Genomic DNA, 56,830 nt, shown 5'->3' with positions numbered 1-56,830 from the left:
TGGTGGTCGGCTTCGGCCTGCTGGTGCGCTTCTACCTCGAACGCCTCCGCCTGCTGCTGGTGCCGCGCCTGACCGCGATCCTGATCCTGGTGGTGCTGCTGATGGCCGCGGTCAGCGTGCTGTCGAACCGCCTGGGGCTGGAGGTCGGCCTGTCGGTGGCGCTGTTCCCGATGGTGATCATGGCGATGACCATCGAGCGCATGTCGGTGGCCTGGGACGAGCGCGGCGCGGGAACCGCGATCCGCGAGGGCGTGGGCACCCTGATCGTCGCCGCGCTGGCCTACCTGGTGATGAGCTGGCGGCCGCTGGAGCACCTGGTGTTCGTGTACCCGGAGACGCTGCTCGTACTGTTCGCGTTCGCGCTGCTGCTGGGCCGCTATTCGGGCTATCGCCTGAACGAACTGTTCCGTTTCCGCGCCTTGGCGCGCGATCCGGATCCGATCACGCCGCCGCCGTCGCCGGCCGACGCCACCGACACCGCGTCCTCCGGCAAGGCCTGAGCCATGGGCTGGTTCAACCCCTTCCGCGTCGCCAAGCGCCTCCGGCAGATCGGCCTGATGGGCATCGGCCAGCGCAACGCGCACTACGTGCTGATGCACAACCCGCGCAAGTTCTACCCGCGCGTGGACGACAAGCTGCTGACCAAGAAACTGGCGCTGCAGGTCGGCCTGCCGGTGCCCGACCTGTACGCGGTCGTGCGCGAGGAACACGAGATCGCCGAGCTGCACGAGAAGCTCAAGGGCCGCGACAGCTTCGTGGTGAAGCCGGCGCACGGTTCCGGCGGCGACGGCATCCTGGTCATCTCCGGCCGCCGCGGCGACAAGTACCGGCGCGCCAGCGGTTCGCTGATGACCCGCGACGAGTTCGAGCACCATCTCTCGAACGGGCTCTCCGGCCTGTTCTCGCTCGGTGGCCAGCCCGACCACCTGATCGTCGAATACTGCGTGCAGTTCGATCCGATCTTCGACAACGTCAGCTACAAGGGCGTGCCGGACGTGCGCATCATCGTCTTCCTGGGCTACCCGGTGATGGCGATGATCCGCCTGCCCACGCGCCTCTCGGACGGCAAGGCCAACCTGCACCAGGGCGCGATCGGCGTCGGCATCGACATCCCGACCGGCAAGACCAAGCGCGGCGTGTGGGGCACCGAGATCATCCGCGAACACCCGGACACCGAGCACACCATCGTCGGCCTCGCCATCCCGCACTGGCGCGACCTGCTGCAGATGGCCTCGCGCTGCTACGAGCTGTCGGGCCTGGGCTACGTCGGCGTCGACTTCGTGCTCGACCGCGACAAGGGCCCGATGATCCTCGAGCTCAACGCCCGCCCCGGCCTCGCCATCCAGATGGCGAACGGCAACGGCCTCGAGCACCGCCTGCGCAAGGTCGAGGCGCTGCGCGACCGCGGCGAGCTGTCGAAGGACCCGGCCGAGCGGGTGCAGTTCGCCATCGACCATTTCCCCACCACTGGCTGAACGGCGCCCGCACCTTTCACGCCGATTTAAGACCCGGATCGCCGGCAGCGGTCAAGCTGCGACCCAAGAGAAATGGATACGGGGGCGAACGGTCCGGGAGGACAACCGGGTTGAGCCGGGCAGGCGTTCCCCGTTACCCTTGCTGGCCCACACCGCGCGCGGCGCGGCGCCAAGGAGTCACGAAATGAAGGCCCTACACACGCTCAAGATCGTCGCGCTCGCCGTCTTCCTGACGGCCTCGTTCGCGGCGCCCGACGCCGACGCGCAGCGCAAGCGCGGCGAGCAAGCCGCGCTCTACCCGGACGCCACCCGCAAGTCGCCGACCGGCGGCTACGCCCCGCGCCTGGCCAAGCAGCACCAGAAGCTGCAGTCGATCTACACCGAGGAGGGCCGCGAGCAGGAAGCGATCGCGCTCGCCGAGGAGATCATCAACAACGAGCGGGCCAAGCCCTACGACAAGGCCATCGCGCTGATGACCGCCGGCACCGTGGCGGTGTCGATGGACGACGAGGCCCGCGGCATCGACTACTTCGAGCGCGCGATCGCCGAGGATGCCCTGGTCAACGACAACCACTACAACCTGATGATCAACCTGGCCGCGCTGTACGTGAACGCCAGCCAGTTCGACAAGGCCGACCCGCTGCTGGCCCGCCTGATCGCCGAGACCTCGACCAAGAACCCCGACGTCTATGCCATGCAGGCCTCGAGCTTCTACAACAACGGCAAGTACGCCGAGGCGATCGCGTCCCTGAAGAAGGCCACCGAGTACAAGGGCGAGGCCCAGCCCCAGTGGAACTCGATGATGCTGGGCGCCTACGCCGAGCTCGGCCAGGACGACCAGGCCATCGCCCTGGGCGAGGAGATCCTGGCCAAGAACCCGGACGACAAGCGCGCCATCTCCAACCTGGCCCTGCTCTACAGCAACAACGACCAGCCCGCGAAGGCCGTGGCCCTGCTCGACGGCGCCCGCAAGCGCGGCCTGCTCAACGAGCCGGCCGACTACGAGCGCATCTTCTCCACTTACTACAACATGGAGCAGGAAGCGCAGGCCGCCGCCGTGATCGAGGAGGGCCTGGCCAAGGGCATCCTGCCCCAGGAGGCCAAGTACTACACGATGGTGGCCCAGGCCCAGTACTTCGCCGAGAACATCGCCCCGGCCATCACGGCTGCCCAGAAGGCCGCCGAGCTGTCCAAGGACGGCGAGCCGGGCCTGTTCCTGGCCCAGGTGCTGAGCCAGGAAGACCGCAACCCGGAGGCCATGGCCGCCGCCCGCGCCGCGATCGCCAAGGGCGTGAAGAGCCCGGGCACGGCGTGGATGGTCATCGCCCGGTCCGAGTACTATTCGGAGAACATGGCCGCCGCCAAGGCCGCCTACCGGGAGGCCGCCAAGGACCCCGCCACCCGCGAACAGGCCCAAAAGGCCCTGGCCCAGATTTCCCGCTGATCGGTTGGTAAACCGGTAACCTTGGTATAAGCTAACAAGTTCCCGCCGCTCCCCGGCGGGTCACGGCTTAACGCCGGCAGACCAGAGAGCTCGAGCCGCCACCCGCATGACGGACAAGAATTACAAATACGAAGACAAGCCCCAGGGCATCAGCTGGGCTCGCATCGGCGGCAATGCCTTCGCCATCGCGTTGCACGCGATCGCGTTCATGCTGATGCTGATCCCGGTGGCGACCCCGGAGAAGGCCGAGAAGCCCGACGAAGTGACCCAGGTCAGCTTCATCGAGCCCCCGCCGCCGCCCCCGCCGCCGCCGCCGCCGCCGCCGGAGCCGCCGAAGGTCGTGCAGAAGATCGTCGAGCAGCCCAAGCCGACGCCGGTCCCGCCGCCGCCGGAAGAGCCGCCGGTCGTGTTCGACGACCCGAGCCCGATCGACATCGAGGCCCCGCCGCCGGCTCCGCCCGCGCCGCCGGCCCCGCCCGCCGACTTCAGCCCGTCCGAGGACATCAGCGGCCGCGCCATGAACCCGCCGCGATACCCGGCCCGGGAACTGCGCGACGGCATCGGCGGCACGGTCATGCTGCGCGTCACCATCGATGCCTCAGGCAACGTGCTCGACGTGCAGATCCAGCGTTCGAGCCGCAACCGCAACCTTGATCGCGCGGCCATGGATGCCGCTCGCAAGTGGAGGTTCAACCCGGGTATGCGCGGCGGCCAGAAGGTCGGTGGCGACGTCCTGGTGCCCGTGAACTTCAATCCCGGCTAAGCAATAAAAACGTTCATCCCGTAACGGTCAATCACACAAGAAAGGCACCCTTATGCTGCAGGACATCCTCCTCACCGTCGCCGCCGCTGCGCCGGCCGCCGTTGGCGGCGCTGCCAACAACGCCGAAGCCCTCAACCAGATGGGCTTCGCCCACCTGTTCAAGGAAATGACCTCCGCCCCGGGCGAGTTCATCGTCTCCTGGGTGGTCTTCCTGATGCTGGTCGTGATGTCGTTCGGTTCGTGGTGGTACACGATCGTGAACTTCATCAAGAACACCGTGGTCTCCAACCGCGCCGACGCGGTCGTCCGTACGTTCTGGGAAACCCCGAACGCGCAGGACGCCATCCGCTTCATGGAAGAGCAGCCGGCCAACGAGCCGTTCTCGAAGATCGCGCTCGACTGCGCCCAGGCCGCCGCGCACCACCAGCGCCATGAAGGCAGCCGCCTGGTCGACGCCCTGAACCGCTCGGAGTTCATCGACCGCGCCCTGCGCCAGGCCGTCACCCGCGAGAGCGCCAAGCTCGAGAACGGCATGACCTGGCTGGCCACCGTCGGTGCGACCGCCCCGTTCGTCGGTCTGCTCGGCACCGTGTGGGGCATCTACGGCGCCCTGATCAAGATCGGCGCCACCGGCCAGGCCTCCATCGACGCCGTCGCCGGCCCGGTCGGCGAGGCGCTGATCATGACCGCCTTCGGCCTGTTCGTCGCGATCCCGGCCGTGCTTGCGTACAACGCGTTCAACCGCGCCAACCGCAACACCTACGCCAAGTTCGACACCTTCGCGCACGACCTGCACGACTTCTTCGCCACCGGCTCGCGCGTCGGCGACGTGCCGGCCAAGCGCTGAGTCAACCGGTCTAACCAGGAGCCGCAGGCATGGCCTTCTCAAGTAATTCCGGCGGTGGCGGCCCGATGGCCGACATCAACGTCACGCCCCTCGTGGACGTGATGCTGGTGCTGCTGATCATCTTCATGATCACCGCGCCGCTGATGTCGCATAAGGTCAAGGTCGACCTGCCCCAAGCCACCCTGGAGCAGAAGCCCGAAATCGACCAGCCGCCGATCACGCTGGCGATCGAAGCCAGCGGCCAGGTCTACTGGAACGACGAGAAGGTCTCCACCGACATGCTCGAGGCGCGCCTGGCCGTCCTGGCCCAGCGCACCCCGCAGCCGCAGGTGGACGTGCGCGCCGACAACGTCACCCGCTACGGGATCATCGCGGACGTGGTGAAGAAGGTGCGCATGGCCGGTATCCGCAAGGTGGGCTTCGTGTCCACCCCCGAGCGCTGAGGAAAGACTGACATGGCATTCTCGTCCAACGCCGGCAGCGGCCCGATGGCCGACATCAACGTCACGCCCCTCGTGGACGTGATGCTGGTGCTCCTGATCATCTTCATGGTCACTGCCCCGGCCCTGTCCTACCAGATCCAGGTCGACCTGCCGCAGCGGACGTCCAATCCGCCGCCGCAGCCGAAGGATCCGCCCGAGCCGATCCGCCTGCGGATCGAAGCGGGTGGCACCATCACCTGGAACAACTCGCCGATGCCGATCTCGGTACTCCAGTCGTCGCTCGAAGTGGAGGCGGAACGCGCCATGCAGCCGACCCTGGAAATCGAGACCGACCCCGACGCGCAGTACGAAATGCTGGCCAAGGTCCTGTCCCGGGCCAAGAACTCCGGCATGGAAAAAATCTCCTTCGTGGAACCCGGCCAGTAAGGCCGCGCTTCCCGCACCTGCAGCAACGCCGCCTCCGGGCGGCGTTTTTTTTATGGGCTTGCGAGCACTCCCCGCCGGGCGTACAAGGAAGTCGGGACCCCCGGAAGGAGTAGCGCCATGGCCTTCACCGCCGCACGGACCGCTTCCGACACGATGTCGGAAATGAACATCACTCCCTTGGTAGACGTCATGCTGGTCTTGCTGGTGATCTTCATGGTCACCGCCCCGCTGATGGACTTCCGCATACCGATGGGGCTCTCCCGGCCGGTGCCCGATCCGCCGCCGCCCAGTGAACAGGTGACCCTGGTCGTGGAGCGCGGCGACCTGTTCCGCCTCGCGGGCACGCCGGTGACCGCCCAGGCCCTGCCGGCCGCGCTGCGGATGATCGAAAGCGGGCAGCCGGGTTTCCTGCTGCGCATCGAGGTCGACCCCGACGCCGACTATCAGTCCGCCGCCACCGCGCTGGCCGCGGTGGAGCGCTCGGGCATCGAGAAATATGGATTGGCCGACTAGGCCCCGGCGGCCGCCGCGCCGATGATGGCGCGGTAGGCCCGGACGGTCGGACCCAGCCCCTGGTGCAAGGCTTCGCCGAACAGCGCGTGCCCGATGGATACCTCGAGCACGCCCGGCACGCCGCGCAGGAAATCGCCGAGGTTGGCCTGGCTCAGGTCGTGGCCGGCGTTGACGCCGAGGCCCAGCGCCTGCGCCTCGCGGGCGGTCCGGGCACACAGCGCGATCGCCGCCCCGGCGTCGCCCGCCGCATGGGCTTCAGCGAACGGCCCGGTGTAGAGCTCGATCCGGTCCACGCCCATGCCGGCCGCCAGCGCGAGGCCCTCGGCGCCCGCGTCCATGAAGAGCGACACCCGCACGCCCCAGGCCTTGAGCTGGGCCACCAGCGGCGCCAGCCGGGCGGCATCGCGCGCGAGGTCGAAGCCATGGTCGGAGGTGAGCTGGCCATCCCCATCCGGGACCAGCGTCGCCTGGGTGGGCCGCACGGCCTCCACGAGGGACAGGAAACCCGGGTAGCCCGGGCGCGGCGGCGCGAACGGGTTGCCCTCGAGGTTGTACTCGACCCGCCCGGCCACCAGCCCGGCCAGGTCATGCACGTCCCCGGGCCGGATGTGCCGCTGGTCGGGCCGGGGGTGCACGGTGATGCCGCCGGCACCGGCGGCGATGGCCGCCTCGGCCGCCGCCACCACGCTGGGTTCGAGCCCGCCCCGGGAATTACGGAGCACGGCCACCTTGTTGACGTTCACGCTGAGCAGGGTCATGCCGGCAGCCTACCCTGCCGCCCGCTGGTCGGAAATCCCTGCGTCACTTCGCGGAACCGGGCCGGCGCTTGGAGGATAATCGGGCCATGTCGCCCCTGACCCTGCTCAGCGCCCTGGTACTGGCCGTCGCCTGCCTGGCGGCGCCGACGGCGACGGCCACGGCCTTGCCCGGCGATCCGCTGGCGCGGCACTTCAGCTCCGAGGAAACCCACGCCTCGCCGAGCCACTTCGATGTCACCACCGGCGCGAACGGCGAACTCTTCGTCGGCAACTACGACGGCGTGCTGCACTACGACGGCGTCGACTGGCGCCTGATTGCCCTCCCGGCGAACGTCGCCGCGCGCTCGGTCGCCACGGGCACCGATGGCTTGGTGTACGTCGGCAGCTACGACGGCTTCGGCCGGCTCGTGCGCAACGGCGAGGGTGATTTCGTCTACGAGGAACTGCTCACGCGCGCCGGCCTGCGCGGCGAAGACCGCCACGTCGGCATCGTCTGGGAAGTGATGGCCACCGACGCCGGCGTCTGGTTCCACACCGAACGCGCCCTGCATTTCCTGCCCTACGACGAAGGCGCCGCGCGCCGCTGGCCGCTGCCGGCCGAAGTGCGCAGCTTCTACGCGGTGGGCGCGGAGCTGCTGGTGCGCGTGAACGGCAAGGGCGTGTGCCGCTTCGACGACGGCGAGTTCGAGCTGCTGCCGGGTGGCGACGTGTTCGCCGATCGCGCGCTCTCCGGCGTGATCCCGCGCGAGGGCTGGAACCTGATGGTGGCCGACGACGGCCTGTTCATTTCCGATGACGACGGTATCCGCCGCATGTCCGGCGCCGCCGACAAGCGCGTCGCCGGCAAATCGGCCTACGTCGCGCAGGCGCTGGACGACGGCAGCGTGGTGATCGGCACCCAGGACGGCGAACTGATCCGCATCGGCGCCGACCTGCAGCCGCGCGAGATCCTCGACCTCGGCGGCTTCGCGGTACGCGCGCTCGGCCTGGATCGCGAAGGCGGCCTCTGGGTCGCGACCGAAGGCGACCTGGTGCGCCTATCGCTGCCCTCGCCCTGGTCCTTCCTGGGCCAGGACCACGGCCTGGTGGGCAGCCCGAATGATTTCGAGTGGTACGACGGCGCGGTCTGGCTGGCCTCGTCGCGCGGCCTGCAGCGCATGACCCTGCGCCCGGACGGCGGCGTCGCCAACGAGCGCCTGCCCTGGACCGCCTTCGAGGCCCAGGCCCTGCACGCCAGCGAGGGCGGCCTGCTGGTCGGCATCCGCGAGGGCCTGCTGGTGCTCGATCCCGGCGCGCGCGAGCCGCGCAAGCTGTTCGAGCATCCTTTCCACGGCGTCTACGGCCTGATGGAATCCGAGCACGACGCCGGCCTCGTCTACGCCGCCACGGCGTCGGAACTGATGATGCTGCGTCGTCCCGCGGGCCGCTGGGAGATCGCGGCCACGATTCCGTTCGACGGCATCAGCGCCTACGGCATCGAAGAGGCCGGCCCCGGCGAACTCTGGCTCGGCGATAGCCGTGGCCCGGTGCAGCGTTGGCGGATCGACCTCGACACCGGGCAGCTGGTCGAACGCGAGGTCTTCGACGACGCCCGCGGGCTGCCCGTCGATCCCGACACCGGCACCAGCGTGTTCCGCCTCGACGATCGCATCCACGCCGTGAGCGGCGGCGCCGGCTTCCGGTTCGACGGGGAACGCTTCGTGCCCGACCAGGCGCCACCGGTCACCCTGGTCGACCGCCCCGACGAACTTGTGGTCGAACACACCCCGCTCGGCGATTTCGCCTTCACCACGCGCCAGCTTTGGCGCCGGGCACCGGGCGAGGACGACTGGCAGCAGGTCTATCCGGGCGCCAGTTTCGCCGCCGGCTATTCCAACCTGCGCATGAGCCGCGACGGCGTGCTTCGCGTCGCCACCTGGGACGGCCTGCTGCAGTACAACCCGAACGAAGTCGAGGCCCGCCCGCAGCCGCTGCGGCTGGTGATGGAGCGCGTGACCGCGCGCGGCCCCGCGGGGGAAACCCTGTCGCTGCCGACCCGGACGGTCGGCGAGCCGGTGCAGGTGCCGCCGGGCTACGGCCTGAGCCTGCGCTTTGGCATGGTCAGCATGGAGAGCGGCGCCGAGTTCCGCTACCTGCTGCACGGCGTCACGCCGGACTGGAGCGACTGGACCGACCGCGACCTCACCATCCGCGCCCTCGCGGCCGGGGATTACTCGCTCGAAGTGCAGGCGCGCACCCGCAACGGCCGCCAGGCCGCCGCGATGAACTACCGTTTCCGGGTCGAGCCGCGCTGGTACGAGCAGTGGTGGGTGATCGCGTTTGCCCTCGTGGCGCTGGCGGCGCTCGCCGTGGCGCTCACGCTCTGGGCCGTGCGCCAGCGCACCGAGCGCTACCTCGCCGCCAACCGCCGCCTGGAGTCGCGCATCGCGGAGCGCACGCGCGAACTCGAGGAGCTCAACCGCAAGCTCGCCGAACTGGTCACCGAGGATGCCCTGACCGGCGTCGCCAACCGCCGCGCGCTGGAGAACGGGCTGCGCCGCGAATGGTTCCGCTGCCTCGACCAGCGCCGCCCGCTGTCGGTGCTGATGATCGACGTGGACCACTTCAAGGCCTACAACGACACCCACGGCCACCTCGAGGGCGACGTGCAGCTGCGCGGCATCGCCCAGCGCCTGAACCAGCAGCACGACCCGCAGCGCGAGCTGCTGGCCCGCTACGGCGGCGAGGAATTCGCCCTGCTGCTGCCGGGCGTGCATCCGGACGAAGCGCTGCGGCGCGCCGAGATGATCCGCGCCGCGATCGCCACCAGTGATGCCGGCATGACCGTCAGCGTGGGCGTCGCCGGCTTCGTGCCGGACGTGCAGGTGGAGCCGGATGCGCTGCTGCGCCGCGCCGATGCCGCGCTGTACGTGGCCAAGCGCGCCGGCCGCAACCGCGTCGCCGCCGATGGCGGCTGAGCGCCGATCGCCGGGCGCACCGCGACCCGAGAAAACCTGTCCGGTCTGCCAGCGGCCGTTCCAGTGGCGAAAGAAGTGGGAGCGCGACTGGGACCGCGTGGTCTATTGCTCCGACGCCTGCCGGCGCGGCACGCCGCGCGGCAGGGCCGGCTGACCGCGGGGTTCAGGCTTTCTTGATCAGGCCGATGATGGCCAGCAGCAGGATCGCGCCGATGAAGGCGGTGATGAACAGGCCCATGTCGCCGCCGAACGACAGCCCCAGCTTGGGCAGCAGCCAGCCGCCGAAGAACGCGCCGAGCACGCCGACGACGATGTTCACCAGCACGCCGAAGCCGCGGCCCTTCATCACCACGCCGGCCAGCCAGCCGGCCAGCGCACCGATCAGCAGGAAAATAATCAGGTTCATGGTTCTCCCTCCCCGGGAACAAATGGAACAAGGACCCGCGCGGCGCGCGGGCGTGTGACCGGGCTCAGGCTAGCACGCGCCTCAGTCTTGGTTCTCCCTGGCGTCCTGCGCGCGCTTGCGCGCTTCGGCCTGCTCGCGCATCAGGCGCAGTTCCTCCGGGCCGAGGATGTGGCTGATGTCGCGCGACGAGCTGGAGATGCGCGAGGACAGCCAGCCCAGCACCCACGCGACCATGAAGCCCAGCGCACCGGCCAGGAACACCAGCACGCCCAGCGTGGGCATCGTGCGGACCATCGCCAGGGCCAGGCAGGCCAGGGACGCGAGCAGGTAGAGCCAATGCATTCGGGCAGCCTCCGGAATTTCCGGCGAGTTTAGCCCAAGCCGGCCCGGCCCCGGCCAGTCCCCCGGCGACCGCTAGAGCAGGGGCGAGAACAGGCGGGCGGAGGCCTCGGCCAGCCGCCGGGCGAAGCCGTCGGCCGGACGGTCGGGCCGCACTTCGCGGCAGTGTTCCAGGTCGTCGGTCATCTGCGCCTCCAGCCGCGCCGCGATGGCCTCGTCGTGCAGCAGCACGCTGAGTTCGAAGTTGAGCCGGAAGCTGCGGTGGTCGAAGTTGGCGCTGCCCACCAGGCAGGTGTCGTCGTCGATCAGCAGGGCCTTGGTGTGCAGCATGCGCGGCTGGTACTCGAACACGCGCACGCCCGCCGCCACCAGCTCGTCGAAGTAGGAGCGCGCCGCGGCGCTGACGATGACCGAGTCGCTGCGCGCCGGCACGATCACCCGCACGTCCAGCCCGCGCAGCGCCGCCGAGGTGAGCGCCATCTTCGCCGCCTCGCCCGGCACGAAGTACGGCGTGACCAGCCACACCCGCCGGTTGGCCTGGTGGATCGCCTCCACCTTCACCCGGTGGATCGCCTCCCAGGGCGAATCCGGCCCGGCCGGCAGCACCTGCGCCAGGATCTCGCCCCGCTCGGACGCCGGCCACAGGCGCTCGTCGCGCAGCGCGGTGCCGGTGGCGTAGTTCCAGTCCTCGAGGAAGGCCAGCTGCAGCCAGCGCACCACCTCGCCCTCCAGCCGCAGGTGCAGGTCGTGGAAGGCGTCGGCGCGGACGCGCTCGTTCTCCTCGTCGGTGATGTTGATGCCGCCGGTGAAACCGATGCGGCCGTCCACCACCACCACCTTGCGGTGGTTGCGCAGGTTCACGCGCGGGCGCCACAGCCAGCGCAGCCGCGCCGGATGGAACCAGGCGATCTCGACCCCGGCCGCGCGCAGCGGCGCCAGGAACACCTCGCGCAAACGGCCCGAGCCGATCGCGTCGAGCAGCAGCCGCACGCGCACGCCCGCCTTCGCCTTCGCCATCAGCGCGTCGCGCACGGTGGTGCCGGTGTGGTCGGGCTCGAAGATGTAGTACTCCACGTGCACGTGGTGGGTCGCGCCGGCGATGGCCTCGAGCAGGGCGTCGAGCGTCGCTCCGCCGCCGCTCATCAGCTCGGCGCGGGTCGCGCTCGAGGGCGCGAAGCCCGTGCTCGATTGCCCCAGCCGCGCGAGCGTGGTGCAGTCCGCGCTGGCCCGCAGGCCCGCGGGCAGGGTGTCGTCGAGGCTGGCGCGCGCGCGCGAACGCCGCAGCCGCTGGCGCCGGATCCGCTGCGGCCCGAGGAAGTGGTAGATCAGCAGGCCCAGCACCGGCAGCAGCGCCAGCGACATGATCCAGCTCAGCGTGGCGATCGGTTCGCGCTTCTGCAGCACGATCCAGCCGGCCAGCACGATCAGGTAGGCCGCCCAGATGGCCAGCAGCCACGGCTTGAGGTCAGGCCAGAGTTCGCTCAACGGCATCGGGGGCGCCCGGGAACGCAGGATCGGCGGCCATCATGGCACGCCGGGCGCGTGGCTCGTTCAACGCCCGCCGAACAGCTGCTCGGCGCGCTGGAACAGGATCCAGCTGGTGGCGATGTACTTGTCGCCGCCCTGCGGCCGGTTGCCGCGATGGGTGTGGGTGAAGGCCGCGGGCGCGATCAGCAGGCTGCCGGTGCGCGGCGCGATCTTGCGGTCCTGGTACAGGAATTCCGTTTCGCCTCCGCTGAAGCCGTCGTTCAAGTAGATCGTCCACAGCACGTGCCGGTGCAGGGTTTCCGCGCTCGGGTCGCGCGGGTAGAGCTCGCAGTGCCAGTACGGGTAGCCGCCCTGGCCGGCGGTGTAGCGCTGCAGGTTGATGGCGCCCGGGCGCAGCACGCTGCGCACCAGGTTGGCCAGCGCCGCATCGTCCATCGCCGGGAAATCCTCGGCGGCGATGCGGCGCAGCTTCCCGTCGGCTCCCGGCACCTGCAGCATCAGCGGCGCGATCAGCGCGTGGCTGTACTTGCGCAGGTAGGCCAGCAGGCCGGCGAACACCGCGTTGTTCAGCGCCGCCTCGACCTCCTGCCACTCCGGCTTGCCGGTGATCTGGATGTCGCGGCTGTCCTTGAGCTCGGGCATCACGCCGCCGCCGACCCGGCCGGGCACCGCGGCGCCGCTTTCCTCGAAGGCGGCCAGGATCTGCGCGCAGGCCTCGGCGTTGAGCGCGCCCTCGTAGACTTCGATGAAGTCGCCGTGGCTCACGCGCCGTGTTCCGCGTGGTAGCGGACCGCCTCTTCGACTTCCTTGCGCGAGCCCAGCATCACCGGCACCCGCTGGTGCAGGCCGGTGGGCGTGACCTCGAGCATGCGCTGGCGGCCGGTGCTGGCGGCGCCGCCGGCCTGCTCGACGATGAAGCTCATCGGGTTGGCCTCGTACATCAGGCGCAGCTTGCCGCCCTTGTCGCGGCACTTGGCGTCGATCGGGTAGAAGAACACGCCGCCGCGGGTCAGGATGCGGTGCACGTCGGCCACCATGCTGGCGACCCAGCGCATGTTGAAGTCCTTGCCGCGCGGGCCTTCCTTGCCGGCCAGCAGGTCGCCGACGTAGCGCTGCATCGGCGGCTCCCAGTGGCGCTGGTTCGACATGTTGATCGCGAATTCCTTGGTTTCCTCGGGAATCCGGATGTCGCGCGCGGTCATCACGAAGCTGCCGATCTCGCGATCGAGCGTGAACGCATGGGTGCCGTGGCCGACGGTGAGCACCAGCATCGTGCTCGGGCCGTAGGTGGTGTAGCCGGCCGCCACCTGCGCCGTGCCCGGCTGCAGGAAGTGCTCGTCGCCCGGCTGGGTGACGCCGTCCGGGCAGCGCAGCACCGAGAAGATGGTGCCGACCGAGATGTTGACGTCGATGTTCGAGCTGCCGTCCAGCGGATCGAACAGCAGCAGGTAGTTGCCGCGCTGGAAGGCATCGGGGATCGGCTGGCTGTGGTCCATTTCCTCGGAGGCCAGGCCGGCGAGGTGGCCGCCCCAGGCGTTGGCCTCGAGCAGGATGTCGTTGCTGAGCACGTCGAGCTTCTTCTGCGCCTCGCCCTGGATGTTCATGCTCTGTGCGCCCGGGGTGCCGGCATCGCCGAGCACGCCGCCGAGGGCGCCCTTGCCCACCGCGATCGAAATGGTCTTGCAGGCGCGGGCGACGACCTCGATCAGCAGGCGCAGGTCGGCGTTGATGCGGCCAGCGTGCTGTTCCTGGATGAGGTAACGGGTCAGCGAGATCGGCTTCATGGCGCTCCGGCGGGCAAGGGGACCCCCGCATTGTCCGGGCTGGGGCCGGGCTTGCAAGCCGCGGCCCGCCGGGTGCGAGAATCAGGCATGACCGCCGCGCCCGTGTTCGACAACGCCTTCCTGCTGTCCCTGGGCACGGCCCTGGGCCTGGGCCTGCTGGTGGGCGCCGTGCGCGAGCGGCGCCGGCCCGAGCCGGCCGTGGTCGCCGGGCTGCGCACGCATGCGCTGGCGGCGCTTTCGGGCGCGGTGTCGCTGTGGCTGGGGCCGGTGGTGTTCGCGGTGGTGGTGGCGCTGTCGGGCGTGCTGGCGGCCATGAGCTACCGCCACAGCCAGGGCCAGGACCCCGGCCTCACCGGCGAGGTGGCCCTGGTGCTGACCACCCTGCTCGGCGGCCTGGCCGTGCCGCTTCCCGCGCTGGCCGGTGCACTCGGCGTGGTGGTGGCCGCCCTGCTCTACGCCAAGGCGCCGCTGCACCGGCTCACCCGCGACCTGCTCAGCGAACGCGAGCTGCAGGACGGCCTGGTGCTGCTGGCCTCGGCCCTGGTGGTGCTGCCACTGGTGCCGGACCGGACCCTGGGTCCTTACGACGTCTTCAACCCCGCCACGCTGTGGAAGCTGGTGGTGCTGGTGATGGCCATCAGCGCCCTCGGCCACGTCGCGCTGCGCGCCACCGGCAATCGCTGGGGCCTGGCGGTGGCGGGCTTCTTCGCGGGCTACGTGTCGTCGACGGCGGCGGTGGCCGGCTTCGGCCAGCGCGTGCGCGAGACGCCGGCGCTGCTGTCCTCGGCGGTGGGTGCGGCGATGCTGGCGAACTTCGCCTCGTTGACGCTGTTCGTGCCGATCCTGCTGGCGGTGGCGCCGGGCCTGCTGATCCAGGTCTGGCCCGAGCTGGCGGCGGCCGGTGCGGTGATGGCCGTCGGTGGCCTGCTGGGCCTGCATCGCGGCGAGGACGGCGCGGTGCCGTCGCCGACCGCGCAGACGCGGATGTTCCGGTTCTCGCATGCGCTCACCTTCGCGGCGGTGATCACGGCGGTGCTGTTCGCGTCGGCCGCGCTCAACGACTGGCTGGGCCCGCGCGGCGCGATGGTGGCGGCGACGCTGGCGGCGCTGGCCGAGGTGCACGCGGCGGTGGCCACCGTGGGCAACCTGTTCCGCAGCGGCGTGTTCGACCCGGAGCAGGCGCGCTGGGGCCTGGTCGGCCTGCTGGCGGCGAGCTGGGTGGCGAAGTCGGTGGTGGCCTGGAGCAGCGGTGGCCGCGCCTATGGCCTGCGCGTGCTGCTGGGCCTCGGGCTGGCGGTGCTGGCGGCGGCGATCGTCGTCGCAGTGTTCTGAGATTACTCGGCCCGGCCGGGCGCCGGCCTAGATCACCCGCAGCGTGATCGCCTTGAGCACCGCCCGGGTGCGGTCGCGGGTGCCGAGCTTGTCGAGGATGTCGGAGACGTAGTTCTTCACCGTGCCTTCGGACAGGAACACCGCGCGCGCGATCTCCTTGTTCGAGTAGCCACCGGCCAGCAGGCGCAGGATCGCCACCTCGCGTTCGCTGAAGGTGTCGCTGGGCGCGGCCTGGTCGCGGTAGGCGTAGCGGGCGCGCACCGGGTCGGTGGACACGGGGGCGAGCAGGGTCTCGCCGGCGGCGACGCGTGTGATCGCTTCGAGCAGGTCTTCCGGCGAGGCGTCCTTCAGCAGGAAACCCTGGGCACCGGCGGCCGCGGCGCGCAGCGGCAGCGCTTCCTCGTCGAAGGTGGTCAGCAGCACCACCGGCGTGGCGTCGCCGCGCGCGCGCAGCGCCTGCACCAGGCCGAAACCGTCGAGGCCGGGCATGCGGATGTCGGACAGCACCACGTCCACCGGCGTCGCGGCCAATGCCTCGAGCAGGGCCTCGCCATCGCTGGCCTCGAGCACCACGGCCAGGGTGTCGAAGCCGGCGAGCAGCGCCTTCAGGCCGCTGCGCACCAGGGCCTGGTCGTCGGCCAGGGCGATGCGGATCGGTGCACTCATGCCGCCACCGGCAGCCAGGCCTGCAGGTGCACGCCACCGGTGCCGGTGCGGCCGACGCTGAGCCCGCCGCCCAGCGCCTCGAGGCGCTCGCGCATGCCGCACAGGCCGTTGCCGGCGCGGACCTCGCCGCTGCCGCGGCCGTCGTCGCGGATGTCCAGGCGCAGCGATTCATCCTCGCGCCGCAGCACCACCCACAGGTTCTGCGCCTGCGAGTGCTTCACGGCATTGGTCAGGCCTTCCTGCACGGCGCGCAGCACCGCCTCGGCCTGGGCCACCGTGGCCACGCGCGCGTCTTCGCCCACCTCGAGCTGCAGGCGCGGGCGCGGGAAGGGCTTGGCGAGCGCGTTCAGCGCGGCCACCAGGTCGAGGCCGTCGCCCTGGCGCATCTGCTGCACCACGCCGCGGATGTCGGCCAGCAGCTCGTCGGCCAGGCAACGGCAGAGCTGCACCGCGTCTTCCTCGGCGAAGCGCGGGTCGCGCGCCAGCGCCGCCAGGTTGAGCTTGAGCGCGGTGAGCTTGTGCCCGGCCACGTCGTGCAGTTCGCGCGAGAGGCGCAGGCGCTCGGAATCGCGCGCCGATTCGGCCAGCAGCGAGCGCGTGGCCAGCAGGTCGGCGTTGGCGGCGGCGAGCTCGTCGCGGGCCTGGCCGGCGGTGAACGCGAACCAGGCCGTCAGCGCGGCGAAGCCCTGGAAGCTCATGTGCATCAGGGTCGAGACCAGCGGCGAGCCGATGTCCCAGACGTGCCTGTAAATCAGGTACACCCCGACGTTGATCGCCACCACCATCGCCACCGAGGCGCGCGGCGGCCACATCTGCACCAGCTGCACCACGCACAGGATCAGCAGGATCGGCAGCGTGCTGTTGCGCGCCAGCAGCATCAGCCCGAACGTGATGGCCAGCTGGGCCAGCACCATCGCGCGCTCCACCGGCCGCGGCCAAGGCCCGCAGGTGGTGGCCATGAACAGCGCCAGGAAGGCCAGGTGCATCGCCGACAGCGCCGGCGCCGGCACCGGCTGCGCCAGCCAGGCCGGCGGCGACCAGCTTGAGTACACCAGCTCCCAGCCGATCGCGGCCCAGGCCAGGTAGCCGGCGAAGTTCATCGGCGAGACGAGTTGCTTGAGGCGGTCGTTCATGGCGCCAGCTTGGGCCGCCGGGCGCCTTCGCTCAAGGCATGGGCGGCAGAAAGTGACTTCCGGCACCACGCGCCGGTGACCGCCGGCACCTGAACCGGGCCGCGCCGGCCGCGAGACTGGTCTCACTTCGGGAGGAACCGCCATGACCCTGCACACGCTCAGCTTCTACACCCACGCCGGCCTTGGCGTGCTCGCCCTGGCCACGTTCTGGATCGCAGGCCTGAGCCGCAAGGGCAGCCCCCTGCACCGCGCGGCCGGCAAGGTCTACCTGCCGGCGATGACCGGCCTGCTGCTGGCGGCGGTGCCGCTGGCCATCGCCGTGTTCCAGCGGATGCCGGTGGCCGGTTCTTTCCTGGGCTACCTGCTGGTGCTGACCGTGACCTCGGTCTGGTGCAGCTGGCGCGCGGTGAAGGACAAGAAGGACTGGGCGCGCTACACCGGCCCGGTGTTCCGCGGCCTGATGTGGGCGAACCTGGCCAGCGCCCTCGTGATCGCCGGCGTCGGGCTGCTGCTGGCCAAGCAGATGCAGCTGGTGATCGTGTCGTTCTCGGGCATCGGGCTGTTCGCCTTCGTGCAGATGTGGCGCTTCTCGCGCCAGCGGCCGGAGGATCCGCGCTGGTGGCTGCGCGAACACCTCAACGCGATGCTCGGCAACGGCGTGGCCACTCACATCGCCTTCCTGAGCATCGGCCTGCCCAAGGTGCTGCCGATGCTGGCGGGCGCGACGCTGATGAACCTGGCGTGGCTCGGCCCGCTGGTGGTGGCCTTCGTGGCCGGCGTCTACCTGACCCGCAAGTTCCTGCCCAAGCGCGCGGCGCCGCCGGCGGGCGTGGGCGTCGCCGGCTAGACGTCGCCGTCCTTGAGCCAGCCCTCGCCGGTGCCGCGGTTGAACACCGCGTCGCCGGGCTGCACCGAGCCGGCCGGGAAGCTGTCGAGCTGCGCCAGCTTCGCGTAGATCGGGGTGAAGTCGGGCCGCGTGGCTTCCATCAGCTGCTCGTAGCTGTCGATGACGAAGTAGGTCTTCTGGAAGGTGTCGATGCGGTAGCGCGTGCGCATGATCCGCTCGAGGTCGAAGCCGATGCGGTTGGGCGCGGCGCTGTCGAGGCAGTGGATCGATTCGCCCTTCGACGAGACGATGCCGCTGCCGTAGATGCGCAGGCCGTCGTCCTGCTTGATCAGGCCGAACTCGACCGTGTACCAGTACAGGCGCGTCAGGTTCACCAGCGCCTCGGGGCCGATGGCGTGCGCCTTGACGCCGCCGCGGCCGTAGGCGGCCATGTAGTCGGCGAACACCGGGTTCATCAGCAGCGGCACGTGGCCGAACAGATCGTGGAACAGGTCCGGTTCGCTGAGGTAGTCGAGCTGCTCGGGCTTGCGGATCCACCACGTCACCGGGAAGCGGCGGTTGGCCAGGTGCTCGAAGAAGGTGAGCTCGGGCAGCAAGCCCTCGACGCCGATCAGCTCCCAGCCCGTGGCCTTGCGCAGCACCGGGTTGAGATCGTCGAACTTCGGGATGTGGTCGGGCGACATGCCCATCAGCCGCTGCTGGCGCAGGAACTCGTCGCTGGCGCGGCCGATGAGCAGCTGCTGCTGGCGCTCGAACAGCGTCGCCCAGACCTCGTGGTCGGTGGCGGTGTAGCTCGACCAGGGTTGCTCGACCACGGCCGTGGTGTAGACCGGGACGTAGCCCTTGTCGGTGAGCTGGTGTTCGACGCGGTTCGGCTGGGGCATGGTCGGCTCCGGGAACAGGCCTCCAGTCTAGCGGCGAGCGGGCGCAAGAGGATTGCGTTGTTGCGCGATATGGGCTTCAAAGCGCAACATAATTGCGTCAATACGCCAAGGTACGCTACGAATGGACAGCCCCGGCCTCGATCGCACCGACCTCGCCCTGCTCGCCATCCTCCAGCGCGAGGGTCGCATCAGCAATGCCGAACTGGCCGAACGGGTCAGCCTGTCGGCCTCGGCCTGCCTGCGGCGGGTGCAGCGGCTCGAGCAGGCGGGCGTGCTGGCGGGCTACTCGGCCGTGCTCGACCCGGCCCGCGTCGGCCTGGGCCTGCAGGCCTTCGTGCGCGTGCAGCTGTCGCGCCACGACGCCGAGGCCATCGCCGGCTTCACCCAACGCGTCAACGACTGGGACGAGGTGATCGCCTGCCACGCCCTCACCGGCGACATGGACTACCTGCTGCACGTGGCGGTGCAGGACCTCGAGCACTTCTCCCGCTTCCTGCTCGACCACCTGCTCAACGCCACCGGCGTCGCCGACGTCAACTCCAGCTTCGTCCTGCGCACCGTGAAGCAAGCCCGCGCCCTGCCCCTGACCCACCTCGCCTGATCAAGAACGGAAAAAGGGGTCAGAGTAATTATTCGTTTGAAACGAATAATTACTCTGACCCCTTTTTCATGGCGCTTGGTGCGGGGTGGTCAGGCGGACGACCAAGGCACGCACCCTGGGAGCGAGGACCAAGATCAGGGGGAAGGCGATCGGCCAGGCGACCGCGAAGCTCCGGGCCCAGGCCAGCAGGTAGCCGGCGTCGAGCCCGCGGTTCACGGCAGTGATGATGCCGGACATGATCGCGGCCATCAGCAGCGACATCAGGAACGAGAACGCCAGGTTGGCGTGCCGCGGCGGGATCCTGAAGCTCACGGCGACGCCTGGCCCCCGAAGGTCTTGCCGAAGAAATCGCCTTCCTTCCACGCGGGGCGGGTGTCGGCGTTGCCGACGCGGCGGCCGATTTCGGCGTTCAGGCGCGCCAGCATCGCCGCGCTGGGGTAGTGGATCGACAGGTCGGTCTCGTCGCTGGGCTGGTGGTAGTGGCCGGTGAGGAAGTCCTCGTACAGCGCCAGCGCGTCGATGTCCGGGTTGCGCGCCTTGATGCCCGCGTCCAGGTACACCGCCGGGATGCCCTGGCGCACGAACGCGTACTGGTCGGAGCGCACGAACACCACTTCCTCCGGCTTCGGGTCGGCCGTCAGGCCCACGCCCAGCTGCGCGGCGGCGGCCTGCACGTCGGCCTCGAGCGTGGAATGCTCGACGCCGATCGGCACCACGTCGGTCACGTCGGTGAGGAACACCGGCATGTCCATGTTGATGTTCGCCACCAGCGACTCGCGCGGCACCGTCGGGAACTTCGCGAAGTAGTCGGCGCCCAGCAGACCCCGCTCCTCCGCCGTCACCGCCACGAACAGCGCCGAGCGCTTCGGCTTGGTCGTGTCGGCCTGCAGCTCGGTCGCCGCCTGCAGCATCACCGCGATGCCCAGCGCGTTGTCGAAGGCGCCGTTGTAGATGCCGTCGCCGTCCACCTCGGCGCCGATGCCGATGTGGTCCAGGTGCGCGCTGTAGGCGATGTGCTCGCCGGCCAGCACGGGGTCGGAGCCTTCGATCTTCGCGACCACGTTCACGCTGTCGACGCGCTTGAGTTCGGTGGCGCCGGCCAGCGTTACCCGGCCCGGCAGGTCGAAGGATTCCAGCGTGCCCTTCTCGCGCCGCTCGAAGATCTCGTCCACCGGCATCGGCGCACCGGCCAGCAGCTTGCGGGCACCCTCGACGCCGAGGCTGGCCGTGGCCTTGAGCTCCGGCCAGGCATCCACCGGCTGGCCCTCGGCGTCCACCAGGCGCATGCCCGGCATCTGCCAGTTGCGGGCGCCGCGCGCCCACGGGTACTTGGCCTCGTCCACCGGGTTGCCGAGGCCGATCGCACCGACCGCGCCGCGCTCGGCCAGCTGGCTCATCTTGCGCAGGCCCGAGGAATGGTAAGCGCGCTGGGTGTTGCCGAAGGTCGACGGCGCGCCGGAGAAATACACCGCCACCTTGCCGCGCAGGTCCACGCCTTCGAAGTCGTCGTGGTCCAGCTCCGGCGCATGCACCGCCTGGCCGACGAAGACCAGCGGCGCGTTCACCACGTGGCTGCTGGCGTTGAAGTTGAGGCCCGGCAGGAAATCGTCCTGGAACGCGAAGCTCAGGTCGCCGTCGTCGCGCTGCACGGTGAAGGCCGCGCCTTCGCGCACGCGCCGCGCCTCGAGCAGCGGCACCTTCTGGAAGTAGCTGCCGTCGTCGCCGGCCGGCGCCAGGCCGATCGCCCGGTAGCGGCTGGCCACGTAGCGCGCGGCCAGGTCGTAGCCGCGGGTGCCGGCCGCGCGGCCCTCGAGCAGGTCATCGGCCAGGAAGGCGACGTCGGCCTCGATGCGGCGCGCGCCGTCCTCGGTCGAAGGCGCCGGCGCCGGCGCGACCGCGGTGGGCGGCGTTTCGGGCGCGCCCGAACAGGCGACGAGCAGGCAGAGGGCGAGCGGGGCAAGCGTGAGGCGCATGGGTCGGGCTCCAGGAAGGACGGCCGACGCTAACACCGCCGGCGCCGCCGTGGAATGATGGCCGTGTCGACAACGGGAGCAGGCGCATGGCGGGAACCGGAACCATCCAGGCCCCGGGACGGGGCGAAGGCTGGCTGATCGTCGCCATCGTGCTAGGCGCGCTGGCCTGGTCGGGCATCGCCCCGCAGGACCGCCTGACCTGGGTGCTGGAGGTGATCTGGGTGGTCATCGGCCTGCCGCTGGTCGCGCTGGCCTGGGGCCGCTTCCCGCTGACGCGCCTGCTGGCCTGGCTGCTGGCCGCGCACGCCCTGGTGCTGATCTACGGCGGCGCCCACACCTATGCCGAGACGCCGCTCGGGCTGTGGGCAAAGGACGCCTTCGACCTCTCGCGCAACCACTACGACCGCGTCGGCCATTTCTTCCAGGGCTTCGTCCCGGCCATCCTCGCGCGCGAACTGCTGCTGCGGCGCACGCCCCTGCTTCGCGGCCCGTGGCTGAACTACCTCGTGGTCGCCGCGGCGCTGTCGTTCAGCGCCTTCTTCGAGCTGATCGAGTGGTGGGCGGCGCTGGTGTGGGGCGGCGAGGCCGATGCCTTCCTGGCCACCCAGGGCGACGTCTGGGATACGCAGTGGGACATGTTCCTGGCCCTGTGCGGCGCGATCCTGGCATTGCTGCTGCTCGGCCGCCGGCACGACCGCCAGCTCGGCCCCGGCTAGCGCGGCGGACCGGGCTCCCAGCCGCTCATCGCGTCGGCCATCACCAAGTTGCGGCCGGCGTTCTTGGCCGCGTACATGGCGCGGTCGGCCCGCTGCAGCAGCTGCGAGAAGTGCCGGTCCATCGGCGCCAGCATCGCCACGCCGATCGACAGCGTGGCCGCGCGCCGGCCCTCGGCCAGCTGCAGCGGCCGCGACGCGAACCCGAGCCGGATGCGCTCGCCGGCGCTCACCGCGCTGGCGCTGTCGGTATTGGGCATCAGCACGATGAACTCCTCGCCGCCCAGCCGGCCCAGCACGTCCTCGGTCCGCATCTCGGCCCGGATGCGCGCCACCGACTGCACCAGCGCCTGGTCGCCGGCGGCATGCCCGAGCTCGTCGTTGATCCGCTTGAAGTGGTCGATGTCGATCACCAGCACCGCCAGCGGCATGCCGTGCCGCCGCGCCGCGGCCATCGCGCGCGCGCCCTGCTCCTCGATCGCGCGCCGGTTGTAGCAGTCGGTGAGGTAGTCCACCCGCGCCGCGCGCTCGAGCTCGCGCTGGCTGCGTTCGGTGCACATGAGCAGGAAACCCACGGTCGCGATGACGGGCAGCACGCTGCCCACCGCGTAGGTCAGCAGCTGCACGTGGGTGATCTGGAACACGCCGGTGACCAGGCCCGGGTCGATCACCAGCGCCCCGGCGCGATAGAACATGATGCCGGCCGCCAGCGCGAACACGCCGCCTGTGACCAGGCGGATCGGGCCGCGTCGCTCGGCGTGCCGGAACACGGTCCAGGCGCTGTAGCCGAGCAGGCCGCCCAGCGTCAGCGAGATCGCGATCAGCCGCAGCGTCAGGTCCGGCGCCACCACGCCCCAGTACACCGAGATCATTACCGACAGCAGCACCAGCGCCGACAGCAGCCAGCGCGTGGATGGCGCCCGGTAGAACAACCGCACCGCGCGCGCATACGCCGCGAACGCGAGCGCGATGCAGGCATTGGCCAGCACCGTGCTGATCCAGGGATCGAGCTGGTCGCGCAGGCTCAGCATCACGAAGCCCGCCGGCTGCAGCAGCGTCGCCGCGACCCAGTGGAACAGGCTCGGCCGGTACTCGGCCGCCAGCGAGCGCCCGACCACCAGCAGCACCATGCCGATCATCAGCGTCAGCAGCGCGCCGACCAGCAGCGCCGAGCGGATGTCGAACAGCCAGGAGGTCCCCATGACGGGGGCTAACGCGCCGCGGCCCGGCGCGAGGCCAGCCAGTCGCGCAGCGCCGCGGGCGCCATCGGCCGCGCCAGCAGGTAGCCCTGGAACTGCGCGCAGCCCAGCGCACGCAGCCGCGCGAGCTGGTCCTCGGTTTCCACGCCTTCGGCCACGCAGTGCAGGCGCAGCGAAGCGGCCAGCGCGACCAGGGCCTGCACCAGCGCGTCGTGGCTGCCCTGCTGGCCCAGCCCGGCGACGAAGCTGCGGTCGATCTTGATCTTGTCCACCGCGAAGCGCAGCAGGTAGGACAGGCTGGAATAGCCGGTGCCGAAGTCGTCCACCGACAGCCGCACGCCCAGCTCGCGCAGGGCCTGCAGGTTGGCCTGGTGCACCTGGGTATCGGCCATCAGCGTGCGTTCGGTGATCTCGAGCTCCAGCCGGTCCGGCGCCAGGCCGTGGCGGTGCAGCAGGCTGGCGATGGACTCGGCGAAATCGGAGCGCGCGAGCTGGGCCTCGGCGACGTTGACGGCGGCATAGAGCGGCGGGCCGCCGCCATCGGCATCCAGCTGGCGCAGTTCGCGGCAGGTGTGCTCGAGCACCCATTCGCCGAGCGCGACGATGGCGCTGGATTCCTCGGCGATCGGGATGAACTCGCCGGGGCTCACCGCACCCAGGCTCGGGCTGTGCCAGCGCACCAGCGCCTCGACGCCGGCCACGGCACCGGCGGCCTCGTCGGAGAACACGGGCTGCAGCACCAAGGTCAGTTCGTCGCCGGCGACGGCATTGCCCAGCTCGCGCTGGATCTCCACGCGCCGCTGCAGGCGGTCGGCCATCTCGGGCGCGTAGGCGATCGCGGCGGTGGTCTGGCGCGACACCGCCTCGCCGTGCGCCAGGTCGCAGGCGTGCAGCAGGTCTTCGGCGGTGGTCGTGGTGCCGGCGGGATCGGCGAGCACGTAACCCAGGCGCGGGTTGAGGCTGTAGCGCTGGTCATCGAGTGCGATTTCCCGCGACAGCGCCGGCCACGCCGCCAGCAGCGAGGCCGCGGCGACCCCGGCCTCGTCCAGCGCCAGCAGCATCTGGTCCGGGCCATCGCGGCCCACCTCGACGCCGTGCCGCACCAGCGCGCCGGCCATGCGCTCGGCGTAGGCCTGCACCAGCCGGTCCACGAAACGCGAGCCGAGCACTTCGCGCAGCGCTTCGGCCTCGCGCAGGGAAATGCGCGCCACCAGCGGCCGCGCACCCGGCGCCCCCAGCCGTTCGGCAAGCCGCCGCACGAAGCCCTCGCGGTTGAGCAGCCCGGTCGCGGCGTCGTGGCTGCCCAGGAACTCGGCGCGCTCCTCGGCGCGGCGCCGGTCGGTGACGTCGAGCGCGAAGCCGCCCGCGAGGCGCTCGTGGTCGGCATCGATGGGAAAACGGTAGACGTCGTACTGCGCGGTGCCGCCTTCGGCGAGCGGGCCGGTCTCGAGGCTGCGCGTCGCCTGCCCGGTAGAAATGAGTTCGGCGTTGTGCAGCCGGTACATCGAGCCCTGCAGCGCCCCGAACAGGGCATCCAGCGACACCGGCTCGCCGCTGGCGGCCACCCGGTCGCCGCCCAGCGCCACGTAGCGCCGGTTGTACAGGCGCGCGACGCCCTGGTCGTCGGCGATCCAGGCCGGCCCGGGGATCTGCTCGAGGAAGGCCGCCAGCATCCGCTGCCGTGATTCCAGCGCCTGCTTGCGCTCGATCTCGGCGGTGATGTCCTCGGCGCTCAGCGCCACGCCGCGCGACCAGGGCACCGCGATCTGGCGCAGCCACTTGGCCTTGAGCGTGGGCGACTGGATCGGGAACTCGTCCACCACCGACCGCTTCTGCAGGAACAGCTCGCGGTAGTGCTCGAAGTAGCCGTGGGTGCGGTTGACCGGGAACAGTTCGCAGATGCTGCGCCCGATCATGTCGGCCGGGTCCATGCCCACCAGCCGGCCGCCCTGCTCGTTGACGTGCGCGAACACGAAGTCGACCACGTCGCCGGAATCGTCGAACACGGCCTCGTTGATGAACAGCGCATTGAGGTTGCCTTCCGCCGCCGCACGGAACCACTCCTCGCGCCGGGCCAGGTCGAGCTCGGCCTGCTTGCGCGCCGAGATGTTCTCGCTGGTGACGACCACGCCGTCCTGGATCGGCACGATCTGGTGCCGCAGCCAGCGCATCTCCGGCGGGTGCTCGGCGACCTCGAACTCCTCGACCAGCGGCTTGCCGCTGGCCATCACGTCGCGGCACTGCTGCAGCACGATCTCGACGCGGCTGGGCGGCACCGCCTGGCGCAGCGTCAGGCCGGCCAGGTCATGGCCGCCGAGCCGAAGCAGCTCGGCGCCCAGCGGATTGGCGAACAGGCAGCGGAAATCAGCGATCGCGCCGTCTTCGGCGCGCAGCGGCTCGAGGATGTAGATGGCGTTGAGCGCGCTGTGGGTCGCGCCGCGGAACCACTCGGCCAAGCGGGAGGCGTCGGGGCCCGCGGCCTCCGGGATACCGGCGACACCAGCGATACCAGACAACACCGGACCGGACATGTCGACTTCCCCGAGGATGCGCCAGTCTGCGCCCCGGCCGTGGCGGCGCGCTAGGGGTGGCTTCGCGGATCGTCGGCTGGATCACGCTCCGGTTCGCCGCGCGGCCGGAACGGCAGCACCACGCCGGTGGGCTCGGCCGGGCGCTGCCACAGCACCGGCACCTCGCCGGGCGAAGGCAGTTCGAGCTCGGGATCCGGCGCCGGCTCCTCCGCTTCGTCCTCCCAGCTGTAGCGCGGCCGCGGCGGCTGCGGGTCGGCCCGGCGCCAGACGAAGGCCGCCAGCACGCCGGCGATGGCGCCGCACAGGTGGTACTCCCAGGAGATGCCGGCCTCGCGCGGCAGCACCGTCAGCAGCATGCCGCCGAAGAAGAAGAAGGCGATGAAGCCGGCCGCGATCGCCGCCTTGTCCCGGCGCAGCACGCCCAGCGTGAACAGCAGGAAGCCCAGCCCGTGCGTGAGGCCGCTGGCGCCGAGGTGGAAGGACGGCGCCTGCCCGATCACCCAGGTGCCCAACCCGGACAGCAGCCAGATCACCGGCAGCGCCCGCAGGCCGGCGCGCGGGTACACGGTGCCCACCAGGGTGCCGAGGATCAGCAGGGCCGAGCCGTTGGCCAGCCAGTGCCCGGCCGAGCCGTGCAGCAGCGGTGCGGTCAGCACGCCGAGCAGGCCGGTGGGCGACTGCGGCGACAGCGTGAACGGCCGCAGGTCGCCCAGCCAGGGGCCTGCGAAGAAGATCGCGCCGAGCGCCGCCACGAAGGCCATGCTGGCCAGCAGCGCGCGGCGGAAGCGGTGTCGGACCGCGGCGGCGTGGTCCCGGGCTAGTTCGTCCATCGGCACTAGGTGGGGGCCGCCGCCGGCCGGGGCAAGCCCGGCCTCAGGCGGCGCCGGCCTCGCCCTTGGGCTTGATGACCAGGCTCAGCACCATCGCCGTCACCAGCGTCGCGCCGACCACGCCCAGCGACACCGCCACCGGGATCTTGAAGATGTCGATGATCAGCATCTTCGTGCCGATGAACACCAGCACCAGGGCCAGGCCGTAGGCCAGCAGGTGGAAGCGGTCGGCCATGTCGGCCAGCAGGAAGTACAGCGCGCGCAGGCCCAGCACCGCGAACACGTTCGAGGTCAGCACGATGAAGGGATCGAGCGTGATCGCGAAGATGGCCGGGATCGAATCCACCGCGAAGATCACGTCGGTGATGGCGATCATGACCAGCACCACGAACAGCGGCGTGTACTTGCGGCGCCGGCCCTCGCCGATCCACAGCGCCTCGCCGTGGTAGCGGCGGATCAGCGGCAGGTGGCCGGTGATCCAGCGCAGGATCGGGTTCTTGTCCATGTCCGGTTCCTGGCCCACCGCCCAGAACATCTTGATGCCGGTGAACAGCAGGAAGGCGCCGAAGATGTACAGCACCCAGTGGAACTTGGCGATCAGCGCCGCGCCCACGAAGATCAGGATGCCGCGCAGGATGATCGCGCCCAGCACGCCCAGGATCAGCACCCGCTGCTGCGACTTGGCCGGCACGCCGAAGTAGGTGAACAGCATCAGGAACACGAAGATGTTGTCGACCGCCAGCGCCTTCTCGACCAGGTAGCCGGTCAGGAACTCCAGCGCGATCCGGTCGGCCTCGGGCCCGGGCAGGCGGCCCTGCAGGTACCACCACAGCCCGGCATTGAAGACCAGGGCGAGGGCGATCCAGGCCGCGGACCACAGCAGGGCTTCGCGGGTCGAGACCTTGTGCGGGCCGTTCTGGCGCAGCACCAGCAGGTCGACCGCCAGCGCGGCGAGCACGAAGGCCGTGAAGACGACCCACATCAGGGGGGTGGCGATGGTTTCCAAGCGATTCTCCGGTGTCGAGCTGCCTCGACCGTTGGCGTGCGCGCCATCCCGGGACGGGACGACCTTCGCCGCTGGCGGGCGAAGGTCTCGCTCGCAGGCCCGTCGGGCCTGCCTGCCGTACCGGGGCTTTGGACGAGGGTCCGGGCCCGTGATGACGATATCGGCAGCGGGAGCTACTCCCCTTCTACGGGGCAGAGTCTGGCATGAACGGTGAACCGGGTGTCAATCACGGTTCCGGCCGGGCAAACCGCGTTAGGTTACTGTGGCGGCGATGGGGTTGGAGGAGGCGGGGATGGGCCTGGATGTTCGATCGGTGATGCTGGTCGGGGTGCTGCTCAGCGCCCTGACCGTGCTGTTGCTGACCCAGGCCGGCCGGGGCTTCCCGGACGAGCGCCGCCGCCACCTCAGGCTCTGGAGCGTCGGCCTGCTGCTGCATCCCGCGGCCTGGGCCCTGCTGGCCGGCCGCGGCGAATTGCCTGACGTGGTCTCCATCGCTCTCGGCAACGGCCTGCTGCTGCTCGGGTTCGCCGAGATGTGCCGGGCCGTACGCGGCTTCCAGGGGCTGCCCGAGCGGCGCCTCCTCTGGTGGGGCGCCGTGTGGATGGCGGTGTCGCTGCTGGTGTTGTTCAGCGCGTACTGGCCGAACTACAGCGCGCGGGTCTTGGTGAATTCGGCCTGCGCCATGACCCTGCTTGGCGCCATTGCCTGGGCCCTGCGGCCGGCGATCGTGCAGGGTGGCTTCACCGCCGCCCGGCTCACCGGCGCCTTCGCCGCGCTCGGCGTGCTGGTGGCCGCCTGGCGCTTCGGTGAGCACGTCCTGGCGCCGCGCGCCACCGGCAGCCTGCTCGACGCCAGCACCAGCGACCTGGTGGTGTTCGTCTACGCCTGCGTTGGTGTGATGTTCCTGAGCCTGGGCTTCATCCTGATGCACACCGAGCGCGCCTACGATGACCTGCGCAAGCTGGCCACCGTGGACGCACTCACCGGCGTGCTGGCCCGCAACGGCCTGACCGAGCAGGGCGCGCGCCTGATCGCCGAGTCCCGACGCCACGGCCGTCCGCTGTCGCTGCTGCTGATGGACATGGACCAGTTCAAGATGGTCAACGACAGCCTGGGCCACCAGGCCGGCGACCACCTGTTGCGGCACCTGGCCGAGCGCGCGCGGCTGGTGCTGCGCGGCGAGGACGTGCTGGCCCGGCTGGGCGGCGACGAGTTCGTGGCCCTGCTGCCCAGCACCGACCTCCAGGGCGCCCGGGTGGTGGCGGAACGGTTGCGGGACGGCATCAACCACGCCCACATGCGCTTCCAGGGCCAGGAAGTGCCGGCGCCGCTGTCGATCGGCGTGGCCCAGCTGCGGGACGACGACGAGGCGCTCGATGTCCTGCTCAAGCGCGCCGACCAGGCCATGTACCGGGCCAAGCGCGCCGGCGGCGACCGGGTGGAAATGGCCCTGGCCAACTAGCGGGAAGCGCCCCCGGGCCGGCCCCGGTATCATTCGCGCATGAACAACGCCGCCCTGCCCGTCATCCAGCTCAAGATCGAGCGCCGCTCCAACCATCCCTGGATCTTCCAGAAGATGGTGGAAAAACCCGTGGCCAAGCCCAAGCCGGGCAGCCTCGTGGACATCGTCGACAACACCGGCAAGTGGGTGGGGCGCGGTTTCTACAACGGCCATTCGCGCATCGCGCTGCGGGTGCTGACCGAAGACCGAAACGAGGAAATCGACGAGGCCTGGTTCGCCGCGAAGATCCGCGCCGCGGTGGCGCTGCGCCGCGACCTGCTCAGGCTCGACGAAACCACCGACGCCTGGCGCGTGGTGCACTCCGAAGGCGACGGCATCTCCGGCCTGGTCGTAGACCGCTACGGCGATCTGCTCGTGGTCGAGTTCTTCTCGGCCGGCCCGTTCCGCTACCGGGAGTGGATCTACAGCGCGCTGCGCACCGAGTTCCCGGGCTGCCGCTTCTACAGCTTCTCGGAAGAGCACGTGCAGAAGCAGGAGAGCTTCGACTTCCGCTCGCCGCCGGCGCCCGAGCCCAGCGTCATCACCGAGCACGGCCTCAAGTTCCGGGCCAGCCCCGGCAGCGGCCACAAGACCGGCTTCTTCGCCGACCAGCGCGACAACCGCGAGTTCCTCACCCGCTTCACCGCCGGCAAGCGCGTGCTCGACATCTGCTGCAATTCCGGCGGTTTCGCCATCTACGCCAAGGCCCGCGGCGGCGCCGACGAAGTGATCGGCATCGACCTGGACGAGGAAATCCTCGAGGTCGCCGAGAAGAACGCGCGCCTGAACGACGCCAAGGTGAAGTTCGTCCAGGCCGACCTGTTCCACTACCTGCGCGATGCGCACCAGCGCGGCGAGCTGTTCGACGTGGTCATCCTCGACCCGGCCAAGCTCACCCGTGACCGCGACCAGGTGATCGCGGCGCTGAAGAAGTACAACGACATGAACAAGCTCGCCATGCAGGTGATCAAGCCGGGCGGCGTGCTGCTGACCTGCTCCTGCACCGGCCTGGTCAGCGAGGAAGAGTTCCTGGACATGATCCGTCGCGCCGCGTTCTACGCCGGCCGCACGGTGCAGGTGCTGAAGGTGGCCGGTGCCGGCGCCGACCATCCGTTCATGGCGCACGTGAAGGAAAGCCGCTACCTCAAGGCCGTGTTCTGCCGGGTCGAATGACCGCCGTTCGCGCCCCCGACACGGCGGCGCTGCGTTAATCGCCGCATGTTCGATTCCCTCGACGCGGTCTGGACCCACGCCTGGGCGCGCCTGCTGGCCGGCGCCCGCAGCGGCGGCGATCCCTTCCACCAGGGCGTGCTGGCCACCGCGTCGCCGGACGGGCCGCAGGCGCGCTACGCGGTGCTGCGCGCGGTGGATCCGGCCGGCGGCACCGTCGCCTTCCACACCGATCGCCGCAGCCCCAAGGTCCTGCAGCTGGCCTCCGACCCGCGCGTGGCCTGGTGCTTCTTCGGGCACGGCGAACAGGTGCGGTTGGCCGGCACGGTGGTGCTGCACCACGACGACGCCGGCGCCGAGGCGGCCTGGGCCGCCAGCCGGCGGTCGTCGCGGCAGAACTACGCCGGGCTGAACGCGCCGGGGAGCCTCGTGGGTGAGCCGGGCGAAGGCGGGCCGCCCGGCCTGGGCGCGCCGCCGCTGGACGCCGCGGCGCTGGACTTCGCGCGCGCCAACTTCGCCGTGGCCCGCCTGCAGGTGCAGTCGCTGGACTGGCTGTCGCTGTCGGCGCAGGGCCACGTCCGCGCCCGTTTCGACCGCACGGCGGACGGCTGGCAGTCGGCCTGGGTCACGCCTTAGCCGGCGCGGCGTTCGGCTAGACTGCGCGCCTCCCACCCGGACCCTCCCGCTTGGACGCACCCGCCCCCGTCGCCGCGCCGCCCGGCCGTCGCGCCGCGCTCGCCTTCATCTTCATCACCGTGCTGGTGGACGTGCTGGCCTTCGGCGTCGTCATCCCGGTGCTGCCGGCCTTGCTCAAGCAGGTCACCGGCGGCGAGATCGCCACCGGCACGGTGTGGCACGGCCTGTTCGCGACCGGCTTCATGCTGATGCAGTTCTTCGCCTCGCCGGTGCAGGGCGCGCTGTCGGATCGCTTCGGGCGGCGGCCGGTGATCCTGATCTCGAATGCCGGCCTGGCGCTCGATTTCCTGATCATGGCGCTGGCCAACACGCTGCCGATCCTGTTCATCGCGCGCCTGCTGGGCGGCGTCACCTCGGCCAGCTTCAGCACGGCCAATGCCTACATCGCCGACGTCACCGCGCCGGCCAACCGCGCGGCGGCCTTCGGGCGGCTGGGCATGGCCTTCGGCCTCGGCTTCACGCTGGCGCCGGTGGTGGGCGCGTGGCTGGGCGCGATCGACCTGCACCTGCCGTTCTACGTGGCGGCGGCGCTGTGCGGCGCGAACTTCTGCTACGGCTATTTCGTGCTGCCCGAGTCGCTGCCGCGCGAACGCCGCTCGGCCTTCGACTGGCGGCGCGCGAACCCGCTGGGCGCCATCAAGCTGCTGCGCGGCCACCCGGAGCTGTTCGGCCTGGCCGGCGTCAGCTTCCTGATGGCGCTGGCGCACCTGGTCTACCCGATGACCTTCGTGCTGTACGCCGACTACCGCTTCGGCTGGAACGGTCCCGACGGCCTGCGCATGATCGGTTGGGCCCTGCTGCTGGTCGGCGTGCTGAGCGTGATCGTCCAGGGCGGCCTGATCGGCCCGATCACCCGCCGCCTCGGCGACCGCCGCACGGTGCTGCTGGGCGCGGCGATGGGTGGCCTGGGCTTCGTGCTGTACGCGCTGGCGCCGAACGGCTACTGGTTCTGGGCGGCGATGCCGGTCGCGGCGCTGTGGGCGATCGCCGGCCCGGCCGCGCAGTCGCTGATGACCGCGCGCGTGGGCCCGGAGGAACAGGGCCGCCTGCAGGGCGCCATCGGCAGCCTGAACTCGATCGCCGGCATCCTCGGCCCCACGCTGTTCACCCAGACCCTCGCCTTCGTGGCCGCCAACAAGGTGCAGGGTCCGCTGGCCGGCGCCACCTTCCTGCTCGCCGCCGCGATGGTCACCACCGCCGGCCTCCTCGCCTGGCAAGTCACCAAAGCACGCGGTTAAAGACCCCGTTCTTAGACCCCGTCGTCATGGGGGGCGGGCGTAGGATGGGGACCTGACCGGAGGAAGCGCATGGACAAGCCCAGCAAGGAAGAAGCCGAAGCCGCCGTGCGCACCCTGCTGCGCTGGGCCGGCGAGGATCCCTCGCGAGAAGGCCTGCTCGACACCCCGCGCCGCGTGGTGGATGCCTACGGCGACTGGTTCAGCGGCTACGGCGAGGACCCGCGCGGGTACCTCGAGCGCACCTTCGAGGAAGTGGCCGGCTACGACGAGATGATCGTGCTGCGCGACATCGAGTTCGAGTCGCACTGCGAGCACCACATGGCGCCGATCATCGGCAAGGCCCACATCGGCTACCTGCCGCGCGGCAAGGTGGTGGGCATCAGCAAGCTGGCGCGCGTGGTCGAGGCCTACGCCCGCCGCTTCCAGGTGCAGGAGAAGATGACCGCGCAGATCGCCCGCTGCATCGAGGAAGTGCTGCAGCCGCGCGGCGTCGGCGTGGTGGTGGTGGGCGCGCACGAGTGCATGACCACGCGCGGCATCCACAAGCGCGGCGTGAGCATGGTGACCTCGAAGATGCTGGGCGATTTCCGCGACGATGCCCGCACCCGGGCCGAGTTCCTGCGCTTCATCGAGGTCGGCCCGGGCCGCTGAGGGCGGCAAGGTGGCGGTAACACGTCCGATGCCTATAATCGCCGCATGAGCGACCCCCGCGCCCAGCTGCAAGACCTCCGAACCCGCATCGAGGCCGCCCCGGCCCTGCCCGAGCGCGCCGACTGGCTGGCCCGGCTCGACGCCGCGCTGCAGGCCCTGGCCGCGAATGCACCGCCGGCCGCGCAGCTCGAGCGCCTGCGCCAGGACGTCGAGGACGCCGAGCACGCGCGCGACGCCGCCAACCTGCAGCGCATGAAGGTCGCCGGCCAGCTCAACACGCTCCAGAAGGCCCTCGCCGCGGCGGTGCCCCAGGTCGACGCAAGCAAGGACGCCCAGAGCGACGCCCTGCGCCGCATCGAATGGCTGGCCAACCACGGCGGCGCCGACCCGGGCGCGGCCGCCGCCGCCAAGAGCGCCGAGATGGAGGCGCCGATGCCCGGTCGGGCGGTGCTCGAAGCGGTGATCGCGGGCCAGCGCAAGTTCACCAAGCAGCAGCTGGAGTTCTCGATCGCCGAGGCCATGGTCCTCACCGGCTGGCAGCAGACGCCGCTGGAGCTGATGGAACAGGGCGAGCCCTGGCTGGCCGAGCTGATCCTCAAGAACCAGGCCGCCTCGGTCTGAAAAGCGGTACCGGGTTCATTTTCTTTCTCAGTGAGACTGAGTCTCAGCGAGGAAGAAAATGAACCCGGTACCGCTTCCGTCAGCGAAGGTTCGGGTAGCTGAACGGCACCAACGCGCAAGTTGGCTATTGGCGCCACAACGGAGTATCCCTGTCGGGCCATTTGGTAAATCCCCCCACAGAGGTTCGCCATGAAAACCCAGATCAAGACCGTGCTGTCCGCCACCCTGCTCACTGCGCTGCTGGGCGCCTGCGCCAGCACCGGCGGCTATTCGTCCGCGCCGCCCCCGCAGGGCGAGGAAGAAGGCATGAACCGCACCCAGAAGGGCGCCATCATCGGCGCCGTGGCCGGCGCCGTGGCCGGCCTGCTCAGCGGCGACGATGCCACCGAACGCCGCCAGCGCGCCCTCGTGGGCGCGGGCGTCGGCGGCCTGGCCGGCGGCGCCATCGGCCGCTACCAGGACAACCAGGAGCGCGCCCTGCGCGAGCGCATGGCCGGCACCGGCGTGGAGGTCGTGCGCGACGGCGACAACATCACGCTCGACATGCCCGAGGCGATCACGTTCGGCTTCGACAGCTATGCGCTGCGCCCGGGCTCGTACACCGTGCTCAACCGCGTCGCCGACACGCTGAAGGAATTCGACCAGACCATCGTCGAGGTGGCCGGCCATACCGACAGCGTGGGCTCCGCCGCCTACAACCAGAAGCTCTCGGAGCAGCGCGCCCAGGCCGTCGGCAACTACCTGACCAGCCGCGGCATCAACGGCGAGCGCCTGATCATCACCGGTGCCGGCGCCAACCACCCGGTGGCCAGCAACAGCACGGAAGCCGGCCGCGCCGAGAACCGCCGCGTCGAAATCACCCTCGTCCCCATCCGCTCCTGACCCAAATAAACCAGGTTCATTTGAATCAAATGAACCAGGTTGATTTGCCCTGAGCCAAAAGCCGTACCGGGTTCATTTTCCTCCTCCTTGAGACAGGGTCCCAGGGAGAAAGAAAATGAACCCGGTACGGAGTTCGCATCGCGGGCCGGCCGGCTGGTCTAGAATTCCCGGAGCGCGCGGCCCGGGTGGGGCCGGCGGGGGAACCGGATGTACCTCAAGCAATTCTTCGGCGATGTCAGCAGCCCGCACCCGTGCGTGAACTGCCGGGGCGACGAGACGCTCGACTTCAACGTGCGCATGGCCTTCCAGCCGATCGTCGACGTCGACACGCGCAGCATCTGGGCCTACGAGGCGCTGGTGCGCGGCGAACACGGCGAAACCGCCGCCGACGTGATCGCCCGGGTGCCGCCCGACAAGCTCTACCGCTTCGACCAGACCTGCCGCGTGCTGGCCATCGACACCGCCGCGCGCCTGGGCATGGTCACGCGCCTGTCCATCAACTTCGCGCCCAACGCGGTGTACGAACCCGCCACCTGCATCCGCCTGACGCTGGCGGCCGCCGAGCGCTGCGGCTTCGACCCGCGCCAGCTTATCTTCGAAGTCACCGAGTCCGAGAAGATCCGCGATGTGCCGCACGTGGTGCGCATCATCAAGGACTACCAGGGCCGCGGCTTCCTCACCGCCATCGACGATTTCGGCGCGGGCTACGCCGGCCTGAACCTGCTGGCCGAGTTCCAGCCGGACCTGGTCAAGCTCGACATGGCCCTGATCCGCGGCCTGGACCAGGACCGCGTGCGCCGCTCGATCACCAGCGGCATCGTCGCCACCTGCCGCTCGCTGGGCTGCGAAGTGCTGGCCGAGGGTGTCGAGACCGCGGCGGAATACCGCGTGCTGCGCGACATGGGCATCACCCGCTTCCAGGGCTACCTGTTCGCGCGGCCGGCCCTGGAAGCGCTGCCCGTGATCGTCCCGGAAACCTGGGACGCGCTGGGCGCCGCGTGACGCACTACGCGCTGCGCTGCGCCGACGACGTCGTCACCCGCTATCGCGTGCATGTCGGTGACGCCGCGGTCGGCGAGATCCGCCACGAACAGATCCACGCCGATTCCCTGCACATCGGCACGCGCCGCTACTGGCTGGTGAACGAGGACGCCGAGCGCGGCACCAGCTACCTGGCACGCTTCATAGGCCGGTTGCGCCCGGACCGCACCTACGCGCTGCGCGATGGCGAGACCGAGCTGGCGCGTGCGCGCCGCCACTGGTCGCTGTTCGGGCGACGCGACTGGATCGAGTTCCGCACGCCCGGCGACACCGCCGCGATCGAGGTCACGGCCCGCGGCCTGCTCGCCGGCGACATCCGCCTGCACCGCGCCGGCGCCGAGCTAGGCACGATGGCGATCACCGGCACCTGGCGCGAAGGCGTCACCCTGCAGGCGCCCGGCCTGACGGTTCCGCAGGCCACGCTGCTGATGCTGGCGGTGCACCGCGCCTGGGGCAACGTGCCCCGCACCCATCCCGAATTCTCCTGAGGTCCGCATGACCGAACCCGCCCCCATTGACCCGGCCGCCGACGCCCGACGCCGCGCGCAATCGGCCGCCAGCCAGCGCCGCTACCTGGTCACCATCGCGGTTTTCACCCTGCAGGGGCTGCTGAGCGTGGCTGGCGGCGCCTGGGCCGCGCGCGTGGCCGACGACGGCAGCGGGACGATCGGGCTGTATGCCGGCGTGGCCTCGGCGCTCGCCTTCGCCGGTGCCGTGGGCGCCGCCTATGTATTTCGAATGACGGCCGGCACCGTGCTGGCCATCGTCGGCCTGCCGGGCGTCCTCCGGAAGATCACGGCCTCGCCGCCGCCGCCGCCCGGGCCGCCCGATCCCGCGGACCGGCGCCGGGAAATGCTGCTGCACCTGTGCACGGCCGGCGTGCACACCGTTGTGCTGCTGGCGCTGTTCCTGGTCGTCGCGGCGGGCGTGGCCCTCGCCGGCCCCGCCGGCTTCCCGCTGCTGGCCGCCCGCTTCGCCCTCGCGGCCGCGCTGCTCAGCCTGCTGACCTGGCGCTCCCTCCAACTCCCCTGGTAAAAAAAAGCGGTACCGGGTTCATTTTCTTTTTCGCTGAGACGGTGTCTCAACGAGAAAGAAAATGAACCCGGTACCGCGTTTTGTCTTGCTCAGGCGCGCCAGCGGGCGAGGAGGTCGGCTTCGCGGGCCTTGGCCTTGGCGAAGTGGGCTTCCTTGACGTGGCCGAAGCCGCGGATGTGCTCCGGCACCGAGGCGATCTCGGTGGCGAGGTCCACGTTGCCGGCGTCGAGCTTGCCCAGCAGTTCCTCGACCGTGTTGGCGTAGTCGGTGATCAGCTGGCGCTCCATCCGGCGCTCCTCGGTCTTGCCGAACACGTCGAAGGCCCCGCCGCGCAGGAACTTCAGCTTCTTGATCAGCTTGAAGGCCGTGAAGATCCACGGGCCGTATTCCTGCTTCACCAGGTGGCCGTCGGCATCGCGCTTGGAGAACATCGGCGGCGCCAGGTTGAAGTGCAGCTTGTAGTCGCCGTCGAACTGCTGGGCGATGCGCTTCTGGAAATCACCCGAGGTGTACAGCCGCGCCACTTCGTACTCGTCCTTGTAGGCCATGAGCTTGAAGTAGTAGCGGGCCACCGCCGCGGTCAGCGCGGTCGAGCCATCGGCCTTGCGCGCCTCGGCCTGGCGCACCTTGTCCACCAGGGCGACGTAGCGGCCGGCGTAGGCCTTGTCCTGGTAGTCGGTGAGGAACTTCACGCGGCGTTCGATCAGCTCGTCGAGGGACTGGCTGATGGTCTCGTCGTCCAGCGAGTCGGCCATGGCATTGGCTTCTGCCGGCGCTTCCACCAGGCCGGCGGCTTCCAGCACCGCCTGCGGGTTGATCGCCGACAGGCGGCCCCAGGCGAACGCGGTCTTGTTCATCTCGATCGCGGCGCCGTTGAGCTCGATCGCGCGCTCGATGGCCTCGAAGCTGATCGGCACCAGCCCGCGCTGCCAGGCCACGCCCAGCATGAACAGGTTGGTGGCGATGGCGTCGCCCATCAGCGCGGTGGCGATCTCGGTGGCGGCGACCTGCAGCGGCTCGCGGCCGCCCAGCGCGGTGCGGATGGCCTCGACGATGCCCGCGGCCGGGAACTGCATGTCCGGCTGGCGGGTGAACGGGCCCGGCATCGCCTGGTAGTCGTTGATCACGACCTCGGTGCGGTCAGCGCGGATCTTCGACAGCGCCCAGTAGTCGTTCACCACCACCATGTCGCAGCCGAGCACCAGGTCGGCTTCACCGGCCGCGATGCGCACCGCGTGGATGTCGGCCGGCGTCTTTGCGATGCGCACGTGGGTGGTGACCGCGCCGCCCTTCTGGGCCAGGCCGGTCTGGTCCAGCACCGACGCGCCCTTGTTCTCGAGGTGCGCAGCCATGCCCAGCAGCGCGCCGATGGTCACCACGCCGGTGCCGCCGACGCCGGTGATCAGGATGTTCCAGGGCTGTTCCAGGTCGCCGCGGATCGTCGGCGCCGGCAGGTTCGCCAGCAGGTCCTTGTTGCCCGTGCCCTTGCGCTTGCGCAGCCCGCCGCCCTTGACGGTGACGAAGCTCGGGCAGAAGCCCTTCACGCAGCTGAAGTCCTTGTTGCAATTGCTTTGGTCGATCTCGCGCTTGCGGCCGTACTCGGTTTCCTTCGGCAGCACCGACACGCAGTTCGACTTCACGCCGCAGTCGCCGCAGCCTTCGCAGACCAGCGAGTTGATGGCGATGCGCTTGGCCGGGTCCACCATCTTGCCGCGCTTGCGGCGGCGGCGCTTCTCGGCCGCGCAGGTCTGGTCGAAGATCAGCACGGTGGTGCCCGGTACTTCGCGTAGGCGCTTCTGCTGGGCATCAAGCTCGGCGCGGTCGTAGAACTCCACGCCGCTCGGGAAGATCGACTTGTCGCTCCACTTCTCGATGTCATCGGACAGCACGACGATCGTCTTGACGCCCTCGCTGCGCACCTGGTGCGCGATGTCGGGCACGGTCAGGGTGCCGTCCACCGGCTGGCCGCCGGTCATCGCCACCGCATCGTTGTAGAGGATCTTGTAGGTGATGTTCACCTTCGCGGCGATCGACTGGCGGATGGCCAGCGAGCCGGAGTGGAAGTAGGTGCCGTCGCCGAGGTTCTGGAAGACGTGCTTCTCGTCGGTGAACGGCGCCTGGCCGCTCCAGGTGACGCCTTCGCCGCCCATGTGCGTGAAGGTATCGGTCTTCCGATCCATCCACGTCACCATGTAGTGGCAGCCGATGCCGCCCAGCGCGCGCGAGCCTTCCGGCACCACGGTGGACGAGTTGTGCGGGCAGCCCGAGCAGTAGTGCGGCACGCGCGGGAAGTTGGCGCGCGGCGCGGCCAGCTCCTTCTCCTTCGCGCTGATCCACTGCAGGCGGCTGTCCATCTGCTCGCTGCGGAAGAAGCGCTGCACGCGCGAGGCGATCACGCGGGCGATGCGCGCCGGCGTCAGCTCGTTGGTGCTCGGCAGCACCCAGTTCTCCAGCTCGTCGTACTTGCCGACGATCGAAGGGCGATGCTCCCAGTTGTACATGTATTCCTTCATCTGCCGCTCGACGAAGCTGCGCTTCTCCTCGACGACGATGATGTCCTCCAGCCCGCGCGCGAACTCGCGGATGCCCAGCGGCTCCAGCGGCCAGGTCATGCCGACCTTGTAGACGCGGATGCCGATGTCCTCGGCCACCTTGCGGTCGATGCCCAGGTACTCCAGCGCCTGCAGCACGTCCAGGTAGCTCTTGCCGGTGGTGACGATGCCGAGGCGCGCCTTCGGCGAATCCACCACCACCTTGTCGATGTGGTTGGCGCGCGCGAAGGCCTGCGCGGCCTTCACCGCGTACTGGTGCAGGCGCATTTCCTGGTCCAGCGGCGGGTCCGGCCAGCGGATGTTGAGGCCGCCCGGCGGCAGCTCGAAGTCGCCCGGCAGGATGATGTCGAGCTGGTGCGGGTTCACGTTCACCGAGGCCGACGACTCGACGGTCTCGGCAATGGTCTTGAAGCCGATCCAGCGGCCCGTGTAGCGGCTCATGGCCCAGCCCAGCAGGCCCATGTCCAGGATGTCCTGCACGCCGGCCGGGTTGAGCACCGGCATCATCGCGCTTTCGAACTCACCCTCGGAGCCGTGCGGCAGCGTCGACGAGCGGCAGGCGTGGTCGTCGGCGGCCAGCGCCAGCACGCCGCCCAGCCTCGAGGTGCCGGCCGCGTTGCCGTGCTTGAACACGTCGCCGCAGCGGTCCACGCCCGGGCCCTTGCCGTACCACATCGAGAAGACGCCGTCGTACTTCGCGCCCTGGAACAGGTTGGTCTGCTGCGAGCCCCACACCATGGTCGCGCCCAGGTCTTCGTTCAGGCCCGGCGTGAACTCGATGCCGCTGGACTTGAGGTGCTTGCGCGCCTTCCACAGCTCCAGGTCGAAGCCGCCCAGCGGCGAGCCGCGGTAGCCGGAAATGAAGCCGGCGGTGTTGATGCCGGCGGCGCGGTCGCGCATCTGCTGCATCAGCGGCAGCCGCACCAGCGCCTGCACGCCGGAGAGGTAGATCCGGCCCTCTTCGCGGGTGTATTTGTGCTCGAGCGTGTACTCGCGGTCGAGCGGACGTTCGGTCGGGAGGGTGGGGACGGACATGGGCGGTTTCCGGGGCTGGAGCAAAGACTCGGAATTATACCCGGCCCGGGCGGTCCGGCCGGGTGGGGGGCGCGTGAAGCTGTCGGGGTTCACGAGTTCGTGACATATCGGCTCAAGACCCCGCCGGGATCAGGAGTTGGTGTCAGATTCCTCTTGTGGCGGGCTGGATGGCAGCCTTCGCGGCGCTGGCTCGGATGCGGGGTTAGCTCCTCGACCCACCATCTCCCCTGCCAGGGTCATGCGTGTGAAGACCCTACCTATTGCTCCAGCGGGGGGAGGCAGTCCTCAAACGACCGTTGGGCCAGGCTGATTCGGTGCACCAGGTCCTGGCTGCCCGTTGCTATGGCGCATTGCATGGCGGCCAGCACGCTCAGGCCGTTCGAACTCTTGAGTGCACCCACGGCCAGGGGTAGCGGCAAACCGTCCTTGTGCCGGTTCAGGGCGTGAATACCCGAGTGCACGAAGGAGTTCAGGGCCGCCCAGGAATGGGTCCGGAAGTTCTTGAGGGACTGTGAAGCGGCTGGGGGCGCGGCCCGCTCGATGCCCAAGAGCATGTCGTTGGCTTGGGGCAGTCCCTTGGCGCCACGCTCGGCTTCTGCGGAGAGGTCCTGCTCAAGCAAGCGAATCTCGTAGTCCTTGGCCACGTAGCAGACCCAGACGGACCGAAGGGCAGCCTCGTACTGCGCCCTTAGCAAAACGGCGGCCGAGATGCCTAGGCCCATAGCGAGCAGGCTGCGGACCGCCTCCCCATGCTCAAGTGCCAGGGAGCCCGCCAAGGCGGAGGTCCGGAAGCGTGCCTGACCCTCGAAGGGCGGAAGCGCGAATGCCAGCTCAAGGTAGTCCGTCAGCATAGCTGATCGGGACAGGAGGGCCTCGAAGGACGAATCATGGGACTCCATGGGATTGATCTCGGCCCTCGGTCACATTCAGCGTTGATGAGCTCGAGGGTGCATTGGGGCTCCAAGATTGTCCACTGCCGTGGGGATAACATCCTTACTACTAACCGGAGTGATTGACGCGAAGCTGGTGGCGTGGGCGACATCCGACCAGCAGCGGACAGTGTGTGAGATTGTGGTACTACTCTGCGATTCCCACCCCGTCGGGAGGGAAACGGCCAACATGGCAAGTTGTCCAGTAACTTCGAGGATTTGCCCTATTTCCGGAACTGAAGAGCACAGAACTAGGCTGCCTGTGCGTAATCTTCGCCAAGCCAATCAGCCGAGAGATTGAGAGATCAGATGATCAAGATCCAACCACAGTACTTGTCTCTTTCGAAGCTTCTGGACCGCCGGCTTTTTCGCATACCGGACTATCAGAGAGCCTATAGCTGGACGTCGCAGCAGCGCGACGACCTGTTTGATGACCTGATCAAAACCCACGTCAAGGGAAAAGATGAAGGTCATTTCATGGCGGCCTTGGTGTGTCTGCGAAGAGGGACTCAGGAGCTGGGAACGGATGAGTTCCAGGTGCTCGATGTCGTCGACGGGCAGCAACGAATAACAACCCTGATATTGCTGCTCAAGACTATATGTGTAGCGCTTGATTCGAAAGATAAGACACAAAAGAAGCTTCAGGGGGAGCTTAGCGATCTGTTGGTCAAGCCTGACAGCGATGAATTACTGCTGCTACAAACCAACCATGACAGCAGTCATTATTTTTCGGACTACCTCCGCAAGGGCAAGATAGCCCCCGTCTCGAACGCAAATACGACAGCGGATCGCGAGATCCTCTTAGCAATTGAGGATTGCCGTCGGTTCGTGTCCCGGTGGAGGGATAACGTCTCTGATTTGATCGCTCTAGGAGCGTTGCTGAAGAACAGGCTCTACTTCTTGCTTCACGAAATCGAAGAAGAAAAAACCGTATACACGGTATTCGAGGTTCTCAACAGCCGTGGTCTCTCGGTTTCATGGCTAGACCGCTTAAAAAGCATTCTGATGGGCGTGGCATTCGAGTTGCCAAAAGTAGACACCGATTCCCTCATCAAAGAACTCCATACAAAATGGAGGGACATCTATGCTGTCATCGGACTTCGCCAAGGACTGAGCACAGAAGCGCTTCGTTTTGCCGCGACATTGCGCGCCCGCACAGCACCCAGCCGGACAATGAGCGAGGAAGATGCTGTCCATGCATTGCGCGATCTTGCCCTGAATAGCGCCAAGGGGCTGCGTGAAGTCGCATCTTGGCTGTTGGAAGTCACCAAGGCGTCCGACCGCGTGGTTGCCAATCATAGATTGAACGCTGTTACCCGCATCTCCCAAGCCAGGCTCCTAGCAGTTGCTATCAGCCTGCGTGACGACATCTCAAAAGCAGATAAGGAAAAGCTGCTAGCTCAGTGGGAGCGAGTGACGTTCCGGATCTACGGGATGATGGGCAACGATGCCAGAACACGAGTTGGCGACTACATCCGGTTGGCGTGGCAGGTGGTCAATGAGAACCTTTCAAAAGCAGAAATCGGGAGGGGAATTGCAGCGATAGGAAAGGATTTCCCGATCGAAAAGGCCGTTGATGAGCTTCGCAATGCTAATTGCTACGAAGGGTGGGAGGTAGAGCTTCGGTACTTCATGTTCAGGTATGAAGAACATCTATCAAGAAACAAGGGCATGATATTTTCCAAGGATCAGTGGGAAAAAATATGGATGGCAAGCCCTTCCGATTCCATTGAGCATATCCATGCGAAGAGCAAAGCACCGGAGAAGCAGAAGCATCGGCTTGGCAACCTTGTTCTTCTCACACCAAATCTAAATTCCAAACTCAGCGCCAAGCCCGCTAAGGAGAAGGCGGATTCTTATATAAAGACTGGGTTGCTCGTGGCAGGCCGGGTCGGGGCAATGATCAGCAAGAGCGGAGCGTGGTCGAAGAAGGAGATTGAAGCTTGGGAGGGAGAGCTTGTGGCTTGGGCCGAAAAAGAATGGGCTGATTGATGCGGCACCAAATGTGCGCATTTGGCTCTTGCCGGCGACGCAATTACGAAAGGGCGGCATCGTCGACGGTGAAACAGAATTAGGGACAAGCCCTGTTCGGATATTGCTGCCGAGGGCTTTGCCTCGTCACCAGTTCTGCGCCTTGATAAAACTTGAGAGAGGGTGTTATGGCGAAGACCAATCAAGATTACGCCGAAACGGCAAAGACGCCTGCCCAGTGCGATAGCCTCATTGCCAATGCTCTGAAAGCCGGGAACAGCGAACTTGCTTTGTTGGCCCGGAAGAGAAAGATCGTGCTTCAGGCCGCCCAGCACGGTGCAACCAAGCATGTTGAGGTCGAGGCATGGAATGGCATCTACGCCATCGAAGAACACCGCCGTTCTCAAGGAAAAACACACTGGCGTGCCAACTACACCCGCAGGGCCATCGCCAATCGGAATGGCGACATCGTCTCAACTGTCGACGACACGGTAAGCAGGGCCGCGCCGACGGACGGCTTTCAGGAGATGATCGATGCTGGCCTTGAAGAGTTCTTGTGGGAGAGACTAGTGCTTCGCTTCCCCGAGCAGTTCTCGTCCCGGGCAATCGAGCAGGCGCGACTACGGCTCAATGAGTGAAGTACTCGTGCTTCTCTACGATCCATAAAGCCGCCCACAAGAACAGCGGCTTATGTTCCCTGCTGACCCCAACCACTCGATCAGGGTTCGTCAGGCGCACCCAGCGTGTCGCCACGGAGCCAATCCGAAATCATTTCCGCCGTAAGTCTTCTTCCCTCAAATCCTTGGGCCTGGCGAGAAGCCATCCGTCTGAGGTCGACCGGCTACGTCGGCATGCTCATCCAGTCCTTCAGCGATCTCGACAGGGATCGCGCGGCTCGTCTTCTGGGCATGCTCCCAGGGAGCCGCGGTCTCGAAGGTAGACCTGCGTCTGACTCAATGCTTCTCCGGGTCGGCCAAAAGCCTTCGCCAGTCGGTAGGTCCTGACGTTGGAGCGAGAATTCGGCTCATCTCGACTCCAAGCTTACGCAGAATTTGAACAGATAAAACACGTACAAGACTCAGTCCTTCCTCAGCCTTGTCGACAACCATTCCCCAATCGATTCCCGCGCCTTCTTTGTCGCTGCTACAGTCCTCTCGGCGACGTCGCTGAGCACGACGGTCACGCGATCTGCCGTCGACGGGCGGGTTCGGTAAAGAGCGGAAAGAGCCTTGAGCTCTTTCTGGTAAGTGTGCGGAAACAGCGTGCTTGTGCTTAGCCAGGACATCGTTCGCTGCGTAGTTATCTCTACTGCCGAGCTCTTGTCATCTCGGATGCTCTTCAAGCGACACCATGCTTCGCGAAGGAACGCTACCTCGTCGCCGATCCGTCCATTGATATAGCTGCTGATTGCGGCTGGCGTGGCCTCGGGTTGCCTTGCCTTCAGGAGCGCACTCTTCTCTCTCAGTAGATCGTCAGCTTTCTCGATCAGGCACGATAGTGCAGCTCGGGCGCTCGCTTCCCACGCGAGATAGGTCTTGTCCTGAATCAGGCCGTCCATTGCGTTCTTGATCGCCCCGGATTGTCGCTGGGTCAGGATAGGCACGACCGCACCCAATACCAGTGCGCCCGCAGGGCCAAAAACAAGCAACCCAATCCCGACGCCGGCGTAGTTCCCAGCGACAGCCAAGCCTGCCCGCGTTCCGCCATCAAGCAGGACCTCTTGAAGCGCTTGGGTTCCTGTGATTTCGTTCCTGTGGACGCGCTCGATATTTCGGATACCGCTCAAGGCCACGACAAACAGCGGAACGTCCGGATGCAACATGTCGTCGCCGGCCTCGATCGATGATCGGGTTACATGTTCCACGACTTGGTTACTGTAGCCTTCCACGAAATGGATCTGGTCAGTCCACTCCGGCGGCGCGTCTCCGTACCGCTCCGACAGCTGACCGGCAAGCTCCGAATTTGCGATCACCGGATAGTCATAGCCGCGATCGAAGTGATTCTTGAGCGAAGAAAGGTCGCCGACATCTTTGACCTGATACTTCGTCCCGTCCACCGAGATATCCCAACCAGCCTGGTTGGAGGTCTCGGGAAATTCGACGAGATGGCCTTGCTCCATCAACTGTGCTGCAACAACCCGCTCCGCGACGTATCCCTTCAGGTTGCTGATGGCGCCAGTCGCAGCATCGGAGTGCATCGCTTCCATCTTGTGCGCGAAAGCCGAGAATGCAACGGGGTCATCCAAATCCTCCACCCGTGAGAAATCGGCTGCACCCAGGACCATGGGGTTCAGGCTCCAGGCGCTGTATAGAATGTCTCCGAGCGTGAGCCCGGCTAGCACAACGTCCTCGCGATGTTCCCGTCGCCGGTCGTCCGCCAGCCCGCTCAACCTGTCCAGGCCTGGGTCCGTGCCAACCGGGCGCTCGAAGATCCCTGCTACTCGAGGATCAAGCTTCGACGCCCTTCTGCGCACAGGTTCAATCAGCTTCCAGTCGGCCTGGTAGCTGGCGAGAACCTCTGTCGGCAGCCCTCCGGATTCGCGCATGCTCTGGAGCGCTGAAAACGCATCTGGCATGGCTCGCGCACCGGCAACACCCGCATCCAAGCCATTCAGGGCCAGCAGCGACACGACCCGCACAGCTATCCCACCGCGCACCTGCTGGTTCGCTGAGCGCGTGGCCCACCAGCCCATGCCGACTGTCGCAGCGACAATGGTAATGGGGTTGGAAAGGACTGCGACGACCGACACCAGGGCGGGTCCGCTTACCAGCGGAATGAACGCAGATGCTTGAGCGGCAAGAATGTAGGCGGAAAAACCCGCCAAGCTGACGCTGGCGCCGAACGCACCCAAACCGCCACCCGTAATCAGGATCTTGCCCAGGGCGGCATCGTTCAATTCGTCGCTGCCAACTGCACCCATCAGGCGCTGTCGATCCTCCTTAGGGAGCTGCGAAAGTCGAGCTCGAGTCTCGGACAGGAGGTCTTCTCTGACCTGCTTGGACCCGGCATCGGTCGCCTGCAGGAAAGATGACATCAGTTCCTCCATCGTCTTTCGTGCGAGCGAGTCGAGGGTGGTAGGGAGGTCGCGAGGCTCCTTCAGCCCATACTTCTCGGCTAGCTTGGCGGCGCGCCCGGGCTGGATGGAATGCAGTGCCCGTGCGACTAGATCGTCCGCAGCTGTGTCAGCAGCGCGCAACGAAGCAAACGTGAGCGGTGGAAGTTCGAGCGCCTCGCGGAGATACATCCACAACAGAACACGCAGCTCGTCGTCCGTCAGCTTCGATTCGCGCCACGCGTCTAGACTGCCCTTTACCGCAGCAGCCGCTTCGGCTTCATCGGTTTCTTTGCTTGCGGTCCTATTCGACTTCCACTTCTCGATCAGTGTGCTGATGCGTCGCTGCAGCGTGCTGTCGTCAAACAGGGCCAGGCACGCGCAAAGAAAATCCCGCGGTGCGGCCCCCAGACCTGCGACGATGTCGCCGGAAGAAAGCACCGGAGGGGCGCCGACGGTGGTTGAGCGGCCCGTCTTCACGTGCTGCGGCACCGTCGGACTTCTGACACCAATGCAGCCATGCGTTCCCAGAGTCAGACAGACAGATAACAGCTAAAGTGTCACGGTGAACCACGCTACGCAATATTGGCGCGAGCCTCGAGCCAACTGCAACCCGGCGATGGCCAGTACCAAGAAATATTCGCATCTTCGTTCCGGAGGCAGCTGCGTACGGTCAGCTATACATTGCATAGGGCTGGGGCAAGATCTCAGGCTCCACCTGTCCGTCCAGATATCGGCGGACAACGCGAAGGCCATTCATCTGTCCTACCATCATCAATTCAAGCGCGGTCTGCCCAGAGAACTGCGGCGCAATATTTGGCCGCCTGATCCAGCTGTCCGCCTGCCTCCCGTCCGAGAATATGGCGTGAAGCGCGCTGTATATGCCTATGACACAGCTGATTCGCTCCATCGAGTCGCTGGAAAGACGGCCGCGGTGCTCGCGTCTCCAGCGATATAACGTCGAGCAAGCCGGCAGGCCGAGAAGGCACCGCTCCTCGCCCGCGGATAGGTTCCACCTTCTCGCGATCCGAAAGAAGGCCCGCAAGGCAGGCCCAACGAGGTGGCTGCGATCTGTTGACCTAGCCGATTTGGTCATCACGAGAGGTTGTAGTGCATGTGCGAATAGTGCTCAGTCGTGCCCTTCGGGTTATTCGCGAGCAACTCAAGTACCGGCTGCGGGATGTAGCGCTTCACCTCCGCGAAATCCGGAGAAGGGTCGTCCCACTTGAACGTGGTCAAGCCTGGGTGGTAGTACTCCGGGACTTTGTCCCTGAACACGTGCTCAGCGTGGTTGACGCTTGAGGCGATCACGACAAAGAGGGTTACCCCCTCGCCGGTGGCGTGATAAAGGGAGAAAGCAACAACGGCTTCGTTGATGTCCATAGGTATTCCTTGGTCGATACATTGGGTGGCCGTATGGGAGCGGCCGAGGTAGTTGGCTAGCCTTCTTCGTGCGCGCCGTGCCGGTAGCCGCGCAGCCAGTCGGGGTTATGTTCGGCGGAGAGCTGGGGCATCCATGGCTGGGCTTCGATCGCCATGGCGATGTGTCGGAGCGCTCCGGTCGATGGGTAGTGCCGAAGCAGTCGATGAGCTTCTGACCGGATGGACTCGGGTAGCGTGGGGTCAGCTCGCAGGTCCTTCAGGAATGCCCCGGCCTGAACCAGGGCGCGCGTGCGCTCATCAGGCGTGGTCATGAGCGCCCCCGCTGGCTTCCTTGATGGGGCCAGTGGTGCCCCACGTCGCCTCGAACTGGGCTCGGGATCGCTGGTCCGGTTCGCGTTCCCTGAGGCGCCCACCTGCGGGCTGTTTGGCGGCGGTCACCAGGACCCTCGAAGCCCTGTTTAAGCGATCCCGCAGTTCGGGGTGCTCCGTCGCCTGTCCGAGGGTCTCCATCCAGGCGTGTCCGCCTACGTTGAGGGCCGGCCGGAACCCACCTTGGCCAAGCAGCGTCCTCGCGACGAACCAGTTCAACGTTCTCCGCCAGGCAACCGAAGAGGGGTCGGTGACAACCTGGATGCTCCCGCGAGACTTGCCGTGCTTCGGCATCCTCTGCGGGCGCCCAAACAACTCGGATTCGGCTGGGAGCACGCGGGCCGCCAAGGGCAGGTCGGCGCCCTCCTCCATGCTCGCGCCCAAAGCGCGAATGCGCTCAACCAACTCAGGCCAGGCAACGACGCAGTCACGGCGCCCGCTGGCCTCGTCTACACGAAACTTCAGGAACCCGCGCTCGAACGCCATCACCAAACGCGTCATGGCTGCGTCGGAGCGGGCATCCTCGTTAGCTTGGCCCACCAAGGCCAAGTCCGAAGCCAGCCAAGGACATTTGTCCACAGTTGCGGGCGACGGGCTAGCGGCCCACGCCAGTGGGAGAACGCGCTCGCCGCACTTCCTGATTCGCCGCCAACGAACCAGGGGCTTCCCGTGCAGATGACAACAAGTGGCGCTTTCGGAAGCCCACTGCCAGCGGAAATAGGGCGTCCGATGGCTGGCAAGATCCTCCTGGAAGCACAGCGGGCAATAGTCGTTCCGCCAGGATGCGGCCAGGAAGTCGTTCGGTACGCTCTGAAGCTCCAGGGGGAACGCAGGAGCCTCCAGGCCCAGGGCCGACCCAAGTGCAGTGTTGATGTTCCTGGGCAGATTGCGGTCGACATCGGCCGAACGACCGCTCCATTGCCAGTTGGAGTCGAGCGTCTTGAAGAGATCAAGGCGACTGAGTCCATAGGACGCGCCCACCCTATCGATGAAGGAAGAAACCGTCTCATCCTTGTTCATAGGATCGGTGCGGAGGATCAGGGGGTTGGGTCCCCGGGGGGCATCAAGCAGCATGGTTCAGCTCCTGCTTGATGAACTCGATATCCGGCCGATACCTGGCGCGACCAAGAAGCTCAACGGTGATCCTCTCCGTACCGTCCACCATGGCCCACAGCGCGGCGTTCCGCAGGCACCGCAGGATGCCATCAGTGATACCGCCGGATCGCTTCACAAGAAACTCCTGGATGCTTTTCTTGCTCAGGCCGCTCGCCCGCTTCAGGGGAAGCGTTCGCTCGTAATCGGAGAGGAAGGTAGCCAGGTCGTCTCCAACCTCCCACGCCGGCAGCGGCATGATTTCAAAGCGAGCGGCCAGGTGAGGGTCGAGCTTGAAGGGCGTCGATTCAGGGTTGGTGCCAAGCGCGAGCACCGGCAGGCTCAGCTCGTTCATCAGGTACTTGATCACTTCCATGACCCGCAGCTGCTCCGTCTCCTGGGCGCCCAGCAGATCCTGCGTTTCATCGAGAATCAGCAGCCCACAATTGAGCCGCCGCAGGTGAGCCACGACTGCAATCTCCTGGTCGCCAATCGTCACGGTCTTGCCGATCGGCGCGCCAGTAGCCTCCAGGATCCGATTCAGTACGGCTTTGGTGCGCCTTGCGCCCGACATGGAGATGGAGACGGCGCACCACGCACCCTCGTTGAGCGAGTCACGAGGCCGGTTCTGCATCGGGAACATGCGCGCCAGCTCCTGGGAGAGCAGCGTCTTGCCCATGCCAGGATCGGCAGCAAGGAAGATGCCGCGAGCACGGCTTCGACGAGGCTCGCGAACCATCCACTCGGCTTCGTTCAAAAGCCCAAGGAAGTTCGGGTGGTACAAAGTCACGTCAGACAGGATGTGCCGAGCCCGCTCAGCCAGGGACAGAGACAAGACGGGAACAACGTTTTCATCGAGGTGGGAATTCTCAGGAGAGCCCCCATCCTTGGCTACGGCATGCTCATCCTTAGCCGCAACGTTGCTGGCGACCGATTCCGAGGCCTCCAACGGGTTGGCTTCCGCAAACGCGGTTTCGCTGGTCATGCGCAAGCTCCCTCAGCAATGCGGGCAGGCCTGGACTTGGTGATCCGCGGCGCAGCCTCGTGGGACATCATGGTGACCGGCGCGGACGGCGCCGGCGGCGTCTTGCGTGCCGCGTCAGTCCGCTTGGCCGACTCTTCGAGAAGCGACTTCATGCGGGCATGCGACTCATCCTTCTTCTGGACGATGCGCGGATCCTTGGCGGAGGCACGCTCTTGCGAACCTCGGCGCCGGACATCCGCGAAGGCAAGCCCGTCCCTAGGTGTGCGGGAGAAGCACTTCGCGATGACGAGCTCTCCATTCGGAACACGGACGTAGACCACAGAGGCGTCAAGCGGGTGGTAGTGCACGGCAACTTTGTGGTCATCACCGACCCATTTGAGGAACTTGTCGTCCCAATAGTTGCCCCCCTTGAACTCGACACCCACTCGTCGGAGAACCCGCTGCTCCGCAGGCAGGAATGCGCCAAGGACTTCCAGCTGAGTTCCCTTGAACTTCGGCGGCGAATCGCCGAAATGGCTGTTCCAAGCGACGATCGGAGGCTTGTTGATCCCCTTGTGAAGACTGAGGTGATAGTTGGAGACGATCTGCTCGGTGAGCCAGGTGCAGAACTCGCGAAGGGTCATGAAGGCCTTCTTCTCCGCGTCGTAGTCTCCCTTCTCAACTGTGTTTCTCTGGGTGGTGCCGGGGAGTAAGTGAACGCGACCCATCACCGTTCCGATTAGCCGCTCAATCGACGCGCCCATCTCGGGTGAACCAATAGGGCGGTGCTGCAGCTTGACCGACATCTGCTCGCAGCCGCGCCGCAAAGCCATGGCCCGAAACTCCATGGCGTTGTCGGACATGATCTCTTCCATCACGCCCTGGCAGGGCCAGTCCCCGACTACACCGTTCGCAGCGAGCCAGGCTTCCTTGGGGAGCAGCGCGTTCGCGAGGCACATCGCCACGCTGGCGGACGACGGTCGCTCGAACGAAACGTACATTCCCACTACCATCCGGCTGAACACGTCGATGGCAAGCGTCAGCCAAGGCCGACCTAGCACCTCGCGGACGGGGGTGTCGGCCACGAGAATGACGTCACAAAGGGTGTGATCGATCTCAACCCGCTGAAGCGGATAGTCCGCCGGGGCGTGCCCGGCTGCCGATCCATGCTTCTCCTTGGCCCGCTTGGAACCTTCACGGCGACGCAGCTTCAACTCCGAAGCAAGGGTCGAGAGGCGGCGTCGAATGGTGTTTTTGCAGGGCGGCTTGAGGCCAGCTTGGCGGCATTCGACGGAAATGCAGTTGTAAAGATGGTCGAAGGACGGCTTCTCCTCGCGCAGGTAATCGCTCTCGATGTTCTTGGCGATGATCAGCTCCATCTCCACCGCCATGTTGCGCGTGCCAACCTTGGGCCCCGGTTTCTGGGGCAGAAGCGCCATCGGCCCTGCGTTTTCACGGTATTTCGCGATATACCTGGCAGCCTGACGGGTCGAGACCTCAAAGTCCGCCGCGATGGACTTCACGAGATCCCCAAGGCCAGCCTCGTCCTTGAGTCCCTGTTGAATGGCTGTGGCAAGCGACGCCGCTCGCTCCCAGTCCGTGACCTTGATGGCCATGCTGCTGTGAAGCTTTTCATTGGCGGTCGGAACGGGACTCAGTTCAGACACCATCGCCGGAAGCACATGGCTAGAATCCTTTAGCTGGACCATGGCAATGCCATCTGCCTCCGCAACGAGCGAGACCGTTGCACCCTTGTGCAGGTACTCAGCGCCAACCTTCAGTTCAATGCCCATTGGCGGTCCTCCCCCATGAAGAAAGCTCGCGACGGGTGACCAGGACGCGAGGCCCTTGCCCAAACGCCAGCATGGCCGCCTCTGAGCGAGAAAGCGCCTCGCCAAGAGAATCGAGCTTCTCGTGGGGCTTGCATTCAATGAAGGTGCGTTTCTGAAAACCGCGATCGGCCCACGCCGACGGAACGTCGCGCCAGACCACCATCAGGTCAGGCGTGTACCGGAAGCGGCGCTTCTGGAACATGTAGTAGATCGTCACCGGCTGAGAAACGATCTTCTCGACTTCGGGCTGGGACGCAAACAGACTGATCGTGTCCCTCTCGATCAGCGATTCGAAGACGATGGCGCCGTGGCCCGGGCGAACGGGGTGGTACCCGCGGATGTTGTGGCCCCGCGACAGCGGAACCTTGCGCTCGGCCCAAGCAGCCGACAGCACGATGGCGGTATCGGAGGGCGGGCGAACCGTGGCGGGCGGATAGTGATCCGGGGCCGTTTCCTGAAGGAAGAACATGTTTGAAGCTCCTGTGTCGTGGGATATGGAAATCCGGACACGCAACCGCCCGTGGGACGCCAAGTTGGGTTGACGGCGTCCTATCGGTGGTGCGAAGCTTCAGGCGTCAGGGACCTAATCTGACCGCTTGAAGATTCGCAGAGCCCGGCCATTCCAGTGGTCGGGCTTTTGCGTTTCCGGGGTTGGGACTTTTAGGTGGTCGTTTGTCCTCCTTGGTTGTGGTCGATGGCCTGGTCGCGATGCCGGAGCAGAAAGGCGGAAACGTCCCGTGTCATGGCGAACTTTCCCCGTCGGCCCGGCAGGGCGAACACGGGGAGCCCAACGCCCTCCCTGCGCAGTGCCTGCTGGAACGCATCGGCGGACCCGTATCCGAGCAGTCGGTACAACGCCTCCCCGCCGACGACATGTCCATGGGTCCTCAGCAGGTCGTCCGCCAGGGACTCGGCCGGAACCCCGCCACTCACCTTCCCCTGGAGGTCGGTGTCACTTCTCGTTGCCACTGGTTGCCCCTCGTTGCCTCTGGTCGGGACCAATGATCTGGACGCCCGGACCGGAAACCAAGAGGCAACGAACTCGGGTAAATTGGTTGCCGCCATGAATGAGCTCGAGAAGTCCTCAAATTCGCTGCGCGCACGCACCTGGTACTCGGCGTGCATGGCTGAGTTGGGCCTCAGCGACGCTGAGATGACGGAGAACAAGGGCGCAACCTCCTATGCCGATTTGCACAGGCGGTTCGTGATTCCGCAGCTCCCCAGGTGGGCGCAGGACATGGTGGTGGCCGAAGGAAAGCGCCTCAGGACCTTTCAGAACATCAGGGACAAGGGGTTTGACCCAACTGCCTCGTCTGTTCGCGTCCAGGCAAGACACGCTCCGAAGGGTTGGAAGGGCCGGACTCGGGCTGAGGCAGAGGGCCAGGCCTTCGTACTGCTACCAGTGAACTTGGTGGAGGCGACCCAGGCCTCTTGTCCACGGGCTGCGGCATGGTTCAAACAGGGTGTCTGGAGTGTCTGGTCCAGTGCCAACTACCGCGCTGACTTGCTCCAAAACTACATGAAGCAGACTCTCGGCAAGCTGGGTCTGATCAGGACAAGGCAGGTTCGAACGCACTTCTACTCACAAGCCATGATTGAGAACGCAAAGCCGGACATTTCGAAGCCATATGTTCGAAGGTACGAGCCTTGGACACGGAATCCCCAGCCGCAGCACCTTGATCTGCTGGCGGGTTATGTGGCGGAAGCAACTTTGTTCGGCGATCGATCAAGTCTCTCCAGTCGGTCCGAAGAAGTGGCGAGATTCCTTCGCCAAGCCGAACGTAAGGAAGTCGCGTACTTGCCAGTCAGCGAGATTCGAGCCCATGTTGCACTCTGGCTTTCCGCTTGCGATGAAGTCATCGATGAAAGGTTTGGCCCATTGGCCTCGGATCGATGGATCAATCCAATTCTGCTTTCCGAATATGAGGACCTTGTTCAATCTGGGGTAATAGCTCTGGGATAGTGAGACGACGCCTCACACTTCCAGAAAATTGCAGGCGATGCACTGATTAAGATCTTGTTCTAACTATTACTAGGGGCTTAAGCGTGAAACTGGAAGACATTAAAGCGGGCGCTCTGGTTTCCGGCATTGATCCTTCCGGACCCGTAACCGTCGTGTCCAGCGAACCAGTTGGCGCCGATGCCTTTACGGTCTACTTCAAGCGGGCAGATAACTCCATATCGGAGCAAATGCTTTTCCGGTCGCATGAAGCCTCGCTCAACATCGCGAGTGTCGGACGCCCTTGGGCTTTCGATGCCCCAGCGGAAGACTTCAAGCTGGCCACCGAGGCCTATCGAATCAAGCTTGCCCATCTGTTCGATCCCATGATGGCCGTGCACACCTCGGATGTGGAGCCGCTTCCCCATCAGATCTCGGCTGTTTATGAGGCGATGCTGCCTCGCCAGCCGCTGCGCTTCGTTCTGGCGGATGATCCCGGCGCAGGCAAGACCATCATGGCTGGCCTGCTGATTCGTGAGCTGATCATGCGCTCCGACGCCCACCGCATCCTCATTGTTTCCCCTGGTTCGTTGTCGGGGCAGTGGCAGGACGAGCTCTGGGAGAAGTTCGGGCTGAAGTTCGACATCTTCAGCAAGGAGAAGCAGGAGTCTTCTGCCAGCGGAAATTACTTCGACGAGCAGGATCAGGTAATCGCCCGGCTCGACCAGCTGTCTCGAAGTGAGGAGCTCCAGGAGAAGCTGAATGCGACGCACTGGGACCTGATCGTGGTCGACGAAGCGCACAAGCTCTCGGCCAACTATTTCGGCAACCAGGTCAATGAGACACTCCGGTTCAAGCTGGGCAAGCTGCTGGGATCGATCACGCGTCACTTCCTGCTGATGACGGCGACCCCGCACAACGGCAAGGAAGAAGATTTCCAGTTGTTCCTATCCCTGATCGATAGCGACCGCTTCTACGGCAAGTTCAGGGAAGGCGCGCACAAGGTCGATGTGACGGATCTGATGCGGCGCATGGTCAAGGAAGAGTTGCTGAAGTTCGACGGCACAAGGCTGTTCCCCGAGCGCAAGGCCTACACTGCCAACTACCTCCTGTCAGAGCGGGAAGCGTCGCTGTACGCGCACGTCACCGACTACGTCCGTAACGAGATGAACCGTGCGGACAACCTCGATGACCAGAGGAAGAAGGGCAACGTCGGGTTTGCTCTGACCCAACTGCAGCGCAGGCTGGCATCCAGTCCGGAAGCTATCTTCCAATCCCTCAAGCGCAGAAAGAAGCGCCTCGAGGACCGACTCGAGGAGATGAAGGTCGTCGCCAGAGGCAATCGTCTCGGCCAGACCCTCACCACCTATAAGCCGGTGGTGATCGATGTACCGGAGAACATCGACGAGTCCGAGGACGCCCTGACGCCCGAGGACTACGAGAACTTCGCCGAGCAAGTGGTCGACCAGGCATCAGCCGCGGAGACCATTCAGGAACTCGAAGCCGAAATCTTCATCCTCAAGTCCCTCGAGCACGAGGCGGCCGGTGTCGTCACGTCCGGCAGCGACAAGAAATGGGAACAGCTGTCCCAGATCCTGCAAGAGCAGCCGGAGATGCGCGACTCGCAGGGAAACCGTCGGAAGATCATCATCTTTACGGAGTACCGCGACACCCTGAACTACTTGTCCGCCAAGATCGGCGGCCTGCTGGGCAAGCCTTCGGCGGTAGTGACGATCCATGGCGGTACCAATCGCGACGAGCGGCGGAAGATCCAGGAAGAATTCCGCCAGAACAAGGAGGTTCTGGTGCTGGTGGCAACCGATGCCGCCGGCGAGGGCGTGAATCTCCAGAACGCCAACCTGATGGTTAACTACGACCTGCCCTGGAACCCGAACCGAATCGAGCAGCGTTTCGGCCGAATCCACCGCATCGGCCAGAGGGAGGTTTGCCACCTCTGGAACCTTGTGGCCAGCGAGACCCGCGAGGGTGATGTATTCCGGCGCCTGTTCGAGAAAATCGAGATCGAGAAGCTGGCGCTGGGCGGCCGGGTCTTTGATGTCCTGGGCGAGGCCTTCGACAACCAGTCCCTGAAGGACCTTCTGGTCGAAGCCATCCGCTACGGCGAGAGCGCAGAGGTGAAGGCCAGGCTGCACGAGGTCATCGACAACACGCTGGACTCCGAGAAGCTCAAGGAGATCTTCAAGCGCAATGCGTTGGTCGACAACCACATGTCCCTGGAGTCCCTGTACGCCATCAAGGAAGAGATGGACAAGGCCGAGGCGCGGAAGCTCCAACCGCACTTCATTCGCTCCTTCTTCCTAGAGGCCTTGGAGCGCTTGGGTGGCGAGGCCCGGCCACGCGAGTCCGGACGCTTCGAGATCCCGCATGTCCCGGCCGTTATCCGGGAGCGTGACCGGACCATCGGCGAAACCCGAACCCCGGTGCTTCGTGGCTACCACCGTGTCTGCTTCGAGAAGAAAGATGTCCGCGTTGACGGGAAGCCGCTCGCGGACCTGATCCATCCGGCCCACCCCTTGATGGGATCGGTGCTGGACCTGATGCTCGAGAACCAGCGCTCCCGCCTCAAGCAGGGCACGGTACTTCTCGACCCGGCGGACGACGGCACTGAACCCCGGCTGCTCCTGTTGATCGATCACAGCGTCCGGGAGGGCGCGGGTGACGACGCCAAGACGGTGTCCCGCCGTCTCCAGTTCGTCTCCGTTTCTCCTAGCGGCGAGACCCACTTCGCTGGCTGGGCGCCTCACCTGGATCTCATCCCCCTGGCCGCAGACCAGATGGCGGCCGCGGCCAGCCTTCTCGACCAGCCATGGCTGAAGTCCGGTATCGAGACGAAGGCGCTCGCCTATGCCTCCAGCGCGATCGTGCCGGAGCACTACGAAGAAGTCCGAACCCGCCGCCTTGCCCAGACGGACAAGATCCACGTGGCCGTCAGGGAGCGCCTGATCAAGGAGATCAACTACCTGACCCACCGCTACATTGAGCTGGAGGCAGAGGTCCGTGCGGGAAGGCAGCCCCGCATGCAGCCCGACCAGCTCAAGAAGCGCGCGGAGGAGCTCACGGCTCGCCTTCAGGCCCGGGAGAGGGAACTGGAGTCGATGCGCCACCTTGTATCCGCCACCCCGGTGATCGTGGGCGGTGCCCTGGTTCTACCCGCAGGGCTGTTCGCCGAGCCGGGCCGAAGCCCGGGCCTGTTCGCCGCCGACGCAGCGGCCCGTGCCCGTATCGAGCGGATCGCCATGGAGGCCGTTTTCGCGGCTGAGGCAGCGCTGGGGCATGTAACCAAGGATGTGTCGGCTGAGAAGTGCGGCTGGGACATCACCTCCCACGCGCCTACCGCGGGCGGAAGGCTTCAGGACGCCAGGCTGATCGAAGTGAAGGGCCGGGCGAAAGGCGCAACCACGCTGACGGTCACCCGGAACGAGATCATCACCGCCCTGAACAAGCCGGACCAGTTCCTGCTGGCGATCGTCCTGGTGGGCGAGGACGGGCAGCCGGAGG

53 protein-coding genes (2 of these 53 only partly in view) are annotated in these 56,830 nt (G+C 67.1%); 28 read left to right on the top strand and 25 right to left on the bottom strand.

The features are described 5' to 3' along the window. The 8 genes from N787_RS11570 to N787_RS11535 form a co-directional block, all read left to right on the top strand. Positions 1–500, top strand: partial view of a UUP1 family membrane protein gene (locus tag N787_RS11570; protein WP_052575420.1) — the 3' portion only. 1,102 nt of this gene lie to the left of the window's left edge; the window shows 500 of its 1,602 coding nt (coding positions 1,103–1,602); its start codon lies beyond the left edge, outside the window; it ends in the stop codon at positions 498–500. A gap of 3 nt (positions 501–503) precedes the next feature. Beyond that, positions 504–1,475: an alpha-L-glutamate ligase-like protein gene (locus N787_RS11565; RefSeq protein ID WP_034214214.1), complete on the top strand. Its 972-nt coding sequence runs from the start codon at positions 504–506 to the stop codon at positions 1,473–1,475. A 184-nt stretch (positions 1,476–1,659) separates the two neighbouring features. Next, positions 1,660–2,919: a tetratricopeptide repeat protein gene (locus tag N787_RS11560; RefSeq protein ID WP_034214211.1), complete on the top strand. Its 1,260-nt coding sequence runs from the start codon at positions 1,660–1,662 to the stop codon at positions 2,917–2,919. A gap of 106 nt (positions 2,920–3,025) precedes the next feature. Further along, positions 3,026–3,682 carry an energy transducer TonB gene (locus tag N787_RS11555; protein WP_034214208.1) on the top strand — a complete coding sequence of 219 codons (657 nt, stop codon included), beginning with the start codon at positions 3,026–3,028 and terminating at the stop codon, positions 3,680–3,682. A 52-nt stretch (positions 3,683–3,734) separates the two neighbouring features. After that, positions 3,735–4,529, top strand: coding sequence for a MotA/TolQ/ExbB proton channel family protein (locus N787_RS11550; RefSeq protein WP_034214205.1), 795 nt, complete (start codon positions 3,735–3,737; stop codon positions 4,527–4,529). A gap of 29 nt (positions 4,530–4,558) precedes the next feature. Continuing rightward, complete coding sequence (locus N787_RS11545) at positions 4,559–4,972, top strand: ExbD/TolR family protein (RefSeq protein WP_034214203.1); 414 nt, start codon at positions 4,559–4,561, stop codon at positions 4,970–4,972. Between the two features lie 12 nt (positions 4,973–4,984). Beyond that, positions 4,985–5,398: an ExbD/TolR family protein gene (locus N787_RS11540; RefSeq protein ID WP_034214201.1), complete on the top strand. Its 414-nt coding sequence runs from the start codon at positions 4,985–4,987 to the stop codon at positions 5,396–5,398. A 117-nt stretch (positions 5,399–5,515) separates the two neighbouring features. Then, positions 5,516–5,911 (top strand): ExbD/TolR family protein, encoded by a 396-nt coding sequence (locus tag N787_RS11535; RefSeq protein ID WP_034214198.1) that lies wholly within the window; start codon positions 5,516–5,518, stop codon positions 5,909–5,911. On the opposite strand, the gene N787_RS11530 is transcribed toward N787_RS11535, so the two are convergent. After that, positions 5,908–6,669, bottom strand: coding sequence for a pyridoxine 5'-phosphate synthase (locus N787_RS11530; protein ID WP_034214196.1), 762 nt, complete (start codon positions 6,667–6,669; stop codon positions 5,908–5,910). The two genes, N787_RS11535 and N787_RS11530, sit on opposite strands and share 4 nt — an antisense overlap. Positions 6,670–6,755: 86 nt before the next feature. Between N787_RS11530 and N787_RS14465 the strand changes: the two genes are divergently transcribed. Next, positions 6,756–9,626: a ligand-binding sensor domain-containing diguanylate cyclase gene (locus N787_RS14465; protein ID WP_052575418.1), complete on the top strand. Its 2,871-nt coding sequence runs from the start codon at positions 6,756–6,758 to the stop codon at positions 9,624–9,626. Next, positions 9,544–9,780 (top strand): DUF2256 domain-containing protein, encoded by a 237-nt coding sequence (locus N787_RS14810; protein WP_425387874.1) that lies wholly within the window; start codon positions 9,544–9,546, stop codon positions 9,778–9,780. Before N787_RS14465 ends, N787_RS14810 begins: the two co-directional genes overlap by 83 nt. 9 nt (positions 9,781–9,789) lie before the next feature. Here N787_RS14810 and N787_RS11520 read toward each other — a convergent pair whose 3' ends face one another. The 5 genes from N787_RS11520 to N787_RS11500 all read right to left on the bottom strand — a co-directional run bounded on the left by N787_RS11520 (position 9,790) and on the right by N787_RS11500 (position 13,643). After that, complete coding sequence (locus tag N787_RS11520) at positions 9,790–10,032, bottom strand: GlsB/YeaQ/YmgE family stress response membrane protein (protein WP_034214193.1); 243 nt, start codon at positions 10,030–10,032, stop codon at positions 9,790–9,792. Between the two features lie 81 nt (positions 10,033–10,113). After that, positions 10,114–10,374: a hypothetical protein gene (locus N787_RS11515; protein WP_034214188.1), complete on the bottom strand. Its 261-nt coding sequence runs from the start codon at positions 10,372–10,374 to the stop codon at positions 10,114–10,116. Between the two features lie 72 nt (positions 10,375–10,446). Continuing rightward, complete coding sequence (gene cls / locus N787_RS11510; RefSeq protein WP_034214186.1) at positions 10,447–11,862, bottom strand: cardiolipin synthase; 1,416 nt, start codon at positions 11,860–11,862, stop codon at positions 10,447–10,449. Between the two features lie 60 nt (positions 11,863–11,922). Then, the gene (locus N787_RS11505) at positions 11,923–12,624 is read right to left on the bottom strand and encodes a 2OG-Fe(II) oxygenase (protein ID WP_034214183.1); all 702 of its coding nucleotides are present in this window, start codon (positions 12,622–12,624) and stop codon (positions 11,923–11,925) included. Continuing rightward, on the bottom strand, positions 12,621–13,643 hold the full coding sequence (locus N787_RS11500; RefSeq protein ID WP_034214181.1) for a class 1 fructose-bisphosphatase: 1,023 nt from the start codon (positions 13,641–13,643) through the stop codon (positions 12,621–12,623). The genes N787_RS11505 and N787_RS11500 overlap by 4 nt, the downstream gene beginning before the upstream one ends. A gap of 87 nt (positions 13,644–13,730) precedes the next feature. Between N787_RS11500 and N787_RS11495 the strand changes: the two genes are divergently transcribed. Further along, positions 13,731–14,975, top strand: coding sequence for an MgtC/SapB family protein (locus N787_RS11495; protein ID WP_052575417.1), 1,245 nt, complete (start codon positions 13,731–13,733; stop codon positions 14,973–14,975). Between the two features lie 27 nt (positions 14,976–15,002). On the opposite strand, the gene N787_RS11490 is transcribed toward N787_RS11495, so the two are convergent. Next, positions 15,003–15,641, bottom strand: coding sequence for a response regulator (locus tag N787_RS11490; RefSeq protein WP_034214179.1), 639 nt, complete (start codon positions 15,639–15,641; stop codon positions 15,003–15,005). Further along, complete coding sequence (locus N787_RS11485) at positions 15,638–16,774, bottom strand: sensor histidine kinase (RefSeq protein WP_034214176.1); 1,137 nt, start codon at positions 16,772–16,774, stop codon at positions 15,638–15,640. The genes N787_RS11490 and N787_RS11485 overlap by 4 nt, the downstream gene beginning before the upstream one ends. Positions 16,775–16,916: 142 nt before the next feature. On the opposite strand from N787_RS11485, the gene N787_RS11480 reads away from it, so the two are divergent. Next, on the top strand, positions 16,917–17,621 hold the full coding sequence (locus N787_RS11480) for a DUF2306 domain-containing protein (protein WP_034214174.1): 705 nt from the start codon (positions 16,917–16,919) through the stop codon (positions 17,619–17,621). On the opposite strand, the gene phhA is transcribed toward N787_RS11480, so the two are convergent. Beyond that, complete coding sequence (gene phhA, locus N787_RS11475) at positions 17,618–18,505, bottom strand: phenylalanine 4-monooxygenase (RefSeq protein WP_034214171.1); 888 nt, start codon at positions 18,503–18,505, stop codon at positions 17,618–17,620. The genes N787_RS11480 and phhA overlap by 4 nt on opposite strands. Positions 18,506–18,626: 121 nt before the next feature. Between phhA and N787_RS11470 the strand changes: the two genes are divergently transcribed. Further along, on the top strand, positions 18,627–19,106 hold the full coding sequence (locus N787_RS11470; protein WP_034214168.1) for an Lrp/AsnC family transcriptional regulator: 480 nt from the start codon (positions 18,627–18,629) through the stop codon (positions 19,104–19,106). 66 nt (positions 19,107–19,172) lie between these two features. Here N787_RS11470 and N787_RS11465 read toward each other — a convergent pair whose 3' ends face one another. Together N787_RS11465 and N787_RS11460 are read right to left on the bottom strand one after the other, a co-directional pair. Then, on the bottom strand, positions 19,173–19,418 hold the full coding sequence (locus N787_RS11465; protein ID WP_211252164.1) for a DUF2798 domain-containing protein: 246 nt from the start codon (positions 19,416–19,418) through the stop codon (positions 19,173–19,175). Then, positions 19,415–21,079: a M28 family metallopeptidase gene (locus tag N787_RS11460; RefSeq protein ID WP_034214166.1), complete on the bottom strand. Its 1,665-nt coding sequence runs from the start codon at positions 21,077–21,079 to the stop codon at positions 19,415–19,417. Before N787_RS11460 ends, N787_RS11465 begins: the two co-directional genes overlap by 4 nt. Before the next feature lie 86 nt (positions 21,080–21,165). On the opposite strand from N787_RS11460, the gene N787_RS11455 reads away from it, so the two are divergent. Beyond that, positions 21,166–21,795, top strand: coding sequence for a DUF2238 domain-containing protein (locus N787_RS11455; RefSeq protein ID WP_052575416.1), 630 nt, complete (start codon positions 21,166–21,168; stop codon positions 21,793–21,795). Here the strand turns inward: N787_RS11455 and N787_RS14460 are convergent. The 4 genes from N787_RS14460 to N787_RS11435 all read right to left on the bottom strand — a co-directional run bounded on the left by N787_RS14460 (position 21,792) and on the right by N787_RS11435 (position 27,358). After that, entirely contained in the window at positions 21,792–22,994 is a 1,203-nt protein-coding gene (locus N787_RS14460) for a GGDEF domain-containing protein (RefSeq protein ID WP_052575415.1), read from the bottom strand. The genes N787_RS11455 and N787_RS14460 overlap by 4 nt on opposite strands. 8 nt (positions 22,995–23,002) lie before the next feature. Continuing rightward, entirely contained in the window at positions 23,003–25,447 is a 2,445-nt protein-coding gene (locus N787_RS14455; RefSeq protein ID WP_052575414.1) for a sensor domain-containing protein, read from the bottom strand. A 125-nt stretch (positions 25,448–25,572) separates the two neighbouring features. Further along, positions 25,573–26,352: a rhomboid family intramembrane serine protease gene (locus N787_RS11440; RefSeq protein ID WP_034214163.1), complete on the bottom strand. Its 780-nt coding sequence runs from the start codon at positions 26,350–26,352 to the stop codon at positions 25,573–25,575. A 43-nt stretch (positions 26,353–26,395) separates the two neighbouring features. After that, positions 26,396–27,358: a TerC family protein gene (locus tag N787_RS11435; protein ID WP_034214160.1), complete on the bottom strand. Its 963-nt coding sequence runs from the start codon at positions 27,356–27,358 to the stop codon at positions 26,396–26,398. A 292-nt stretch (positions 27,359–27,650) separates the two neighbouring features. Here N787_RS11435 and N787_RS11430 point away from each other — a divergent pair, with 292 nt between their 5' ends. The 10 genes from N787_RS11430 to N787_RS11385 all read left to right on the top strand — a co-directional run bounded on the left by N787_RS11430 (position 27,651) and on the right by N787_RS11385 (position 36,193). Continuing rightward, positions 27,651–28,820 carry a GGDEF domain-containing protein gene (locus tag N787_RS11430; RefSeq protein ID WP_034214157.1) on the top strand — a complete coding sequence of 390 codons (1,170 nt, stop codon included), beginning with the start codon at positions 27,651–27,653 and terminating at the stop codon, positions 28,818–28,820. Positions 28,821–28,859: 39 nt separating this feature from the next. After that, positions 28,860–30,032, top strand: coding sequence for a class I SAM-dependent rRNA methyltransferase (locus N787_RS11425; RefSeq protein WP_034214153.1), 1,173 nt, complete (start codon positions 28,860–28,862; stop codon positions 30,030–30,032). Between the two features lie 45 nt (positions 30,033–30,077). After that, positions 30,078–30,665 (top strand): pyridoxamine 5'-phosphate oxidase family protein, encoded by a 588-nt coding sequence (locus N787_RS11420; protein WP_034214150.1) that lies wholly within the window; start codon positions 30,078–30,080, stop codon positions 30,663–30,665. 50 nt (positions 30,666–30,715) lie between these two features. Continuing rightward, entirely contained in the window at positions 30,716–31,963 is a 1,248-nt protein-coding gene (locus N787_RS11415; RefSeq protein WP_034214147.1) for a TCR/Tet family MFS transporter, read from the top strand. A 69-nt stretch (positions 31,964–32,032) separates the two neighbouring features. After that, entirely contained in the window at positions 32,033–32,614 is a 582-nt protein-coding gene (gene folE / locus N787_RS11410) for a GTP cyclohydrolase I FolE (protein WP_034214144.1), read from the top strand. A gap of 45 nt (positions 32,615–32,659) precedes the next feature. After that, positions 32,660–33,235 carry a hypothetical protein gene (locus N787_RS11405; RefSeq protein WP_034214141.1) on the top strand — a complete coding sequence of 192 codons (576 nt, stop codon included), beginning with the start codon at positions 32,660–32,662 and terminating at the stop codon, positions 33,233–33,235. A 189-nt stretch (positions 33,236–33,424) separates the two neighbouring features. Further along, positions 33,425–34,117, top strand: coding sequence for a YiaD family glycine zipper/OmpA-like lipoprotein (locus N787_RS11400; protein WP_034214139.1), 693 nt, complete (start codon positions 33,425–33,427; stop codon positions 34,115–34,117). Between the two features lie 207 nt (positions 34,118–34,324). Further along, a complete protein-coding gene (locus tag N787_RS11395; protein ID WP_034214137.1) occupies positions 34,325–35,119 on the top strand; it encodes an EAL domain-containing protein in 795 nt (264 codons plus the stop codon). Next, complete coding sequence (locus N787_RS11390; RefSeq protein ID WP_034214134.1) at positions 35,116–35,646, top strand: hypothetical protein; 531 nt, start codon at positions 35,116–35,118, stop codon at positions 35,644–35,646. The genes N787_RS11395 and N787_RS11390 overlap by 4 nt, the downstream gene beginning before the upstream one ends. Before the next feature lie 7 nt (positions 35,647–35,653). Next, on the top strand, positions 35,654–36,193 hold the full coding sequence (locus tag N787_RS11385) for a hypothetical protein (RefSeq protein ID WP_034214132.1): 540 nt from the start codon (positions 35,654–35,656) through the stop codon (positions 36,191–36,193). An 89-nt stretch (positions 36,194–36,282) separates the two neighbouring features. Here N787_RS11385 and N787_RS11380 read toward each other — a convergent pair whose 3' ends face one another. Together N787_RS11380 and N787_RS11375 are read right to left on the bottom strand one after the other, a co-directional pair. Continuing rightward, positions 36,283–39,780 (bottom strand): indolepyruvate ferredoxin oxidoreductase family protein, encoded by a 3,498-nt coding sequence (locus tag N787_RS11380; RefSeq protein WP_034214129.1) that lies wholly within the window; start codon positions 39,778–39,780, stop codon positions 36,283–36,285. Between the two features lie 257 nt (positions 39,781–40,037). Continuing rightward, positions 40,038–40,679, bottom strand: coding sequence for a DUF6988 family protein (locus N787_RS11375; RefSeq protein ID WP_052575413.1), 642 nt, complete (start codon positions 40,677–40,679; stop codon positions 40,038–40,040). Between the two features lie 339 nt (positions 40,680–41,018). Here N787_RS11375 and N787_RS14805 point away from each other — a divergent pair, with 339 nt between their 5' ends. Further along, positions 41,019–42,701, top strand: a complete 1,683-nt coding sequence (locus tag N787_RS14805; protein WP_084590780.1) for a DUF262 domain-containing protein — start codon at positions 41,019–41,021, stop codon at positions 42,699–42,701. A gap of 167 nt (positions 42,702–42,868) precedes the next feature. Further along, positions 42,869–43,318 carry a hypothetical protein gene (locus tag N787_RS11370; RefSeq protein WP_156969016.1) on the top strand — a complete coding sequence of 150 codons (450 nt, stop codon included), beginning with the start codon at positions 42,869–42,871 and terminating at the stop codon, positions 43,316–43,318. Between the two features lie 440 nt (positions 43,319–43,758). On the opposite strand, the gene N787_RS11365 is transcribed toward N787_RS11370, so the two are convergent. The 8 genes from N787_RS11365 to N787_RS11335 all read right to left on the bottom strand — a co-directional run bounded on the left by N787_RS11365 (position 43,759) and on the right by N787_RS11335 (position 51,841). Beyond that, complete coding sequence (locus N787_RS11365) at positions 43,759–46,224, bottom strand: hypothetical protein (RefSeq protein ID WP_156969015.1); 2,466 nt, start codon at positions 46,222–46,224, stop codon at positions 43,759–43,761. Positions 46,225–46,405: 181 nt separating this feature from the next. After that, positions 46,406–46,828 carry an antitoxin Xre/MbcA/ParS toxin-binding domain-containing protein gene (locus tag N787_RS15475; RefSeq protein WP_052575412.1) on the bottom strand — a complete coding sequence of 141 codons (423 nt, stop codon included), beginning with the start codon at positions 46,826–46,828 and terminating at the stop codon, positions 46,406–46,408. Beyond that, positions 46,828–47,115 carry a hypothetical protein gene (locus N787_RS11355; protein ID WP_034214118.1) on the bottom strand — a complete coding sequence of 96 codons (288 nt, stop codon included), beginning with the start codon at positions 47,113–47,115 and terminating at the stop codon, positions 46,828–46,830. The genes N787_RS15475 and N787_RS11355 overlap by 1 nt, the downstream gene beginning before the upstream one ends. A 56-nt stretch (positions 47,116–47,171) precedes the next feature. Then, the gene (locus N787_RS14800) at positions 47,172–47,426 is read right to left on the bottom strand and encodes a BPSL0761 family protein (protein ID WP_156969014.1); all 255 of its coding nucleotides are present in this window, start codon (positions 47,424–47,426) and stop codon (positions 47,172–47,174) included. After that, entirely contained in the window at positions 47,413–48,558 is a 1,146-nt protein-coding gene (locus N787_RS14795) for a TniQ family protein (RefSeq protein WP_084590779.1), read from the bottom strand. The genes N787_RS14800 and N787_RS14795 overlap by 14 nt, the downstream gene beginning before the upstream one ends. Beyond that, on the bottom strand, positions 48,548–49,561 hold the full coding sequence (locus N787_RS14450) for a TniB family NTP-binding protein (protein ID WP_084590778.1): 1,014 nt from the start codon (positions 49,559–49,561) through the stop codon (positions 48,548–48,550). The genes N787_RS14795 and N787_RS14450 overlap by 11 nt, the downstream gene beginning before the upstream one ends. After that, the gene (locus N787_RS11340; protein WP_052575410.1) at positions 49,558–51,333 is read right to left on the bottom strand and encodes a Mu transposase C-terminal domain-containing protein; all 1,776 of its coding nucleotides are present in this window, start codon (positions 51,331–51,333) and stop codon (positions 49,558–49,560) included. The genes N787_RS14450 and N787_RS11340 overlap by 4 nt, the downstream gene beginning before the upstream one ends. Further along, entirely contained in the window at positions 51,323–51,841 is a 519-nt protein-coding gene (locus tag N787_RS11335) for a TnsA endonuclease N-terminal domain-containing protein (protein ID WP_034214109.1), read from the bottom strand. Before N787_RS11335 ends, N787_RS11340 begins: the two co-directional genes overlap by 11 nt. Before the next feature lie 594 nt (positions 51,842–52,435). Between N787_RS11335 and N787_RS15070 the strand changes: the two genes are divergently transcribed. Both N787_RS15070 and N787_RS11325 read left to right on the top strand, forming a co-directional pair. Then, entirely contained in the window at positions 52,436–53,335 is a 900-nt protein-coding gene (locus N787_RS15070; protein WP_156969013.1) for a hypothetical protein, read from the top strand. Positions 53,336–53,418: 83 nt separating this feature from the next. Then, a protein-coding gene (locus N787_RS11325) for a helicase-related protein (protein WP_034214105.1) crosses the window boundary here: on the top strand, positions 53,419–56,830 show its 5' portion. The gene runs 110 nt beyond the window's last position; only the first 3,412 of its 3,522 coding nucleotides appear in the window; the start codon lies at positions 53,419–53,421; its stop codon lies off the right edge, out of view.

The organism is Arenimonas metalli CF5-1, from assembly GCF_000747155.1.
Classification (GTDB): Bacteria; Pseudomonadota; Gammaproteobacteria; order Xanthomonadales; family Xanthomonadaceae; genus Arenimonas; species Arenimonas metalli.
Note: the sequence above shows the minus strand (reverse complement) of the source record. Positions and strands in the feature narration are given on the sequence as shown.

Coding starts and splice junctions, on each gene's coding strand:
- N787_RS11565 (WP_034214214.1), top strand. CDS start 504: ATGGGCTGGTTCAACCCCTTCCGCGTCGCCAAGCGCCTCCGGCAGATC.
- N787_RS11560 (WP_034214211.1), top strand. CDS start 1,660: ATGAAGGCCCTACACACGCTCAAGATCGTCGCGCTCGCCGTCTTCCTG.
- N787_RS11555 (WP_034214208.1), top strand. CDS start 3,026: ATGACGGACAAGAATTACAAATACGAAGACAAGCCCCAGGGCATCAGC.
- N787_RS11550 (WP_034214205.1), top strand. CDS start 3,735: ATGCTGCAGGACATCCTCCTCACCGTCGCCGCCGCTGCGCCGGCCGCC.
- N787_RS11545 (WP_034214203.1), top strand. CDS start 4,559: ATGGCCTTCTCAAGTAATTCCGGCGGTGGCGGCCCGATGGCCGACATC.
- N787_RS11540 (WP_034214201.1), top strand. CDS start 4,985: ATGGCATTCTCGTCCAACGCCGGCAGCGGCCCGATGGCCGACATCAAC.
- N787_RS11535 (WP_034214198.1), top strand. CDS start 5,516: ATGGCCTTCACCGCCGCACGGACCGCTTCCGACACGATGTCGGAAATG.
- N787_RS11530 (WP_034214196.1), bottom strand. CDS start 6,669: ATGACCCTGCTCAGCGTGAACGTCAACAAGGTGGCCGTGCTCCGTAAT.
- N787_RS14465 (WP_052575418.1), top strand. CDS start 6,756: ATGTCGCCCCTGACCCTGCTCAGCGCCCTGGTACTGGCCGTCGCCTGC.
- N787_RS14810 (WP_425387874.1), top strand. CDS start 9,544: ATGCGCTGCTGCGCCGCGCCGATGCCGCGCTGTACGTGGCCAAGCGCG.
- N787_RS11520 (WP_034214193.1), bottom strand. CDS start 10,032: ATGAACCTGATTATTTTCCTGCTGATCGGTGCGCTGGCCGGCTGGCTG.
- N787_RS11515 (WP_034214188.1), bottom strand. CDS start 10,374: ATGCATTGGCTCTACCTGCTCGCGTCCCTGGCCTGCCTGGCCCTGGCG.
- cls (WP_034214186.1), bottom strand. CDS start 11,862: ATGCCGTTGAGCGAACTCTGGCCTGACCTCAAGCCGTGGCTGCTGGCC.
- N787_RS11500 (WP_034214181.1), bottom strand. CDS start 13,643: ATGAAGCCGATCTCGCTGACCCGTTACCTCATCCAGGAACAGCACGCT.
- N787_RS11495 (WP_052575417.1), top strand. CDS start 13,731: ATGACCGCCGCGCCCGTGTTCGACAACGCCTTCCTGCTGTCCCTGGGC.
- N787_RS11490 (WP_034214179.1), bottom strand. CDS start 15,641: ATGAGTGCACCGATCCGCATCGCCCTGGCCGACGACCAGGCCCTGGTG.
- N787_RS11485 (WP_034214176.1), bottom strand. CDS start 16,774: ATGAACGACCGCCTCAAGCAACTCGTCTCGCCGATGAACTTCGCCGGC.
- N787_RS11480 (WP_034214174.1), top strand. CDS start 16,917: ATGACCCTGCACACGCTCAGCTTCTACACCCACGCCGGCCTTGGCGTG.
- phhA (WP_034214171.1), bottom strand. CDS start 18,505: ATGCCCCAGCCGAACCGCGTCGAACACCAGCTCACCGACAAGGGCTAC.
- N787_RS11470 (WP_034214168.1), top strand. CDS start 18,627: ATGGACAGCCCCGGCCTCGATCGCACCGACCTCGCCCTGCTCGCCATC.
- N787_RS11460 (WP_034214166.1), bottom strand. CDS start 21,079: ATGCGCCTCACGCTTGCCCCGCTCGCCCTCTGCCTGCTCGTCGCCTGT.
- N787_RS11455 (WP_052575416.1), top strand. CDS start 21,166: ATGGCGGGAACCGGAACCATCCAGGCCCCGGGACGGGGCGAAGGCTGG.
- N787_RS14460 (WP_052575415.1), bottom strand. CDS start 22,994: ATGGGGACCTCCTGGCTGTTCGACATCCGCTCGGCGCTGCTGGTCGGC.
- N787_RS11440 (WP_034214163.1), bottom strand. CDS start 26,352: ATGGACGAACTAGCCCGGGACCACGCCGCCGCGGTCCGACACCGCTTC.
- N787_RS11430 (WP_034214157.1), top strand. CDS start 27,651: ATGGGCCTGGATGTTCGATCGGTGATGCTGGTCGGGGTGCTGCTCAGC.
- N787_RS11425 (WP_034214153.1), top strand. CDS start 28,860: ATGAACAACGCCGCCCTGCCCGTCATCCAGCTCAAGATCGAGCGCCGC.
- N787_RS11420 (WP_034214150.1), top strand. CDS start 30,078: ATGTTCGATTCCCTCGACGCGGTCTGGACCCACGCCTGGGCGCGCCTG.
- folE (WP_034214144.1), top strand. CDS start 32,033: ATGGACAAGCCCAGCAAGGAAGAAGCCGAAGCCGCCGTGCGCACCCTG.
- N787_RS11405 (WP_034214141.1), top strand. CDS start 32,660: ATGAGCGACCCCCGCGCCCAGCTGCAAGACCTCCGAACCCGCATCGAG.
- N787_RS11400 (WP_034214139.1), top strand. CDS start 33,425: ATGAAAACCCAGATCAAGACCGTGCTGTCCGCCACCCTGCTCACTGCG.
- N787_RS11395 (WP_034214137.1), top strand. CDS start 34,325: ATGTACCTCAAGCAATTCTTCGGCGATGTCAGCAGCCCGCACCCGTGC.
- N787_RS11385 (WP_034214132.1), top strand. CDS start 35,654: ATGACCGAACCCGCCCCCATTGACCCGGCCGCCGACGCCCGACGCCGC.
- N787_RS11380 (WP_034214129.1), bottom strand. CDS start 39,780: ATGTCCGTCCCCACCCTCCCGACCGAACGTCCGCTCGACCGCGAGTAC.
- N787_RS11375 (WP_052575413.1), bottom strand. CDS start 40,679: ATGGAGTCCCATGATTCGTCCTTCGAGGCCCTCCTGTCCCGATCAGCT.
- N787_RS14805 (WP_084590780.1), top strand. CDS start 41,019: ATGATCAAGATCCAACCACAGTACTTGTCTCTTTCGAAGCTTCTGGAC.
- N787_RS11370 (WP_156969016.1), top strand. CDS start 42,869: ATGGCGAAGACCAATCAAGATTACGCCGAAACGGCAAAGACGCCTGCC.
- N787_RS15475 (WP_052575412.1), bottom strand. CDS start 46,828: ATGACCAAATCGGCTAGGTCAACAGATCGCAGCCACCTCGTTGGGCCT.
- N787_RS11355 (WP_034214118.1), bottom strand. CDS start 47,115: ATGGACATCAACGAAGCCGTTGTTGCTTTCTCCCTTTATCACGCCACC.
- N787_RS14800 (WP_156969014.1), bottom strand. CDS start 47,426: ATGACCACGCCTGATGAGCGCACGCGCGCCCTGGTTCAGGCCGGGGCA.
- N787_RS14795 (WP_084590779.1), bottom strand. CDS start 48,558: ATGCTGCTTGATGCCCCCCGGGGACCCAACCCCCTGATCCTCCGCACC.
- N787_RS14450 (WP_084590778.1), bottom strand. CDS start 49,561: ATGACCAGCGAAACCGCGTTTGCGGAAGCCAACCCGTTGGAGGCCTCG.
- N787_RS11340 (WP_052575410.1), bottom strand. CDS start 51,333: ATGGGCATTGAACTGAAGGTTGGCGCTGAGTACCTGCACAAGGGTGCA.
- N787_RS11335 (WP_034214109.1), bottom strand. CDS start 51,841: ATGTTCTTCCTTCAGGAAACGGCCCCGGATCACTATCCGCCCGCCACG.
- N787_RS15070 (WP_156969013.1), top strand. CDS start 52,436: ATGAATGAGCTCGAGAAGTCCTCAAATTCGCTGCGCGCACGCACCTGG.